This is a genomic window from Pectobacterium nicotianae (genome assembly GCF_023272715.1).
GTDB lineage: Bacteria > Pseudomonadota > Gammaproteobacteria > Enterobacterales > Enterobacteriaceae > Pectobacterium > Pectobacterium brasiliense.
In genome coordinates this window covers 2,941,249-2,998,919 of sequence record NZ_CP096821.1, presented here as the reverse complement: position 1 = coordinate 2,998,919, position 57,671 = coordinate 2,941,249, and the positions used below count along the sequence as shown (strand labels likewise).

Annotated in this window: 51 protein-coding genes (1 of these 51 running past the window's edge); 24 read left to right on the top strand and 27 right to left on the bottom strand. The window is 52.0% G+C overall.

All coding sequences use genetic code 11. The annotated features are described in order from the left end of the window. Positions 1–84: 84 nt before the first annotated feature. Both radD and MYB54_RS13395 read right to left on the bottom strand, forming a co-directional pair. Positions 85–1,845: a DNA repair helicase RadD gene (gene radD, locus MYB54_RS13400; RefSeq protein WP_248720879.1), complete on the bottom strand. Its 1,761-nt coding sequence runs from the start codon at positions 1,843–1,845 to the stop codon at positions 85–87. A gap of 2 nt (positions 1,846–1,847) precedes the next feature. After that, complete coding sequence (locus tag MYB54_RS13395) at positions 1,848–2,087, bottom strand: YecH family metal-binding protein (protein WP_039287104.1); 240 nt, start codon at positions 2,085–2,087, stop codon at positions 1,848–1,850. Positions 2,088–2,311: 224 nt separating this feature from the next. Here MYB54_RS13395 and rsuA point away from each other — a divergent pair, with 224 nt between their 5' ends. The 3 genes from rsuA (at position 2,312) to MYB54_RS13380 (ending at position 4,963) form a co-directional block, all read left to right on the top strand. After that, on the top strand, positions 2,312–3,007 hold the full coding sequence (gene rsuA, locus MYB54_RS13390; protein ID WP_206555557.1) for a 16S rRNA pseudouridine(516) synthase RsuA: 696 nt from the start codon (positions 2,312–2,314) through the stop codon (positions 3,005–3,007). 40 nt (positions 3,008–3,047) lie between these two features. Then, positions 3,048–4,238 carry a Bcr/CflA family multidrug efflux MFS transporter gene (locus tag MYB54_RS13385; protein ID WP_014915010.1) on the top strand — a complete coding sequence of 397 codons (1,191 nt, stop codon included), beginning with the start codon at positions 3,048–3,050 and terminating at the stop codon, positions 4,236–4,238. A 380-nt stretch (positions 4,239–4,618) separates the two neighbouring features. Continuing rightward, positions 4,619–4,963 (top strand): YejG family protein, encoded by a 345-nt coding sequence (locus MYB54_RS13380; RefSeq protein ID WP_010294807.1) that lies wholly within the window; start codon positions 4,619–4,621, stop codon positions 4,961–4,963. Positions 4,964–5,003: 40 nt separating this feature from the next. Here MYB54_RS13380 and yejF read toward each other — a convergent pair whose 3' ends face one another. The 8 genes from yejF to yeiP form a co-directional block, all read right to left on the bottom strand. After that, complete coding sequence (yejF, locus tag MYB54_RS13375) at positions 5,004–6,620, bottom strand: microcin C ABC transporter ATP-binding protein YejF (protein WP_248720878.1); 1,617 nt, start codon at positions 6,618–6,620, stop codon at positions 5,004–5,006. Position 6,621: 1 nt separating this feature from the next. Continuing rightward, positions 6,622–7,647: an ABC transporter permease gene (locus tag MYB54_RS13370; protein ID WP_248720877.1), complete on the bottom strand. Its 1,026-nt coding sequence runs from the start codon at positions 7,645–7,647 to the stop codon at positions 6,622–6,624. Next, complete coding sequence (locus tag MYB54_RS13365; RefSeq protein ID WP_248720876.1) at positions 7,644–8,741, bottom strand: microcin C ABC transporter permease YejB; 1,098 nt, start codon at positions 8,739–8,741, stop codon at positions 7,644–7,646. The genes MYB54_RS13370 and MYB54_RS13365 overlap by 4 nt, the downstream gene beginning before the upstream one ends. A 9-nt stretch (positions 8,742–8,750) precedes the next feature. Next, a complete protein-coding gene (locus MYB54_RS13360) occupies positions 8,751–10,559 on the bottom strand; it encodes an extracellular solute-binding protein (RefSeq protein WP_248720875.1) in 1,809 nt (602 codons plus the stop codon). 465 nt (positions 10,560–11,024) lie between these two features. Then, positions 11,025–11,606, bottom strand: a complete 582-nt coding sequence (gene mepS, locus MYB54_RS13355) for a bifunctional murein DD-endopeptidase/murein LD-carboxypeptidase (protein ID WP_010277383.1) — start codon at positions 11,604–11,606, stop codon at positions 11,025–11,027. A 322-nt stretch (positions 11,607–11,928) separates the two neighbouring features. Beyond that, positions 11,929–12,630, bottom strand: coding sequence for a phosphatase PAP2 family protein (locus MYB54_RS13350; RefSeq protein WP_039468876.1), 702 nt, complete (start codon positions 12,628–12,630; stop codon positions 11,929–11,931). 38 nt (positions 12,631–12,668) lie between these two features. Next, positions 12,669–13,670: a CobW family GTP-binding protein gene (locus MYB54_RS13345; RefSeq protein WP_248720874.1), complete on the bottom strand. Its 1,002-nt coding sequence runs from the start codon at positions 13,668–13,670 to the stop codon at positions 12,669–12,671. A gap of 86 nt (positions 13,671–13,756) precedes the next feature. Then, complete coding sequence (gene yeiP / locus MYB54_RS13340) at positions 13,757–14,329, bottom strand: elongation factor P-like protein YeiP (protein WP_010277377.1); 573 nt, start codon at positions 14,327–14,329, stop codon at positions 13,757–13,759. A 160-nt stretch (positions 14,330–14,489) separates the two neighbouring features. Between yeiP and MYB54_RS13335 the strand changes: the two genes are divergently transcribed. Then, positions 14,490–14,744 carry a YkgJ family cysteine cluster protein gene (locus MYB54_RS13335; protein WP_010277375.1) on the top strand — a complete coding sequence of 85 codons (255 nt, stop codon included), beginning with the start codon at positions 14,490–14,492 and terminating at the stop codon, positions 14,742–14,744. Positions 14,745–14,754: 10 nt separating this feature from the next. Here the strand turns inward: MYB54_RS13335 and setB are convergent, their stop codons facing one another. Continuing rightward, positions 14,755–15,933 (bottom strand): sugar efflux transporter SetB, encoded by a 1,179-nt coding sequence (gene setB, locus MYB54_RS13330; protein ID WP_039288087.1) that lies wholly within the window; start codon positions 15,931–15,933, stop codon positions 14,755–14,757. A 334-nt stretch (positions 15,934–16,267) separates the two neighbouring features. On the opposite strand from setB, the gene fruB reads away from it, so the two are divergent. Genes fruB through fruA form a run of 3 tightly spaced genes read left to right on the top strand, consistent with a single transcriptional unit; the run spans position 16,268 to position 20,046 of the window. Next, the gene (gene fruB, locus MYB54_RS13325) at positions 16,268–17,401 is read left to right on the top strand and encodes a fused PTS fructose transporter subunit IIA/HPr protein (protein WP_014915019.1); all 1,134 of its coding nucleotides are present in this window, start codon (positions 16,268–16,270) and stop codon (positions 17,399–17,401) included. Continuing rightward, positions 17,398–18,336, top strand: a complete 939-nt coding sequence (gene fruK, locus MYB54_RS13320) for a 1-phosphofructokinase (protein ID WP_005967280.1) — start codon at positions 17,398–17,400, stop codon at positions 18,334–18,336. The genes fruB and fruK overlap by 4 nt, the downstream gene beginning before the upstream one ends. An 18-nt stretch (positions 18,337–18,354) precedes the next feature. Beyond that, positions 18,355–20,046, top strand: coding sequence for a PTS fructose transporter subunit IIBC (gene fruA, locus MYB54_RS13315; RefSeq protein ID WP_248720873.1), 1,692 nt, complete (start codon positions 18,355–18,357; stop codon positions 20,044–20,046). A 91-nt stretch (positions 20,047–20,137) separates the two neighbouring features. Here the strand turns inward: fruA and nfo are convergent, their stop codons facing one another. After that, the gene (nfo, locus tag MYB54_RS13310; RefSeq protein WP_014915021.1) at positions 20,138–20,983 is read right to left on the bottom strand and encodes a deoxyribonuclease IV; all 846 of its coding nucleotides are present in this window, start codon (positions 20,981–20,983) and stop codon (positions 20,138–20,140) included. Positions 20,984–21,073: 90 nt separating this feature from the next. After that, the gene (locus tag MYB54_RS13305; RefSeq protein WP_248720872.1) at positions 21,074–22,147 is read right to left on the bottom strand and encodes a YeiH family protein; all 1,074 of its coding nucleotides are present in this window, start codon (positions 22,145–22,147) and stop codon (positions 21,074–21,076) included. Positions 22,148–22,267: 120 nt separating this feature from the next. On the opposite strand from MYB54_RS13305, the gene yieE reads away from it, so the two are divergent. The 4 genes from yieE (at position 22,268) to MYB54_RS13285 (ending at position 28,639) form a co-directional block, all read left to right on the top strand. After that, complete coding sequence (gene yieE / locus MYB54_RS13300; RefSeq protein ID WP_014915023.1) at positions 22,268–23,140, top strand: DNA-binding transcriptional regulator YeiE; 873 nt, start codon at positions 22,268–22,270, stop codon at positions 23,138–23,140. Positions 23,141–23,275: 135 nt separating this feature from the next. Beyond that, on the top strand, positions 23,276–24,751 hold the full coding sequence (locus MYB54_RS13295; protein ID WP_014915024.1) for an amino acid permease: 1,476 nt from the start codon (positions 23,276–23,278) through the stop codon (positions 24,749–24,751). A gap of 316 nt (positions 24,752–25,067) precedes the next feature. Continuing rightward, on the top strand, positions 25,068–27,185 hold the full coding sequence (locus MYB54_RS13290; protein WP_248720871.1) for a TonB-dependent receptor: 2,118 nt from the start codon (positions 25,068–25,070) through the stop codon (positions 27,183–27,185). Positions 27,186–27,649: 464 nt separating this feature from the next. Continuing rightward, a complete protein-coding gene (locus MYB54_RS13285; protein WP_248720870.1) occupies positions 27,650–28,639 on the top strand; it encodes a 2-hydroxyacid dehydrogenase in 990 nt (329 codons plus the stop codon). 420 nt (positions 28,640–29,059) lie between these two features. Here the strand turns inward: MYB54_RS13285 and MYB54_RS13280 are convergent, their stop codons facing one another. Together MYB54_RS13280 and MYB54_RS13275 are read right to left on the bottom strand one after the other, a co-directional pair. Further along, positions 29,060–29,980 (bottom strand): ABC transporter permease, encoded by a 921-nt coding sequence (locus MYB54_RS13280; protein ID WP_207193806.1) that lies wholly within the window; start codon positions 29,978–29,980, stop codon positions 29,060–29,062. Positions 29,981–30,051: 71 nt separating this feature from the next. Then, the gene (locus MYB54_RS13275) at positions 30,052–31,563 is read right to left on the bottom strand and encodes a sugar ABC transporter ATP-binding protein (protein ID WP_248720869.1); all 1,512 of its coding nucleotides are present in this window, start codon (positions 31,561–31,563) and stop codon (positions 30,052–30,054) included. Positions 31,564–31,827: 264 nt separating this feature from the next. On the opposite strand from MYB54_RS13275, the gene MYB54_RS13270 reads away from it, so the two are divergent. Beyond that, positions 31,828–32,916 carry an oxidoreductase gene (locus MYB54_RS13270; protein ID WP_039514566.1) on the top strand — a complete coding sequence of 363 codons (1,089 nt, stop codon included), beginning with the start codon at positions 31,828–31,830 and terminating at the stop codon, positions 32,914–32,916. A 109-nt stretch (positions 32,917–33,025) separates the two neighbouring features. Here the strand turns inward: MYB54_RS13270 and MYB54_RS13265 are convergent, their stop codons facing one another. The 5 genes from MYB54_RS13265 to ptrR form a co-directional block, all read right to left on the bottom strand. Further along, positions 33,026–33,238, bottom strand: a complete 213-nt coding sequence (locus MYB54_RS13265) for a KTSC domain-containing protein (RefSeq protein WP_039275478.1) — start codon at positions 33,236–33,238, stop codon at positions 33,026–33,028. A gap of 212 nt (positions 33,239–33,450) precedes the next feature. After that, positions 33,451–34,095, bottom strand: a complete 645-nt coding sequence (locus MYB54_RS13260) for a glutathione S-transferase family protein (RefSeq protein WP_205537109.1) — start codon at positions 34,093–34,095, stop codon at positions 33,451–33,453. A gap of 182 nt (positions 34,096–34,277) precedes the next feature. After that, positions 34,278–35,123: an S-formylglutathione hydrolase gene (gene fghA / locus MYB54_RS13255; protein WP_119870463.1), complete on the bottom strand. Its 846-nt coding sequence runs from the start codon at positions 35,121–35,123 to the stop codon at positions 34,278–34,280. Between the two features lie 42 nt (positions 35,124–35,165). Continuing rightward, positions 35,166–36,287, bottom strand: a complete 1,122-nt coding sequence (locus tag MYB54_RS13250) for an S-(hydroxymethyl)glutathione dehydrogenase/class III alcohol dehydrogenase (RefSeq protein ID WP_010294737.1) — start codon at positions 36,285–36,287, stop codon at positions 35,166–35,168. Positions 36,288–36,350: 63 nt separating this feature from the next. Further along, positions 36,351–37,238, bottom strand: coding sequence for a putrescine utilization regulator PtrR (gene ptrR / locus MYB54_RS13245; protein ID WP_248720868.1), 888 nt, complete (start codon positions 37,236–37,238; stop codon positions 36,351–36,353). A gap of 702 nt (positions 37,239–37,940) precedes the next feature. On the opposite strand from ptrR, the gene MYB54_RS13240 reads away from it, so the two are divergent. The 3 genes from MYB54_RS13240 (at position 37,941) to yeiB (ending at position 41,933) form a co-directional block, all read left to right on the top strand. Continuing rightward, positions 37,941–39,620, top strand: a complete 1,680-nt coding sequence (locus tag MYB54_RS13240) for a methyl-accepting chemotaxis protein (protein WP_248720867.1) — start codon at positions 37,941–37,943, stop codon at positions 39,618–39,620. A gap of 326 nt (positions 39,621–39,946) precedes the next feature. Beyond that, positions 39,947–40,609: a GTP cyclohydrolase I FolE gene (gene folE / locus MYB54_RS13235; protein ID WP_005967317.1), complete on the top strand. Its 663-nt coding sequence runs from the start codon at positions 39,947–39,949 to the stop codon at positions 40,607–40,609. Between the two features lie 136 nt (positions 40,610–40,745). Next, positions 40,746–41,933 carry a DUF418 domain-containing protein YeiB gene (gene yeiB, locus MYB54_RS13230; protein WP_248720866.1) on the top strand — a complete coding sequence of 396 codons (1,188 nt, stop codon included), beginning with the start codon at positions 40,746–40,748 and terminating at the stop codon, positions 41,931–41,933. 9 nt (positions 41,934–41,942) lie between these two features. Here the strand turns inward: yeiB and sanA are convergent, their stop codons facing one another. Further along, on the bottom strand, positions 41,943–42,722 hold the full coding sequence (gene sanA, locus MYB54_RS13225) for an outer membrane permeability protein SanA (RefSeq protein ID WP_248720865.1): 780 nt from the start codon (positions 42,720–42,722) through the stop codon (positions 41,943–41,945). Between the two features lie 182 nt (positions 42,723–42,904). Next, positions 42,905–44,218, bottom strand: coding sequence for a 30S ribosomal protein S12 methylthiotransferase RimO (rimO, locus tag MYB54_RS13220; RefSeq protein WP_039527480.1), 1,314 nt, complete (start codon positions 44,216–44,218; stop codon positions 42,905–42,907). Positions 44,219–44,440: 222 nt separating this feature from the next. On the opposite strand from rimO, the gene MYB54_RS13215 reads away from it, so the two are divergent. Next, positions 44,441–45,607 (top strand): PQQ-dependent sugar dehydrogenase, encoded by a 1,167-nt coding sequence (locus tag MYB54_RS13215; RefSeq protein WP_248720864.1) that lies wholly within the window; start codon positions 44,441–44,443, stop codon positions 45,605–45,607. A gap of 31 nt (positions 45,608–45,638) precedes the next feature. On the opposite strand, the gene MYB54_RS13210 is transcribed toward MYB54_RS13215, so the two are convergent. After that, the gene (locus tag MYB54_RS13210) at positions 45,639–46,256 is read right to left on the bottom strand and encodes a glutathione S-transferase family protein (RefSeq protein ID WP_180789523.1); all 618 of its coding nucleotides are present in this window, start codon (positions 46,254–46,256) and stop codon (positions 45,639–45,641) included. 143 nt (positions 46,257–46,399) lie between these two features. On the opposite strand from MYB54_RS13210, the gene MYB54_RS13205 reads away from it, so the two are divergent. From MYB54_RS13205 to MYB54_RS13190, 4 genes are all read left to right on the top strand, one after another. Continuing rightward, positions 46,400–47,245 (top strand): MetQ/NlpA family ABC transporter substrate-binding protein, encoded by an 846-nt coding sequence (locus MYB54_RS13205; protein ID WP_010307328.1) that lies wholly within the window; start codon positions 46,400–46,402, stop codon positions 47,243–47,245. An 81-nt stretch (positions 47,246–47,326) separates the two neighbouring features. After that, the gene (locus MYB54_RS13200) at positions 47,327–48,343 is read left to right on the top strand and encodes a methionine ABC transporter ATP-binding protein (RefSeq protein ID WP_248720863.1); all 1,017 of its coding nucleotides are present in this window, start codon (positions 47,327–47,329) and stop codon (positions 48,341–48,343) included. Next, the gene (locus MYB54_RS13195; protein ID WP_014915042.1) at positions 48,336–48,995 is read left to right on the top strand and encodes a methionine ABC transporter permease; all 660 of its coding nucleotides are present in this window, start codon (positions 48,336–48,338) and stop codon (positions 48,993–48,995) included. Before MYB54_RS13200 ends, MYB54_RS13195 begins: the two co-directional genes overlap by 8 nt. Before the next feature lie 285 nt (positions 48,996–49,280). After that, positions 49,281–50,486: a serine hydrolase gene (locus MYB54_RS13190; RefSeq protein WP_039468910.1), complete on the top strand. Its 1,206-nt coding sequence runs from the start codon at positions 49,281–49,283 to the stop codon at positions 50,484–50,486. Here MYB54_RS13190 and deoR read toward each other — a convergent pair. The 3 genes from deoR to MYB54_RS13175 form a co-directional block, all read right to left on the bottom strand. Beyond that, positions 50,483–51,256, bottom strand: coding sequence for a DNA-binding transcriptional repressor DeoR (gene deoR, locus MYB54_RS13185; protein WP_039468912.1), 774 nt, complete (start codon positions 51,254–51,256; stop codon positions 50,483–50,485). The two genes, MYB54_RS13190 and deoR, sit on opposite strands and share 4 nt — an antisense overlap. Before the next feature lie 32 nt (positions 51,257–51,288). After that, positions 51,289–51,957, bottom strand: coding sequence for a deoxyribose-phosphate aldolase (deoC, locus tag MYB54_RS13180; RefSeq protein WP_039287051.1), 669 nt, complete (start codon positions 51,955–51,957; stop codon positions 51,289–51,291). A gap of 453 nt (positions 51,958–52,410) precedes the next feature. Next, complete coding sequence (locus MYB54_RS13175) at positions 52,411–54,099, bottom strand: aspartate:alanine antiporter (RefSeq protein WP_014915046.1); 1,689 nt, start codon at positions 54,097–54,099, stop codon at positions 52,411–52,413. 376 nt (positions 54,100–54,475) lie between these two features. Here MYB54_RS13175 and MYB54_RS13170 point away from each other — a divergent pair, with 376 nt between their 5' ends. Then, positions 54,476–54,847: an inner membrane protein YbjM gene (locus MYB54_RS13170; RefSeq protein ID WP_014915047.1), complete on the top strand. Its 372-nt coding sequence runs from the start codon at positions 54,476–54,478 to the stop codon at positions 54,845–54,847. A gap of 93 nt (positions 54,848–54,940) precedes the next feature. On the opposite strand, the gene MYB54_RS13165 is transcribed toward MYB54_RS13170, so the two are convergent. Beyond that, positions 54,941–55,207 carry a GrxA family glutaredoxin gene (locus tag MYB54_RS13165; RefSeq protein WP_010277298.1) on the bottom strand — a complete coding sequence of 89 codons (267 nt, stop codon included), beginning with the start codon at positions 55,205–55,207 and terminating at the stop codon, positions 54,941–54,943. Between the two features lie 308 nt (positions 55,208–55,515). Here MYB54_RS13165 and nfsA point away from each other — a divergent pair, with 308 nt between their 5' ends. The 3 genes from nfsA to MYB54_RS13150 all read left to right on the top strand — a co-directional run. Then, a complete protein-coding gene (gene nfsA, locus MYB54_RS13160) occupies positions 55,516–56,235 on the top strand; it encodes an oxygen-insensitive NADPH nitroreductase (RefSeq protein ID WP_248720862.1) in 720 nt (239 codons plus the stop codon). Between the two features lie 16 nt (positions 56,236–56,251). Further along, entirely contained in the window at positions 56,252–57,163 is a 912-nt protein-coding gene (gene rimK / locus MYB54_RS13155; RefSeq protein ID WP_014915049.1) for a 30S ribosomal protein S6--L-glutamate ligase, read from the top strand. 266 nt (positions 57,164–57,429) lie between these two features. Continuing rightward, positions 57,430–57,671: the 5' portion of a type III secretion system chaperone family protein gene (locus MYB54_RS13150; RefSeq protein ID WP_039275494.1), read on the top strand. Its footprint extends 238 nt past the window's final position; 242 of the gene's 480 nt are visible here — the first part of the coding sequence; its start codon is at positions 57,430–57,432; the stop codon falls past the right edge of the window.

Sequence of the window (57,671 nt, the reverse complement as noted above, 5' to 3'; positions counted from 1 at the left end):
GTTGGGTTATTCAGCTTTTGCGAACAAAAGCGGGCTGAATTCTAGCGGAATATGGCTCCGCGGGCAAATGAATCCCAAAATTACTTAGCCGCGGATCTCGTTGGCGCGGCGAAAGCGTCCCTGATAATCAAAGAGCTTTTCGCGTATTTGCCAGAATTTTCCGTGTTTGCGGGCGACGACAAAATCAGGTGCGCGTAATAATAGCTGCTGTGTGATGACGTCGGCGGCATTTTGCCAGTTAAACGGGGTTCCCGGTGCGCGTTGGTGAACACGTAAGAACTGTTGCAGGAAAACGTGGCGCTGAGCGGTAGTGTGAAGGCGAAAACGTTCACTCACTTCGGCACCGTCTTCATCGTGGTAGGTAATTTTTAACCATTCACCTTTTGCATCCTGCCCCTGCTCGAAACTCATGCCGCTACAGCGTAAAACCAATGCATCTTTCAGTTTCAACGCTGCTTTCAGCATATCGTCAGGATCGACCAATACCTCGTCACACTGGTGGCAGCGCCGCGCGGCAATATCATTTTCCGCGCCGCAGTGCGGACAGACTTTAAACCGAAACCGGAAATCACACTGCTTGCGTTGGCCACTTTCCGCCATTTCCCAGCCCTGACAGCGGCGGCCATAGTGTTCGATGATGTCGCCGTCCGGGGTCGTTTTCCCCCAGAACAGATTGGCAAAGCCACATTCAGGACAGAAGACCTGTACTGGCTGGCTGCCAGCATGCGGCTTGCTGTTGCCGACTTCTGGCGTATAGAGATCGTGCGGGTTGCCCGCATAATCCAGAATCAGGCAGTCCGTTTTCCCTGGATACAAACGTAAACCTCGCCCGACGATTTGCTGATACAGGCTGACGGATTCTGTTGGTCGAAGGATAGCAATAAGGTCGACATGCGGAGCGTCAAACCCGGTCGTCAGCACCGCCACGTTGACCAGATACCGCAGCGACTGCTGTTTAAAGGCGTCAATCAGCGCATCACGCTCGGCCGCTGGCGTATCGGCGCTAACCAGTGCAGCCTGTCCGGCCGGTAGCAAGGCCGTAATTTCTTTGGCATGTTCGACGGTGGACGCAAAAATCATCACGCCGCGCCGCGTTTGCGCATAATCGATGACCTGACTGATGATGTGCGGCGTAATACGCTGCTGGCGTTTGAGTTCGAGGTTCAGGTCGGCTTCGCTGAATAATCCGTTGCTGCGGGCGACGAGCTTACTGAAATCATATTGCACCACTGGCATGTCCAGCCGGTCAGGCGGCACCAGAAAGCCATGTTTGATCATATAACGCAGCGGCAGCTCATAGATGCAGTCGCGGAACAAACTGCGTTCGTCGCCACGGATCATGCCGTGATAGTGATACTGATATATCCAGCCTTTACCAAGCCGATAGGGCGTTGCCGTTAAGCCGAGCAAGCGCAGCTGTGGATTGGTTTTTTGCAGATGCTGGATGATTTGCTGATATTGGCTGTTATCGTCGTCGCTAATGCGGTGGCATTCATCAATGATCAGCAGAGAGAAGGCACCATCGAATTGGTCGAGATTACGCGCGACGGACTGCACGCTGCCAAAGACCACCTTTCCCTGACTCTCTCGCTGCTGTAGCCCGGCTGCGAAGATATCCGCTTCCAAATCCAAGGCTCGGTATTTTGCATGGTTTTGCGCGACCAGTTCTTTGACGTGTGCAAGCACCAGCACGCGGCCACGGGCAAGACGCGCCAGTTCGGCAATGACCAGACTTTTCCCCGCACCGGTAGGCAAAACGATGACGGCCGGTTGGGTATGACGGCGAAAATAGTCGAGTGTGGCGGAAACAGCCTCACGCTGGTAAGGCCGTAGTGTGAACGACATAGCTAGTGCTGGCAGATTTTACTGGCGCTGGTGGTAAAGCCCGCATCGTGCGGGATAAATTTCCCGCGTTCAGACAGAAACTGTACCAGCATCGAGGCCGTCATATTTTCGGCGGAACAGGTATGAAAACGCGCTTCGTTGCCGAAGCGGGCCTCTATCGTGCTAATCAGCTGTTCGGTGGTAAATGACTCACCGGATGTGAGCATCATTTGCAACACTTCATGACCGTGAATAGATGACATGGGGCTGTCCTTAAAATGTAAAAAATTGCCCTTATTATGCCTGTTGATAATACCTGGCGCGAGGGGTAAGCAAGAGGCGTTCAAATTCAAGGTCGGCTAAAAAGAGCAACTTATGGGCCGTGAATTGCAGGACGAGTGAACAAACCCCCGTTATACTACCCTTTCACAATTTAGGGTCTCATGATGTGAGACAGGCAGTTATTTGAGATAGGTAGTGAGCTTTAATGCGATTGGACAAATTTTTATCCCAGCAGTTGGAAATTAGTCGTTCACTGGTGGCGCGCGAGCTCCACGCACAGCGTGTTACCGTAGATGGTGAAGTGGTAAAAAGCGGTGCGTTCAAGTTATCCCCCGAGCATAACGTTGAATTTGATGGTAATCCGTTGAAACAGCAGAACGGCCCACGTTATTTCATGTTGAATAAGCCTCAGGGCTACGTCTGTTCAACGGACGATCCCGATCATCCCACCATTTTGTATTTCATGGATGTCCCGGTGGCGTACAAACTGCACGCGGCGGGGCGTCTGGATATCGATACCACCGGACTGGTACTGTTAACTGACGACGGGCAATGGTCGCATCGCATTACTTCGCCTAAGCATCAGTGTGAAAAAACGTATCTGGTGACGCTGGAACAGCCGCTGGCCGAGGACACCGCTGCGCAATTTACGGCGGGCGTGCAACTGCATAACGAGAAGAACCTCACCAAACCCGCTACGCTTGAGAAGATAACGGATTATGTCGTTCGACTGACGATTAGCGAAGGCCGCTATCATCAGGTCAAAAGGATGTTTGCGGCAGTGAGAAATCGGGTCGTTGAGCTGCATCGCGAACGTATCGGTGGCATCTATCTGGATAGCGAACTGGAACCGGGGGAATACCGGGAGTTAAGTGCTGAGGAGATCGCCAGCGTAAAATAATGCTGCATAGCATGACCTTTTTTCTAATCTGGAGTTATTAGTGCAATTACGCCGCTCTTCTCATTTCGGGCTGATCTTTATTCTCGGCCTGATTTCGATGCTAATGCCGTTAGCTATCGATATGTATTTACCTGCGTTGCCGACCATTGCTAACGAATTTGGCGTGGGGGACGGGCATGTCCAAATGACGCTCAGTACCTATGTGCTGGGCTTTGCGATTGGCCAGATGTTCTACGGACCGATGGCGGACAGTTTGGGACGTAAGCCTGTGATTCTCGGCGGTACGCTGGTTTTTGCGTTTGCAGGCGTGGCCTGTGCGCTGGCACAAACGGTAGAGCAGCTGATCTACATGCGTTTTCTGCACGGTGTCTCCGCTGCGGCGGCTGCGGTGGTGATTAATGCCCTGATGCGCGATATGTTCTCGCGGGATGATTTTTCTCGCATGATGTCGTTTGTCGTGTTGGTGATGACGGTCGCGCCGCTCATTGCGCCGATTGCCGGTGGCTGGCTGCTGCTGTGGTTTAGCTGGCATTCTATTTTCTGGACGATCTCTGGTGCGGCTTTTCTGGCGTCAGCGCTGATTTTCTTTTTTATCAAAGAAACCTTACCGCCCGCTAAGCGGCAGAAATTTCATCTGCGCACCACCATCGGGAATTTTGCCATCCTGTTCCGCCACAAGCGGGTGTTCAGCTATATGGTGGCAAGCGGGCTTTCGTTTTGCGGCATGTTCTCCTTCCTGAGCGCCGGGCCGTTTGTGTACATCAATCTGTATGGCGTGTCCCCTCAGAATTTTGGCTACTACTTTGCTCTGAACGTCGTCTTTCTCTTTGTGGTCACGTTGTTTAACAGCCGCAATGTGCGACGGCTGGGAGCGATGGCGATGTTCCGCACGGGGCTGGTCATTCAGTTTGTGATGGGAATATGGCTGGTGGTCGTCTGCCTGTTCGATCTCGGGTTCTTACCGCTGGTGTTTGGCGTGGCACTGTTTGTCGGCTGCATTGCGATGGTGGCGTCGAATGCGATGGCGGTGATTCTCGATGATTTCCCGCATATGGCAGGGACGGCCTCGTCGTTGGCTGGTACGTTGCGCTTCGGTCTGGGCGCGATTGTGGGCGTTATCCTATCGCTGGCTTCATTCAACAGCGCCTGGCCGATGGTGCTATCAATGGCACTTTGTTCGATTGGTGCCTTTCTGCTGTATCTATACGCAACCCGTTCCCCCGCGTCCTGATTTTCCCTTCTTCTCAAATGCAGGAAAGATGTTCCTGCATTTGAGTCTGTTCTCTCTTCCTCATTTTGCTTCTTAAGACGATACCCAGGCATAGCTTTTTGTTTTGTTAATGTAAAATATTTGACCCAAAAGTGAACAAATAGGCTAAAAAGGGTTGAGATATTAAATGGAAAAGGTTACATATAGCCGGAAAAGAAGAAAGATTCGTGATCAATTTGGCATTAATAGTCCTTGCAATCAGGTCTGTTAGCCACTATCACGATATGAAAAAAGCGTGTTTGTTGTTTTTTTGTTCTCTAAAAGTGGCAAGAAATGGCCTGAACACGCTACTATGATAAATATGTTACTATTTTGTGAATTATTACCTGAGGAAAACAGTAGTGGACAGTTTCCAACTTTCGGTAGTTCATCGTTTGCCGCAAAGTTATCGCTGGTTATCGGGTTTTGCAGGTATCAATGTTGAACCGATTCCGCTGAGCGGCAGAGAAGAAGAGAATAACCTGATTGGCCTCAAGCTGTTGAGCCATGACGGCGATATTGCATGGAAAATCATGCACCAGCTGCATCAGTCTCTGTCTGAAATTCAGGTTGAATGCGCCGTTCTGGAATGGGAAGGCGAACCGTGCCTGTTTTTGCATCGCAATGATGAAAGTACGGCAATGTGCCGTCTGAAGAATGTTGGTGTCGCTATCGCTGAGTCCGTATCAGCACAATACCCCTTTTAAACCGCAGCGTCAGCAGACTGACGCTGCGGTATTCCCTCATTTATGCTGACTGCGTTTCCGCCGTATAGGATGAAAACTGTAGCAGTTCACGCGTGTAATGTTCGGCAGGGTGCGCAAATACCTGTTTGCATTCGCCCTGTTCGACTACTTCGCCTTGTCGCAACACAATAACCTGATGGCACAGCGAACGGATAACCTGTAAGTCATGGCTGATAAACAGGTAGGCGATTTTGTGCTTCTCCTGTAATGATTTCAGCAGTGCCAGAATTTGCGCCTGCACCGTTCTGTCCAGCGATGAGGTGGGTTCATCAAGGATCAGCAGCTCCGGCTGCAGTATCAGAGCGCGAGCGATAGCGATACGCTGGCGCTGACCGCCGGAAAACTCGGAGGGATAGCGGTAGCGGGTCGTCGGATCCAGCCCAACTTCCTGCATCGCCTCAACCACACGCTGGTCGAGTGCCTCTTTGCTCAACTTATGATGGACGGTCAACCCCTCAGCAATAATTTGCTCTACATTCAGTCGCGGGTTCAGCGCGGAGTTCGGATCCTGAAAGACAACCTGAATCCGGTGGCGGAAAGGCATCATTTGCTTACGGGTTAGCCCTTGCAGAGGCTGGCCGTCAAACCAGATATCACCACGTGATTGAATCAGGCGCAGCAGCGCGAGCCCGGTCGTGCTTTTTCCTGAACCGGATTCCCCCACCAGACCCAGACTTTCGCCGCGCCGTAAGGTGAAGTTGATATTGTTCACTACCTGCTTTTCGTCAACAGTACGGCGCAAAAGGCCACGTTTGATGGGAAACGAAACGTGCAGTTTTTCCACCCGCAAAAGAGGCTCGCTGGCATCTGTTACTGGGAGCGGCTCGCCCGACGGCTCGGCATCCAGCAATTGGCGCGTGTAGGGATGCTGCGGTGCGCTGAAAAGTTGCTGACAGCGATTATGTTCCACGGCCTGACCGGCTTTCATGACCGACACGTTATCTGCCAACTGGCGGACAATATTCAGGTTATGGGTGATGAACAGCAAGCTCATCCCCAGTTCCTGTTTCAGCTCGTTCAGCAATTTCAATATTTGCGCCTGGACGGTCACGTCCAGCGCCGTTGTGGGTTCATCGGCAATCAGTAAATCCGGCTGTGTCAGCAGCGCCATCGCAATCATGACTCGCTGGCGTTCCCCGCCGGAAAGCTGGTGTGGGAAATCATTCAATCGACTCTTAGCCTGCCGAATACCCACGCGATCCAGACAGGTGATGACTTCGCTGCGGGCTGCCTCGGTGCGCATGCCACGGTGGAGCGAAAGCACTTCCATCAGCTGTTTCTCAATGCTTTGCAAAGGGTTAAGCGACACCATCGGTTCCTGAAAGATCATCGCGATCCGATTGCCACGTATCTGACGCAGTATTTTTTCATCAGCATGCAGCAGCGACTGCCCTGCGAAGCGGATATCTCCTTGCGGATAAACCACGGGCGGGGAGGGGAGCAAACGCAAAACCGACAGCGCGGTGACGCTTTTCCCCGAACCCGACTCACCGACCAGCGCCAGCGTCTCACCCGCGTTCACCGCCAATGAAAGCTGGTCGACAACGCGCTGCTCCTGACCGCCTTTGCGGAAGGCAATGCTGAGATTATCTATCTGCAATAAAGGTGAACTGGACATATTAATGCGCCTTGCTGGGGTCAAAGGCGTCGCGCACCGCTTCGCCGATAAAAATGAGTAAGGAAAGCACGATGGAAAGCACCATAAACACGGTAATGCCCAGCCACGGCGCCTGAAGGTTATTTTTCCCTTCCAGCAATAAAGTGCCTAATGATGGCGAGCCCATCGGCAGACCAAAGCCGAGAAAATCCAGCGATGTCAGCGTGGTAATCGAGCCGCAAAGAATAAAGGGCAGGTAGGTCAGCGTAGCGACCATCGCGTTTGGCAGCATGCAGCGGAACATAATGGCGCGGTCACTGACGCCCATCGCCTGCGCGGCACGAATATAGTCAAAGTTGCGGGTACGCAGAAATTCCGCCCGTACCACGCCAACCAGACTCATCCAGCCGAAAAGGACGGTAATGCCTAATAGCCACCAGAAATCCGGCTGAATCACGCTGGATAGCAAGATAATCAGAAACAGCGTGGGCATGCCGGACCAGACTTCGATAAAGCGTTGCCCCCACAGGTCGAGACGCCCGCCGTAATAGCCCTGTGTTGCACCGGCAGCGATACCAATCACGCTGGACAGGATCGTGAGCGCCAGACCGAACAGCAGTGAAATACGGAAGCCATACAGCACCTGCGCGACCACATCTTTCCCCTGGCTATCCGTGCCCAGCCAATTCTGCCAGTTTGGTGCAGAGGGGAAGGACGCTGTAGTGGCGTAGTTTATGGTGTCGTAACTGTAGTGAATCAGCGGCCAGATGGCCCAGCCGTGGCTGCTGATACGTTCGGCGATATAAGGATCGCGGAAATCAGCGGTGATATCCAACTGTCCGCCGAACGTCCTCTCGCTGTGGTCAATAAGCACCGGCGTATAGAGCTGGCCGTCATACTTTACTAACAGCGGTTTGTCGTTGGCGATCAATTCGGAAAACAGGCTGACGACAAACAGCACCATGAAAATCCACAGCGACCAGTAACCACGACGATTACTTTTAAAGCGTGCCCAGCGCGCCTGATTAATCGGGCTTAAGCGGCTCATTGGCGTCCCTCAAAATCGATACGCGGATCCACCAGCGTATAGGTTATATCGCTGACGATATTCAGTAATAAGCCGATCAGCGTGAAGATATACAGCGTACCGAACATGACAGGATAGTCACGTTGCAGCGTGGCGTCATAGCCCAACAGGCCCAGCCCGTTGAGCGAGAACATCACCTCAATCAGTAGCGAGCCGGTGAAAAACATACTGATAAACGTGGCGGGGAAGCCGGCAATCACCAGCAACATCGCATTACGGAATACGTGGCGGTAGAGAATGCTCTTTTCATCCAGCCCTTTAGCGCGCGCGGTAACAACGTACTGCTTACGAATCTCATCCATAAAGGAGTTCTTGGTGAGCATCGTTAGCGTGGCGAAACCGCCAATAACGGAAGCCAGAACCGGTAGGGCGATATGCCACAAGTAGTCGGTAATCTTGCTGTACCACGGCAGGGTATCAAAATTGCTGGAGACCAGCCCTCGAAGCGGGAACCAGTCCAGGTAACTGCCGCCCGCGAATAGTACAATCAAAATGATCGCAAACAAAAACGCCGGAATGGCATAGCCGATAATGATTAACGTGCTGCTCCAGGTATCGAACGGTGTGCCGTTCTTCACGGCTTTTTTGATGCCAAGAGGAATGGAAATCAGGTAGACGATCAGCGTACTCCACAGCCCCAGCGTAATCGAAACCGGCATGCTCTCCTTAATAAGTTGCATCACCGAAGAACCACGGAACAGGCTGTCGCCGAAGTCAAAGCGTACGTAATCCCACAGCAGTTTAAAATAACGTTCATGGATTGGCTTATCGAAGCCATAGCGTTTGGTGATTTCTTCGATGACTTCCGGGTCGAGGCCGCGTGAACCGCGGTAAGCGTTCTCGATATTCGGTGCGCCGCCGGTGCCCGCCCGTGCCATACCGGCATCCATTCCGCTATTGGCGGTATAACCGCTGCCGTGCCCCATTTCAATTGCCGCAATAGCCTGATCCACCGGGCCGCCGGGAGCAATTTGTACAATGAAGAAATTAATTGTGATGATTGCCCACAGGGTTGGAATAACCAGCAAGAGGCGGCGTAACAGATACGTTCCCATTTTTATTCCTTAACGTCGCTCTGCGGGCAGCGTGGCCGCCTGTTTGGTATCGAACCACCAGCCGTCAAAACCAAGCGAATAGGCTGGGCGTACAGCCGGCATGGCGAACTTGTTCCAATAGGCGAAACGGTCATGATTTGAATACCACATCGGAATCATAAACTGATTCCAGGTCAATACCCTGTCCAGCGCGCGGCCTAATGACAGCAGTGGTACTTTTTGCCCCTGATACTTAACGATTTCCGCGATGAGCGAATCAATCGCGGGATCGCTGACGCCCGGCCTGTTGTAGGTCGAATCGATATACTGTGAACTCCAGCGGATTTGCAGATCGGCACTGGGGTAGAGGAACGCGCTATATACCGTGGCCGTCATATCGAAATCTCGCTTGCGGATACGGTTATTGAACTGTGTGCTGTCGATGTTACGTACGTTCATGGTGATGCCCAGTTTTTTCAGGCTCTGCTGAAAAGGCAGGACATATTGAGAGTTGCCGGCGCTTGGCAGCAGTAGTTCAAACGTAAACGGCTGCCCGGTTTTGCGATTAACCAGCTTCTGATTTTTTAATTCCCAACCCGCGTCTTCCAGCAGTTTGAGGGCCTTAAGCCAGTTCTGTCGATCATACCCGCTGCCATCGGAAGAGGGCGGTTGATAGCTGGGGCCAAAGACTTCGGTTGGTACTTTGTCCTTGAGCGGCGTCAGCCAGACCAACTCCTCTGCGCCAGGTTCACCTTTGGCGGCATACTCGGTGTTTTGGAAATAACTGTCAGTACGTTGATAAGCGTTGTAATACAGCGCCTTATTCATCCAGTTGAAGTCAAATGCCAGTGCTAACGCCTGACGTACACGTCGATCCTGAAACAGCGGTCGCTGAATATTGAATGCCAGCCAGCGCGTATCCTGTGCGGATTGATTGACCTGATCCTGTTTGATGATATAGCCACGCGCAAAGTTGCCGCCCTGATATTGGGCGGCCCAGTTTTTTGGCGATCCTTCCTCACGCAGATCGAAGGCACCAGCTTTAAAGGCTTCCAGTGCGACGCTGTCGTCCAGATAGTAGTCGTAGCGAATTTTATCGAAATTGTACTGGCCTTTATTGACCGGCAGATCGGCACCCCAGTAGTCTTTCACGCGTGAATAGGTGACATATTGCCCCGTTCGATAGGCGGTGATGCGGTAAGGCCCACTAGCTGGGGGCGGATACGCTAACGGTTCGCTGAATTTATGATTCTTCCAGAACTTCTCCGGCATTATTGGCAGCGTCAGCAAGCTGAACATGCGGTTTTTGTCGGATACGGGAAAATCGAAACGCACAGTCAGCGGTGCGACGGCCTTGGCGGTGACATCTTTAAAATAGATGCGGAACTGCGGCACGCCCTGCGTCATAAACATATTGTAGGTGAACGCGACGTCAGCGGCGGTGATTGGTGAGCCGTCATGAAAACGGGCTTTGGGATTCATCTCGATTTCAATCCAGCGAAAATCAGCCGAATGGCGCGTCGTCAGGGCGACCAGCGGATAATAACTGCCAGGCTCGTCATCAGACGTCGTGAAGAGAGAATCGTAGAGGCGTTCGGTACGTGCCGCCGCCACGCCGCGTAGCGCGTAACGATTGAAATTGTCAAAAGTACCCAGAGAGCTGAGGGTGATGCTGCCGCCTTTCGGGGCATCTGGGTTGACGTAATCAAAATGACTGAATTTCTCGGCATATTTGGGCTCCCCCAAAAGTGCAAAGCTGGTGCTGTTTTCAATCGTCTCGGCATGCGCCCCAAAATGGGCCGTGCAAAGCAATACGGCAGCGATAACGCGTTTTAACATCTGACGGTAATCTCCTGCGAGTGGACGTTATCTGGCTAGGCATCGTCTGATACAGACATGCCATACTGTTACGTCAATAATGCCGATTTCCTCGGCATAAAGTTCTTGAAATAATTAACATTCCCATCGGGAAGCTGCGTGTTTTCTTTTTATCATGAAATCAGGTGATAAACCTACCTTAATCACGGCCTGTTAATGTTTCAGGTTGTTGAACAAGTCATATTTTGCGCAGTGTGCCGCAGAAGGGGAGGAACTCGGTGGTATTCGGGGAAAAGCAGGCATAAAAAACGTAGGGAACGTTTTTCAACGTTGCGCAGCAACGGCCCGTAGGGTGATGGACAAGGATGTCCATCATAAAAAACGCCGCTTGTGGTGATAAGCGGCGTTAATGTTGTCTGGTTTCGTTGGCTAATAGCAAAGTTCTTTTACTAAAAAAACCATATCACAGCAAGGGAGCGATATTGTTTAGCTGGTTTTTCCTTTGCTCAGGACACGGCGTCCTTCCTGATAACGCTTATTCCAGTAGTCTTCTGTCATTTTAGAAATGATGACACCACTGCTGGTTGATGCGTGGACGAACTGATCGTTGCCGAGATAAATGCCAACGTGGCGACCGGTCGAACCTGCACGGAACAGAACAAGATCGCCAACGCGCAGTTTACTACGCTGAATTTGCTGGCCCATCTCTTGCTGTTCATAGGTTGAACGCGGTAAATCCATACCAAACTGTTCGCGGAACGTGCGCTGAACGAAAGCTGAGCAGTCAATGCCACGGCGACTATCACCGCCTAAACGGTAACGAACACCCTTCCAACTGGCATATTGGTTAAGCAACTTAGACTTGATGTCTACGTTACGAACCAGTGCTTCAAATTCATCCTGAGAGGCTTGCAGTAAAAGACCATCTTTGTCATTAACTGCATGCATATCAGTTTGAGCTTTACTGTTGTATGCACTATTACTTCCACATGCGGAGAGCATCATTGCTACCGCAACGGCAGGCACTGCCCGCCAGATATATCTCAGAATCGGTTGAGACTTGACCATTATTGTTATGTTCCCTTGCTGTCCTTAACGATAAATATCGCTATGTAGTATCCCCATTTCACTGGGGTATAAATGCCAAACGAAAACGAGACTCAGACTAAATCAGAGTTTCTTCTTAGCCAAACACTCATCGACGAAAGTGTGCCGGAATGCACATTATTTCTCTTGCCGCTGGTAGTTCAGTGTGCGCTAAAAAGCAAACCTGAACGAGACTACCGCAACAGCAGCAGGATTGCGAGAAGTTTTAACCATTTTATTTATAAGATTTAATGATGTGTTCAGCTAAAAAATGACGATGTAAAAACTCTGAAATCATAGGGATTTATACTGTCGATTTTTTAGGTAATAGCCGATTTAACAGGTTAATAGCGGCATCGCTCGCTGGCGTTAATAACCACCAACTCAATCCGACCAGAACAACCGACAGAGAACCTACTGCAATATCGGTAAACCAATGTGCACCAATCATGATGCGAGGCAATGAGAAAATCACCATGATGGCCAGACCGATAGCGAAAGCGGTACGGGTAAAATAACGCAGCATAAAAGCAGCAAAGATCATCAACATCATGCCGTGGTCGCCGGGGAAGCTGTCCGATGACGCATCTTTGGTCGGAATACCGGTTAAGTCTGAAACGCGGTTGACGTCACTAAAATAGAGCGTAGGGCTGGCGTGTTGCACCGGCAATAAATGTCCTGCCTGATTCAGCACGACGGCTGTTAACAGCATGATAAAACCGAGGATCAACAAACGGCGACGCTCTGTGGACGTCGCTTTTAGATAAAACGACAGATACAGCAATCCCATTGCAACGAGCGCACAGCCGTCAAAAGCGCGGTTATTGGTAATGGCAACCAGATGTAAAAACGTCGGGCTATCAACCAAGAGACGATTGAAATAGAAAAAGATATGGCTGTCGATCGTGAGCCAAAAACCATGATTTTCCGGTAGATACCAGGATAAAAACAGACTGATGCCCAACACGTTGAGCACTAAAATAGAAGAAAAACGGGCAAATGACATAAGGCAAAGCATCCAAACAAAGACGAAAAAACTCCAGTTTACTCCACGTTAACTAAACGAGCCTTTAACAACGAGGCTTGTAACGTATTCCATTCTGCTGGTGTTTCATTAATGACTTCGATACGGCTATCAATCGGTGCCGCCGATCGGGTTTCTATATGCAGATCGTGTCCCTGACGGTTCACGACGAGCGTCCCTTCCTTTATACGCATCACCCCTTTAACCCGACTCACGGGAGAAAGGCGGACCCAGTCCAGCAGGGCTGCGGTATCAAAAGCGGTTTCAGGGGCGAATATCCAGCCACAGGCGTGGTAGCCCTGTCCCTGATTGAGAGAGCGTCGCCAGGATTGACCACCCGGTAATTGCAGCGCTGCCAAACCATTTTTTGGCTGATGCGCATGGTGATGTGCACCATCTGGAAGTTCGAGTATACGTTCTTGCGATGAAGGGGGGCGCGGTTGGTCGAGCAACTGCCAGTCAATATTTCCCTGACTAGCCTCGATAATTTGTCGACCATCACCGCTTGCCTGCTGCCACTGCTGCAAGGCCGCGAGATCGTCGGCGGTATAAGTATCACGCTTGTTAGCGATAATCATATCTGCGGCGGCAAGCTGATCGCGGAAGTTCTCATTTTCCGTGTAACGCGTTTCACTTAACTGGCGAGCATCCAGCAGACATAGCGTAGCCTGTAATGTCAGCCAGGGCTGATAGATATCACTTGTCAGCAAGGAGAGAATTTGTTTCGGATGGCCGAGTCCCGTAGGCTCGATGAGCAGCCGATGGGGCTTCTTCTGTTGCAGCAACATATTCAGGCCAACCTGCATCGGCAAGCCGTTTACGCAGCACATGCAGCCGCCGGGAATCTCTTTTAACACTGCACCGCTGTCCGCCAGTAGCGCACCGTCAATACCCACTTCGCCGAATTCATTGACCAGCACCGCCCAGACTTCGTCTTCAGGCTTTTGCGACAGAAGATGACGAATCGTGGTGGTTTTTCCACTACCGAGAAACCCTGTGATCAAATTGACTTTCGTTAGCATGTCAGGCTCCTATGCGGGGGAGAGTTGACGTGTGCCGGATAGATCATCCGGCGACAAGTATTGTGCGGGAAGCACAAGGTAGAATGTTAGTCTGCACGACCCATGTAGCGACGTTCTGGAATATGAATACGGATCTTTTCACCCGCGCTCAGATATTCTGGAACGGGGATAACCAGACCGGTGCTCATGGTCGCAGGTTTGTTGCGTGAACTGGCAGAGGCACCTTTAATGCCCGGTGCTGTCTCAACAATTTCCAGATCGACCGTTTGTGGCAATTCCAGCGCGATGATTTGGCCGTCCCAGCTCAATACTTGAATCCCCGGCATACCGCCTTCAGGGATAAACAGCAGCTCTTCTTCTATTTGATCTTTTTTGAAGAGGTAAGGGGTGTAGTCCTCATCATCCATGAAGACGTACTCGTCGCCGTCAATATAGGAGAACGTCACCGTGCGGCGCGTCAGCGTGATGGTATCGATAATGTCGTCGCCTTTAAAACGCTCTTCCACTTTCAAACCCGTGCGGACATCAGAAAAACGCATTTTGTACAGCGTGCTGGCACCACGGGCGCTGGGACTCTGGACATCGATGTCCTTTACCAGCAATAACTTGTCGTTATAGTTAACGACCATTCCGCGTTTAATCTCGTTAGCTCTTGCCATAAAAATTACCTGCTATAAGGAGTGTGATTTTTGTGGCGACACGTTACTCGCGCCGAAGAGTTCAGGCAAGTATAAGATGAAAGGACTGATATTGGTTTTTTACGACGGGGCTGCTATCGTGGCGCTCTCACTTCTTGTCAGCCCACCGGAGAGCTTGCTGATGGACTGTCGCCCCCATTGCGGTGCCTGTTGTACCGCACCATCGATTTCAACGCCGATGCCGGGTCTGCCGCACGGTAAGCCTGCAAACACACCCTGTATTCATCTCGATGAGGCGATGCGCTGCGGGCTGTTCCATTCTCCACTACGGCCTGAGGTTTGCGCGGGACTAAAGCCGCGCGCGGATATGTGTTTCAGCCATCGTGATGAGGCGATGATTTACCTGCTGAAGCTGGAAGCCGACACCGCCCCTTAATGTGCAGCGATCAGGCGTCTTTGATACGCCACATACAATAGATAGAGCCCGCGATCATCAGCAGCGCGAAGAAGAAGACGGCGTGATAGTTCCAGATTTCAGCAACAATCCCTGCCAGTGAACCAGAGATGATCCAGCCAACGCGCGTGGTATTGGTAAATAGCGTGGTTGCCGCACCTGCCTGTCCGGGCATCAAGTCCTGAAAGTAAAGCATGCCGATTCCCGCCAGAATACCGATGAAAATGGCGTTCAGCACCTGTAACGCCAACAGCGCTATTTCGCCATCAAGAACCAGCAAGCCGCCGAAGAACAGTAAACCGGAAGCAACGGCAAGCCGCATCAGGAAACGTTTACCGAAGCGTTTGGCAACGTAGCCGGCAATCAGCATCACCGGAATTTCCAAGCCGGCGGCCACACCCATCATGATACCCGCCAGCTTTTCCGGTAAATGCAACTCATGCACCAGATACAGCGGCATATTAATGAGGTAAATGCCGTTGCAGGTCCACATCAAGGTACACGCCACGAACAGCAAGAGCGTGTCCCGGCGGTTGCGACGCGGTGATTCCAGTGTGGAAGTGGTCTTTTCCACGGCTTTGGGCATGGAAGGCAGAAAGAGTTTGACCAGAATGCCGCACAAGATAAAGACGACAGCGGCGGTCAGGTACATCGTCGTGAAGCCGAATCCCAGTGCCAGCGCAAAGGCGATAGGCGGGCCGACAACCCAGGCGAGAGAAATTTGTGCGCGGAGGATGGAGCTGAACATCGCTGCTTCACGACCGGTTTTATCCGCATGCTCCCGCGCCAGCGCAAAAAGCTGTGGGTTCGCGGTCGAGCCAAAGCTGCTCAGCAATACACCGATAAAGAGCAGGATAAAGTAGTTACGGTTCCAGGCAAACAGCATGCAGGCAAGTGCGCCCAGCAGGCAGCAGACGAAAATCAGCGATTTGCGATCGCCCTGACGGTCCGACCGCGTGGCCAGCATTTGGCTGACGACAATACCGATAACAGCGCTACCGGTATAAAACATCCCGACTAAGAAAGGACGAGCCTGGACTTCGCTGGAAAGAAAGAGGCTAAGCGTAGGAAGTTGCAGGGCACCGGCCGTTCCGGTCAGGAAGGCAATAACTAAAAATGCTGACGATGTCAGGTCGAGTGGACGTCGCGTTGTATTTGCAGGAGTGAACATAAATTGATAGCGCTTGGAAAATAGGCAGAGGCTGTCGAGCGCGACATAGTACTCGGGTTTATAATGAAACAGAAATCTTGTTTCATTATTTTTCGTCAGCACGGCTTCAGCCATTGGGTGATTTTTGTTGGCGGGCAGCGCGTCATCCACGTTAAAATGTGCGTGATGTCAAAATTCTGTTACGTCAGCAGCGTAGAAAGCTTGCATAAATGGCGTAATAGAATGAGACTTTTGAAACGTTTCAGCGGAATTTTTTTTGAAACGCCCTAACAATCGACACATTTTTTTCTCATAAAAGCTGAAACGATTCAACTTTCAGCAAGAGAGGAGTGCCATGTTCCAGTTGTCACAGCAAGATATTCATTTGGGCGCAGCGGCCAGTACTAAGCAGGAAGCTATCCAGCTTGTTGCTTCAGCACTGACCGAGGCCGGGTGCGTTAACGCAGGGTATGTCGACGGCATGCTCCAGCGTGAACAGCAAACATCTACCTATTTGGGAAGCGGCATTGCTATCCCTCACGGCACTACCGATACCCGCGATCTGGTATTGAAGACCGGGGTTCAAGTATTTCAATTTCCTCAGGGTATTTCCTGGGGTGAAGATCAAACCGCCTACGTGGTGTTGGGGATTGCAGCCCGTTCTGATGAACACCTTGCGCTGCTGCGTCAACTGACCCACGTTCTGAGCGACGATCGCGTGGCAGCACGTTTGGCAAGCACAACGTCAGCAGAAGAACTGCGTAGCCTGCTGATGGGCGAGCAGCAACTGGCGGAGTTCCGCTTTGATACCTCGCTGATTGCGCTGGATGTGGCGACCGATAATCTGTTGACGCTTCAGGCGTTGAACGCCGGCCGTCTTCAGCAGATCGGTGCAGCAGACGCCAGCTTCGTCAGCACCGCAGTCAGCAGCAAGCCGCTGAATCTGGGGCAAGGTGTGTGGTTCAGCGATAGCGCTGTCGGTAACCTCAGCAGCGCGGCTGCGGTGGCACGTCCGGCTACGCCTTTCAGCGTTGACGGCGAAAACGTGGCCTTACTGGTGACGGTAGCCGCGGCTGACGATCAGGCTTTTGCTCCGATCGATTACCTGAGCAACCTGCTGATTGCGCAAAAAGCGGAACGTCTGCTGACGGCTGACGCACCGACGCTGCTGGCACTCTTGACCAGCGACGTACCAGAAGAAAGCGAAGTGCTGACGGCAGAGTTCACCATTCGCAACGAACACGGTCTGCATGCGCGTCCGGGAACGATGCTGGTGAACGTGATCAAGCAGTTCAGCAGTGACATTACCGTCACCAATCTGGATGGCACAGGCAAACCGGCAAATGGCCGCAGCCTGATGAAAGTCGTCGCGCTGGGCGTGAAGAAAGGTCACAAATTGCGTTTCACCGCGAGCGGTAGCGATGCAGAACAAGCACTGGCCGCTATTGGCGACGCGATTACGTCCGGTTTGGGCGAGGGGGCAGCATGAGCAGGAGAGTAGCCACAATTACCCTGAATCCAGCTTATGACCTGGTTGGCTATTGCCCGGAAGTTGAGAAAGGCGAAGTCAATCTGGTTCAGACAGCGGGTCTGCACGCCGCAGGCAAAGGTATTAACGTTGCCAAGGTGCTAAAAGATCTCGGGATTGATGTCACGGTAGGTGGTTTTCTGGGTAAAGACAATCAGGATGGTTTTCAGCAATTGTTCAGCGAGCTGGGCATTGCCAACCGTTTCCAGGTTGTGCCAGGACGTACGCGTATTAATGTCAAATTAACCGAAAAAGATGGCGACGTAACCGACTTCAACTTTTCCGGTTTTGAAGTGACACAGCAAGACTGGCAGCGTTTCGTCAATGACTCGCTGAGCTGGCTGGGGCAGTTCGACATGGTCGCGGTGAGCGGCAGTCTGCCTGCTGGCGTCGATCCTGATGCCTTTACCGATTGGATGTCGCGTCTGCGTACGCAGTGTCCTTGCATTATTTTCGACAGCAGCCGTGAAGCGCTGGTGGCGGGACTGAAAGCCTCTCCTTGGTTGGTGAAACCAAACCGCCGGGAGCTGGAGATATGGGCTGGGCGTAAATTACCTACGCTGGCTGATGTGGTGGATGCCGCCCACGCGCTGCGTGAGCAGGGTATCGCGCATGTTGTGATCTCACTGGGTGCGGAAGGCGCGCTGTGGGTGAATGCATCGGGCGCGTGGCTAGCAAAACCACCGGCCTGTGATGTGGTAAGTACGGTAGGTGCGGGCGACTCCATGGTTGGGGGGTTGATTTATGGCTTATTAATGCGTGAGTCCAGTGAGCACACTCTGCGTTTGGCTACGGCGGTTTCAGCGCTGGCCGTCAGCCAAAGTAATGTTGGTATTACCGATCGTCCTCAGTTGGCCGCAATGATGGCGCGTGTCGACCTCAAACCCTTTAACTGATACAGCAGGAGATAAACAATGAAAACGCTGCTGATTTTGGATAAATCACTGGGCCTGGCGAAAAGCCAACTGGTGAAGAACCTACTCGGCGCTGCCGCTGCGAAAGCAGGGGTGACGTTTACAGAACAGGTTAACGACGCTGAACTGGCGATCGTTCTGGGTGCATCCGCTGCGGCGGACAGCGCACTGAATGGCAAGCGAGTTTATGTCGGTGACATCGAACTGGCAGTTTCGCAGCCGGAAGCCTTTTTGGCGAAAGCACAGGCTGAAGCCACGGTCTATCAGGCCGCTGCGTCAGCGCCTGTTCAGCAGCCTGCAACTGCCAAGCGTATTGTGGCGATAACGGCGTGCCCGACGGGCGTCGCGCACACGTTTATGGCGGCAGAAGCGATTGAAAGTGAAGCGAAAAAACGCGGCTGGTGGGTCAAAGTGGAAACGCGCGGCTCTGTTGGCGCGGGCAACGCGATTACTCCTGAAGAAGTTGAACAGGCCGATCTGGTGATCGTGGCTGCGGACATTGAAGTCGATCTGGCGAAATTTGCTGGTAAGAAGATGTATCGCACGTCGACCGGGCTGGCACTGAAGAAGACGGCGCAGGAGTTAGATAAAGCGCAGGCTGAAGCGAAAGTGTACCAGCCGTCCGGGCAAGCCAGTGCGTCAAGCGCGAGCGAGTCTGCTCAGAAGGGCGGAGCAGGTCCGTATCGTCACCTGTTAACCGGCGTGTCTTACATGCTGCCGATGGTTGTGGCAGGCGGTTTGTGTATCGCCCTGTCGTTTGTCTTTGGTATTGAAGCCTTTAAACAGGAAGGTACGCTGGCAGCGGCGCTGATGAAGATCGGTGGCGGTTCGGCCTTCGCACTGATGGTGCCGGTGCTGGCGGGCTATATCGCGTTCTCCATTGCGGATCGTCCAGGCTTAACGCCAGGTCTGGTTGGCGGGATGTTGGCGGTGAGTACGGGTGCAGGCTTCCTCGGTGGGATCATCGCAGGTTTCCTGGCCGGTTATGTTGCCAAAGCGATCAACAATAAACTGATTCTGCCGCAAAGTTTGACTGCGCTAAAACCGATCCTGATCATTCCGCTGTTCGCTACGCTGATCACTGGTCTCATCATGATTTACGTCGTTGGTACGCCAGTGGCGAAAATCCTGACTGGCCTGACAGGCTGGCTGCAATCCATGGGCACGGCGAATGCGGTGATTCTGGGTGCGATCCTGGGCGCGATGATGTGTACGGATATGGGCGGGCCGGTTAACAAGGTCGCTTACGTTTTCGGTACCACCTTGCTCAGTAGCCAGATTTACGCGCCGATGGCCGCCGTCATGGCAGCCGGTATGGTGCCACCGTTGGCAATGGGTCTGGCGACTGTACTGGCAAGCAAAAAATTCAACCCGACCGAACGTGAAGGGGGCAAAGCGGCGTTTGTACTGGGCCTGTGCTTTATCTCCGAAGGGGCGATTCCTTACGCGGCACGTGATCCAATGCGTGTTCTGCCTTGCTGCATCATCGGTGGGGCACTGACTGGTGCGCTGTCAATGGCGGTAGGTGCTAAGTTGATGGCACCACACGGCGGTCTGTTCGTGCTGTTGATTCCTGGCGCGATTACCCCGGTTATCGGCTACCTGTTAGCGATCATTGCGGGTACTGTCGTCGCAGGCGTGCTGTATGCACTGCTGAAACGCTCTGATGAACAACTGGCGAAAGTTGCGTAAGTTTGATCATCGTCGTGAATAAAAAGTAATGCCATAACACAAGGATGTGGATGAGATAGCGCCAGTTGGTATTCACCAACTGGCGCTTTTTTTAGCATTGGGCTTCGGACTTGAGCCAGGCGATTTCGTCAGCCCAGATATCGGGATTGATCGTTTCCAGAATCATCGGGATGCCGTCAAAGCGGGCATCTTTCATGATATAGCTGAAAGCGGTTTTGCCGATGTTGCCTTCTCCCAGACTATGGTGTCGGTCAACGCGGCTGGCGAACGTGCTTTTGGCATCATTCAAATGCATTCCGCGCAGATAGCGAAACCCAACAATGCGGTCGAATTCAGCGAAAGTGGCTTCGCAATCGGCTTCTGTCCGCAGATCGTAGCCACCAGCGAAGGCGTGACAGGTATCGATACAGACGCCGACGCGGCTTTTATCTTCTACGCCATCAATGATGGCTGCCAAATGTTCAAAGCGGAAACCCAAATTACTGCCTTGCCCGGCGGTGTTTTCAATCACCGCGGTGACGCCGTCCGTTTCCGCCAGCGCGATGTTGATGGACTCGGCGATACGTGCCAGACAGTCAGCTTCCTCGATCTGCTTTAGATGGCTGCCGGGATGAAAATTCAGGAGGCTTAGCCCAAGCTGCTGGCAACGGGACATTTCATCAATAAACGCGATGCGTGACTTCTCCAGCGCCTCGGTATCCGGGTGACCCAGATTAATCAGGTAGCTATCGTGGGGCAGAATCTGTGCTGACGTATACGCGTATTGCTCACAGGCGGCTTTAAAACGGTCGATGACCTCGGCGCTGAGCGGTGCAGCCTGCCATTGGCGCTGGTTCTTAGTAAATAACGCGAAAGCCGTCGCCTTTATCTCATGCGCGCGAATCACGGCCTGATCGACCCCGCCAGATGCGCTAACGTGCGCCCCGATGTATTTCATGTTGGTCTCCTTTGGTAACGGAGACATTATGGCATCGTCACGGCTCCGTCGGGCACGTTAATCAGACGTTAACAGGTAAATAATTTATCGTTAGCCGAATAAATGCTCGAAGAACAAATTGATGCCCGCACCGCCAACAACCAGCCAGAGAAACAGAATGAGTGCCAGCAGCAGCGGTTTTGCGCCGGCCTGACGGATGGCGCTGAATCGGGTTGTGAGCCCCAGCGCAACCATCGCCATGGTCAACAGCACATTATCGAGTTGTACCAACTGCGTGACGAGCGTAGGTGAAAGTAGCTGGAAAGAATTGAAGGCCGCTACGGCGATAAACCCCAGTGCAAACCACGGAAACATCAGTGGAATCGCGTCTTCCGCGTCACTTTTTTGCGTCGTTTTTTTCAGGTAAAACCCAAGAATGAGAAGGAAAGGGGCCAGCAGCATCACGCGCAGCATCTTGCTGATGACGGCGATGTTTTCCGTCGCACCATCAACGGCATGTCCGGCAGCAACGACCTGAGCGACTTCGTGTATCGTTGAGCCGAAGTACAGACCGACGATCTGTGGTGTGGCGTCAATCCAGTGATGTTCGAGATTGAGCTGATAGAGCCACGGATACAAAAACATCGCCGTCGTACCGAAAATCACCACGGTGGAAACGGAGACGGCAATCGCATTGCTGGACGCTTTGACAACCGGTGCGGTTGCCATGATTGCCGCTGCACCGCAGATGCTGCTGCCAGCACCGATGAGCATTACGGTTTGATTGTCGAGTTTCAGCCAGCGCTTGCCTATCCAACAGGCGAGTAAAAACGTCAGCGTGACGATAGTAAGATCGACCGCGACACCGGTAAAGCCAACGGCAGCAACCTGCTGAAAGCTGAGGCGAAAACCATAAAGTATGATGCCCCAGCGGAGTAAATGCTGTTTGGCCCACTGCACGCCTGGATCACACAGCGGATGAATACGTGGATAAATGCTATTTCCGAGCACAATCCCAATCAGGATCGCCAATGTCAGCGAACCCGGACCCCAGTGGGCGATTTTCGGAATATTTGCCAGCCAGAGGAGCGAAAAAGTCATTAAACTTACTAACAACAGGCCGGGTAATCGCGCTTTTGCTCTATCGGGCGGGGTTATCGTGTGTAATGTCGCAGGAAGAGCCATGGATTGGGTGCCTATTCTGACCGTACCGAAAATTGAGAAGCCAGCTTATAATCCACGAGATTAAAAGAGAAATTGATTATATATTTATAACCTATAAGTATTTCAGATAAAGAGCGCACTATGCATATCACGTTACGTCAACTGGAAGTCTTTGCCGAAGTCCTGAAAAGTGGTTCAACGACACAGGCCTCCGTTGTGCTTGCCCTGTCTCAATCGGCTGTCAGCGCGGCTCTGGCGGATTTAGAAGGGCAACTGGGTGTTCAACTTTTCGACCGCGTGGGTAAACGTCTGGTGGTGAATGAGCATGGCCGCCTGCTGTATCCCAAGGCGCTGGCACTGCTTGAACAGTCGATGGAAATTGAGCAACTGTTCCGGCGTGATAATGGGGCGCTGCGTGTGTATGCCAGTAGCACGATTGGTAACTATTTATTGCCTGCGATGATTGCCCGCTATCGTCATGACTACCCCGATATTCCGCTGGAACTGCATGTCGGCAATACGAAAGATGTGATCACGCGCGTGTCTGAATTCAGTGTCGATTTGGGCTTGATCGAAGGGCCTTGCCATCATCCTGATTTGATTACGCAGCCCTGGCTGGAAGATGAGCTGGTGGTGTTTTGCTCTCCCGAACATCCGCTCAGCCGGGGCACTGTCTCATTAACCGCGCTGGCGGATGCGCACTGGATCTTGCGTGAACGTGGCTCAGGCACGCGTGAAGTGCTGGATCATCTGCTGCTGACGCACCTGTCGCATTTTCATCTGGTGATGGAATTAGGGAATTCAGAGGCGATCAAACATGCGGTTCGCCACGGGATCGGCATCAGTTGCCTGTCTCGGCATGTCATTGCCGAGCAACTGGCGTCAGGCTCGCTGGTGGAGCTGAAGGTGCCGCTGCCTAAACTCACGCGGACGCTGTATCTGGTTCATCACCGACAGAAACATCTTTCAAATGTGCTGCAGCGTTTCCTGAGTTATTGCTGCGAAACGCCATAGCGAAAATATTTTCTGCTGCTAATAATCGGGCGTGAGTTATTAACCTCTCTTATAACTCGACGATCTTAACTATTCAGCACAACGCTATTTGCTACAATCCCGCCTCGATTTTTAGCACGAGCATGCAGGATAACAATGGCTCAGCACGATATTCAACAAACAACACAGGGCACACCGACCCTGCGCCGTGAACTGAAAGCACGGCATTTAACGATGATCGCCATTGGCGGATCGATTGGCACCGGGTTATTTGTCGCGTCTGGTGCGACGGTTTCACAAGCCGGTCCGGGCGGCGCACTTCTGTCTTATGCCCTGATTGGGCTGATGGTTTACTTCCTGATGACCAGCCTGGGCGAACTGGCGGCGTTCATGCCGGTTTCCGGTTCGTTCTCCAGCTACGGTTCCCGCTATGTAGAAGAAGGGTTCGGCTTCGCGCTGGGCTGGAACTACTGGTACAACTGGGCGGTGACCATCGCGGTCGATCTGGTGGCGGCGCAGTTGGTGATGGGATACTGGTTCCCCGATGTCTCCGGCTGGATCTGGAGCGCGCTGTTCCTCGCGCTGATGTTCCTGCTTAACTACATTTCCGTGAAAGGATTTGGCGAAGCGGAATACTGGTTCTCACTGATTAAAGTGGTCACGGTCGTCGTTTTCATTGCTGTTGGCGTGATGATGATTACGGGCATCATGAGCGGCGCGGAAAATGCCGGATTCCACAACTGGGAGATTGGCGATGCGCCGTTTGCTGGCGGTTTCTCTGCCATGATCGGTGTGGCGATGATCGTCGGCTTCTCTTTTCAGGGAACGGAACTGATCGGCGTGGCGGCGGGGGAATCTCAGGAACCCAGCAAAAACATTCCGCGTGCCATCCGTCAGGTTTTCTGGCGCATTCTGTTGTTCTACATCTTCGCGATTCTGATTATCAGCTTAATCATTCCGTATACCGATCCGAACCTGCTGCGTAATGATGTCAAAGACATTACGGTGAGCCCGTTCACGCTGGTGTTTGAGAACGCGGGCCTGCTGTCTGCGGCGGCGGTCATGAACGCGGTTATCCTGACGGCGGTGCTGTCGGCGGGTAACTCCGGGATGTACGCGTCTACGCGTATGCTGTTTACGTTGGCATCGGAAGGTAAAGCGCCGCGCATTTTCGCTAGGCTGTCAAAAGGCGGCGTGCCGCGTAATGCGCTGTACGCCACCACCGTGGTGGCGGCGCTGTGTTTCCTGTCTTCTTTATATGGCAACCAAACGGTTTATCTGTGGCTGTTGAATACCTCCGGCATGACAGGCTTTATTGCCTGGTTGGGGATCGCGATCAGCCATTACCGTTTCCGCCGTGGCTATGTTATGCAAGGTCACGATCTGAATCGCTTACCTTATTTATCAAGTTTCTTCCCGCTGGGGCCGATCTTCGCATTTGTGCTCTGTCTGATCATCACGCTGGGGCAGAATTATCAGGCGTTTCTGGAAGATAAAATCGACTGGTATGGCGTGACGGCAACGTACATCGGTATTCCGCTGTTCCTGCTGATTTGGTTTGGCTATAAGCTGTGCCGTGGCACGCGCTTTATCAAGTACCAGGATATGACGTACCCCGATCATAAAGACTAAATCGTAAGAACGCAGTTAACTATCGCTGCTTTTTAACTAAGCATATCGCCTTTCACGCCGCTGATAACATACTTATGAGCGGCGTTTTCATTTGGCAAGATCTCAGTTTTATATCAAATATTTTGAATTTCATTATTGCTGTAAAATCCTTCCTAACCGTTTTTATTCTTCCTGATAAGCGCTTTCGTGCTGCGTAAATTGGCATTTCTAAACCGCACTTAAACGAAATGAATAATGCTAATACTTATCATTTACGTTTAAATGCATTCCTTTACACTCCTTTTTGCAAAAAAACTCAATAAAATAACGAGGAATCATGAAAGGAAATTCTCTGATTAATCTCAAGAATGCAGTAGCACTTGCTCTGGCGGCAACAGCAACAAATGTCGCGATAGCGGCAGGTAGTGATGATGTTTTAGTTGTCACCGCGAGTGGTTATGAGAAAAAGTTGACGAACGCACCAGCGTCCATTTCTGTCGTCAGTGAGGAAGAACTCTCGCAAAAAAGCTATCACGATTTGGGAGAGGCGTTAAGTGGCGTGGAAGGGGTTGATGTGCGCAGCGGCACGGGTAAAACGGGTGGTCTGGACATCAGTATTCGTGGTATGCCGAGCAGTTATACCCTGATTCTAATCGATGGCGTACGTCAGAATGCCAGTGGAGATACAACGCCGAATGGTTTTGACACCATGAATACGGCGGTGATGCCGCCATTGTCAGCCATTGAACGAATTGAAGTGATTCGCGGGCCAATGTCGACGCTGTATGGTTCTGATGCGATTGGCGGTGTGGTCAACATTATTACGAAGAAAAACAGTAAACAGTGGAGTGGCAGCGTTAATCTGTCACATACGGTGCAAGAACACCGTAAATGGGGTGACAGCTCAACGCTGGGGTTTTATACCTCCGGCCCGTTGGTGAACGATCAATTTAGTTTGGCATTGCGCGGTAATGTGGAGCATCGTCAGGGATCAAGCGTCACTTCACTGAGCGGGACGGGTGACACGCGTGTTCCATTCCCGACCAAGACTGATAACTACACTGTCGGTGGGAAGCTGAACTTTAAAACCAGCGACGCCAATACCCTGTGGATTGATGGTGATATATCACGTCAGACTTACGATAACCGCAGTAGCCAACTGGGCCCGATTGGTGTTGGTGGCGGTGGATACCGCGATGAATTGCGCTTTGAGCGTAATAAACTGACAATTGGCCATGACACCGACCTCTCGTTTGGTCGTTGGAGCTCAAATCTGTCCTATGCCGTGACCGAGAACAAGGGACGACTGCTGACACCACGTGTGTTGAATACCGCTAATGCTGGCCTTTCTGGTCGTGACCGTGAACTGAAGAATACCAACACTATCTTCGATACGATGCTCGTGTCGCCCGTCGGGGAGGATCATCTGCTGACTGTTGGTGGGCAATTCTGGGATGCACGCCTTAAAGATGGCATTGTGTTGGCAAACAGCGGTGAAACGTTCGAACAAAAAAGCTGGTCGCTGTATGCAGAAGACGACTGGCAGCTACTCGATCCGCTGTCACTAACGTTAGGTGCCCGCTATGAGAAACACGATAGCTTTGGCGGTCATTTAAGTCCGCGTGCTTATCTGGTTTGGAATGTGGCTGACGATTGGACGGTAAAAGGTGGTGTCAGTACCGGATATAAAGCGCCATCGCTTGCGCAATTGCATAACGGCGTTAGCGGTATCGGCGGAAACGGAACAACGAGTACGATCGGGAACCCGAATCTCAAACCGGAAGAGAGCACCAACTTTGAAGCTGGGGTGTACTACGAGAATCCGGCAGAGGTGAGGGCGAATATTACCGGATTCGTTAACCATTATAAAAATGCCATTGACTCGGTTGAACTCAATAGCTCAACAGGGACATATCGCAATATTGGTAAAGCCAGAACGCAAGGTGTGGAACTGGCGACATCCTTCCCGGTATTCGTGCCAGATGTCACTCTGGCGCTGAATTATACCTATACACATAGTGAACAAATTGGTGGAGACAATCCAGGTGCGGCGCTGGCTACAACGGCTAAGCATATGGCGAATGCCCGCCTGAACTGGCAGATTGATGAGCAGTGGAATAGCTGGCTGGCAGCAGAATATCGCGCGAATACGCCACGCTTTACGACTAATTATGCGAATCTGAATGCGGCTCAAAAGTTGGTGTATGACGATCGCGGCGCTGAACTGAAATCCTGGACGGTAGTGAATCTGGGCACTTCATACAAAGTGACGAAAGATGTTACGTTGAATGGTACGGTGAACAACCTGCTGGATAAGGATTTCTCTCAGGTGCAGGTTTATACATCGGGTCGTAATACGTATTATGCGGGTGATTACTTCGGAAACAGTGCTTTTACGACAGGTTATGTAATGCCAGGTCGTAACTACTGGGTATCGGTAAACGTCAACTTCTGATGTAGCACTTCCCCGGAATGGGCCAGCTCGTTCCGGGGCATTATGACCCTCGCTTACTCCCTCTCTCCAATGATATGGCACCACTTCTGCGGTTTTTCTCGCGAATGTATTCTTTCTGATTAACTACTGGGCTCAGTTGTGACCCGTTATTACGGTTATCTCTTTACCGATGTCATGATAACAATGAGCAGCAGGGCTTTATTGTTTTTGTGATATTTCTGAATATCGACGATAACAATGTCGATGAATGAAATTCATTATATTAGGTATTGTTAATTGCTTTAATGCTGACTACGCTTCACGTTACGGAGTGATGGATTTCCGATGAGGCAGGAAGTGTAACGTCATTAATACGTTCGTTGTCTTGTGTCATACAGAGAATTTAATTCATTATTTTTGTATGAGAATACCTGTCGTGATTGCCGACTGCGGAACCCTTGATATCTGCAAGCGGAAATCAGTGTATGAATAGCAACCAGGGCACGATGATGTTAAAAATTACCTTTTTGGATAAAGGCTCACTGCCTGAAACCATTTTCCTGAAAAAGACGAGTTTTAGGCGTCCACAGTGCCGCCATGAATGGATTGAATATAACTATACCTCGCCCGATCACGTTATCGCCCGAGCAAAAGACACCCACGTCATCATCACGAATAAAGCCTTATTAACGCGAGACACCCTGGCCGCGTTACCTGCGTTGAAGCTGATTGTCGTGACGGCAACGGGCACCGACAATATCGATCTTGTTGCTGCCAAAGAACTGGGTATCACGGTCAAAAATGTACCGGGCTACTCGACGCAGGCCGTATCCGAGCACGTGATTGCCATGATTTTTGCGCTAAAGCACAGCCTGATGGCGTGGTATCGCGATCAACTGGGCGATCGCTGGGCCAGCCAGTCGCAATTTGCTTATTTTGATCATCCGGTCAAGGACATCGCCGGTGCTACGCTGGGCATTATCGGCGCGGGTACGATTGGGCGGGAAGTCGCACGCTTGGCGCAGGCGCTGGGGATGAAGGTGATTTTTGCCGAGCACCGGGGAGCTTCATCGTGTCGCGCTGGGTATCTGCCGTTTGAAGACGTTCTGCGGTTGGCGAATGTGATTTCACTCAACTGCCCGCTCAATGAGAGCACGCAGCATCTGATTAATGCAGAGACGCTCGCACTGTGTAAGCCTACCGCGTTTATTATTAACACGGCCAGAGGCGGGCTGATTGATGAGCACGCGCTGGCAGAAGCCTTGCAGCAGCGCGTCATTGCCGGTGCTGCGCTAGACTGCCTGACGCAGGAACCGCCAGCAAAAGACAACCCATTGATGGCTGCGGCGAAAACCCTGCCTAATCTTCTGATTACTCCGCATATCTCCTGGACATCCGCTTCATCGCTGCAATTACTGATGGAAAAGACGATTGAAAATATTGATGAGTATGCTCAGCAGAACGGATATAAATAACGTGTAGTTTGATTTCGTCGGGTATGACGGAATATTGCCCGGTAGAGGAATGATGATATTCATCAATTTTAATTGATTATCAAAATTGAACGTTTCATCGGATTGAATCTTTCCCTGTCGATTATCTCTGTCGCTCTCGCTATATCGGCAGGGAATGAAAGTGGCGCACGTCAGACCTAAAGTGAGAACGTTATTATTTGTGATTATTCTGAACCACTCTTGATTGTATGAGCGAATATTTATTTCTTAATAATAACGGAAGTAAATAATAGAGCGAGTGCAGCGATAGGTGTCGGCGGCAAAACGCCGCTTAATGAGAGGAGGCATTGGTGCGCTCTATTATGAATCCGCCCCGAATTCGGATGAACGGGGCGGAAGTGAGAAGGTACTGAAATGAGACGCTACTGAATGCGAGAGAGATTAGCGCTTCTGAATATACGTCATGGCTAGCGCGAGTGCCAGAACCAGACCTTTGATGATATCCATCGCATAATAAGGCACGGAGAGCATCACCAGTCCATTCTGCAAGACGCCAAGAATAACGGCACCGAGCAGCGTACCCAGCGCATTCGGCTTGCCGGATCCCGCCAGTGAGAAGCCGATGTAGGCCGCGGCAACGGCATCCATCAAATAGCCGCCCCCGGCATTGACCTGCGAAGAGCCGATACGCGATGCCAGTAAGATACCGCCCAGCGCCGCGAGTAGTGAAGAAAACACATACGCCTGTACCCGATAACGCGCCGTGCGAATGCCTGCCAGTCGCGCGGCTTCTGGGTTGCCGCCGATGGCATACATCCGGCGACCGTGCTTGGTAAGGGACAGATACAGCTGCACCAGTACCGTTACCGCCAGCATGATGACAACAATGACCGGCACCTGACCTAGCGTGGCAAAGAATTCAGGAATGACGCCTTCCGCCATTTCGCCGCTAGGTAGCACCATGTTCTGCGTGATGGAGCCGCCATAGCTGTAGGTCATCGCCACGCCCTGAATGACGAACAGGCTGGCGAGCGTTGCCAGCATATCGGGAATCTTCAGCACGACGATGAGGAAGGCGTTGAATAGCCCGACCAGCGTACACAGCAGCAACGTCAGGACAATCGCGCCGGTGGTGCCGAATCCATGCCAGACGAAAAGCGAGATAACCAGCGCATTAGCCAGCGATGCCGTTGACCCCACGGAAAGATCGAATCCGCCCACGGACAGCGAAATGGAGACGCCAATGGCAATCACCGTGACGATGGCGATAGAGCGCAAAATATTGATGATGTTATACGGGTCGAGAAAATTCTCCGACGCCAGCCCGAAAAGGGCAATCAGCGCAACAACTGTGATCAGCATCCCCCACTTATAGAGAAACTCGAAAACGTGGTGACGGAAGGGGAGCGCCCCGTTAGATGAAAGTGGGTGACTCACGCGGGAGTTCCTCCAGTTGAATATAAAAGTAGGGTTTCTTCGTCAATCTCAGCGGCATTTAGCTCTGCGACAATTCGGCCGTCCCATAGCACGCCGATGCGATCGCAGAGCCCGACAAGTTCGGAGAACTCGCCCGACGCATAAATAATGCCTTTACCCTGACGGGCAAGGCCGTCAATCAGGGTGAACAAGTCCTGTTTGGCCTTGATATCCACGCCTTTGGTGGGTTCGTCAAAAATCAGAACCTGTGCTTCACTGCGCAGCCACTTGCCGATAGCCACTTTCTGCTGATTCCCACCCGACAGACGCGCCAGCTTTTGCGCCGGACCGGTGGTGCGAACCGCCAACTGCTCAACGATCTGTTTTGCCCAGCGCAATGCCTTGCCACGGCTGAATACACTCCAACGGGAAAAGCTATCGGTGGCGGTGATGCTGAGATTCATGGTGACGGATTCATCAATAAAAATGCCTTCTTTGCGCCGCTCTTCAGGAACCAGCGCCAGACCCTGTTCGACGGACTGGTGCGGCGAATGCGGTCGCCAGGGTTTACCACGATATTCTCCCTGCGCGATCTTGCAGGGCTCCGCGCCGAACAGCGCTTTACATAGCTCGGTTTTCCCCGCACCAGCCAGTCCGGCAATGCCCAGAATTTCTCCTTTGCGCAGCGTGAGAGAAATATTGTGCAACAGCGTTTCGTCGTGCAAACCCGTAACCTGAAGCAGCGTCTCTGCGGCAGGTGTCGTTCGGCGCGGTGGAAAGATATCGTCAAGCCGGTGCCCCAGCATTCTCTCTACGATCGCTTCCCCGCTGAGTCCCTGCATCGCACCGCTGCTGACAAACTCGCCGTCACGCAGAACGGTCAACGTATCGCAGATTTCGCTCAGCTCATGAATACGGTGGGAAATAAACACGATCCCGATGCCATCGGCCTGTAAACGGCGTACCACCTCGAAGAGGCGTGCACTTTCGGCCTGATCCAGCGGGGCGGTGGGTTCATCCAGAATAAGAAAACGACATTCGTGAGATAACGCGCGGGCGAGCAGAATTTGCTGTTTCTCAGCGAGCGAGCAGGTATCCAGCCGTTGACGAACATTGAGGTGAACGCCAAGCTGATCGAGCAGCGCCTGCGCCTGACGATAGATCTGCGGCCAACTTAGCAGATGTCCGTCCTGCGCCAGCGTATCCAGCATAATGTTTTCTGCCACGGACAGCGTGGGGACCAGCGCAACATCGACTTCTTGCTGCACCAGATGAATACCGTATCGCTTGGCATCACGCGGGGAATGGACATCGACCTGCTTACCATTAATCAGAATGTCGCCCTGATAGTGATCGTAAGCGCCCGATAAGATCGTCATAAGCGTGGATTTACCCGCGCCGTTTGCGCCAGTCAGGGCATGAATCGAACCACCTTCCAGTGTGAAATTAACCTGCTTGAGGGCGTGGAAACCAGAAAAGGAGATGGAAATGTTGTGCATTTCCAGTCGGCTTTGGGAGGTAGGAATCATGGTCGGTAACGCTCTTGGCGGTCAGGGTCATGAAATAACGGAAAAGAAAGGTAGCACATATCCCAGAGAATTTAATACAGCTTCAAGTGTTTGAGAGTTATCGGCTATGAACGAAAAGGCATAAATTAAATAAAAAAGTTCTTAAGCTGGTGCAGGCAAGTGAATAAGATGGGTTTATCAATAGGGTAGCGCAGCAGATTCATCTATCAGATAAACATAGCATAAGAGCCGTGTTCAAGAGGGCGCGGCGAGGAAGATTCAAACATGCACACAACGACAGTCCGCGTACAGGTTGGCCCTGCTAACTATTTCTCTTTCTCTGGCGCTATCGATAAGCTGCTGGATTTTTATCCACCAGATGTACTGAAAAACGCGCTGTGGATCTACGGCGAGCGGGCGATTGCTGCGGCTCGACCGTATTTACCGGCCGAATTCGACGCGCCTTCAGCCCGCCGCGTGCAGTTTGGTGCGCATTGTAGCGAAGGGGAAGTCGCAAAACTGGTGGCACAGGCGGGCGATGAATGTCGGGTCGTCATTGGCGTCGGCGGCGGGGCGGTGCTGGATACCGCGAAGGTCGCCGCGCGTCATATCGGTGTGCCACTGGTCGCTATCCCGACCATTGCGGCGACCTGTGCGGCCTGGACGCCGCTGTCCGTGTGGTATAACGATGCCGGACAGGCGCTGCGCTTCGAGATTTTCACTGATGCTAACCATCTGGTGCTGGTGGAACCGCGGATTATGCTGGCGGCACCGGTGGAATACTTACTGGCTGGCGTCGGCGACACGCTGGCGAAGTGGTATGAAGCCGTCGTTCTCAGCCCTCAGCCAGAAACGCTGCCGCTTTCTGTTCGGCTGGGCTTACAGGCCGCTCTGGATATCCGCAATGTGTTGCTGCAACAAAGTGCGGCGGCGCTGGAAGCCGTCGAGCGTGGTGAACTGACGCAGGATTTTCTGGATGTGGTGGATGCAATCATTGCCGGTGGCGGTATGGTTGGCGGGTTGGGTGAGCGCTATACCCGCGTGGCGGCGGCGCATGCGGTGCATAACGGTTTAACGGTGTTGCCACAAACTGAGCGCTTCCTGCACGGCACCAAGGTGGCTTATGGCATTCTGGTGCAAAGCGCGTTACTGGGCGATAGCGACACGCTGCTTCAGCTGAAGGAGGCGTTTAAGGCATTCGGTTTGCCGACCACACTCGCCGCACTGGACGTGGATATTCACGATCGCGCCGCGCTTCAGGCGGTTATTGCCCGCACTTTGCAGGCGGGGGAATCCATTCATTATCTGCCGTTAACGCTCAATGAAGACGTCCTGCTGGCGGCGTTTAACACCGTTGAGTCGACTGGGGAATAACCGGGTAGAAAGAGAAGGGCGGAGAGTATTCTCCGCCCTAAGACTATTATTTATCTTTAAAAACTAGGGGTCTTTATCTTTAAAAATCAGGGCTCTTTATCTTCAAAAACTACTGCGTTTTCTCGTAGGGGAATGAATTTTTGATAAAGCTGGCGTAGTAACGGTACTTCGTCTTGCTGGCCATCAGCTCTTCATAAATCATGCGTGCTACGCCGCTGTAGAGATAGATGCTCCCATTTAGCAATTCGACTTCCAATTGGCTTTTTTCTGCATCGTATCCGACTGAAAACAACTCTGTTGATGAAACTCGTTTTCTCTGCAAAATTAATCACTCCCAACGTGTCAATGCCGCATCCTGACGGTATACCACCTTTTAGCTATAGCGTGTTATAGCTCGAAATATATCGGGGGTAAACAGCAGCATATCGTTATCAGTTCATGAATAATCAGTAAATGCTCACATAATTCTTGCTCTGTCGCCCAGCGACCCGCTTTGTTTGTCGTTGTCGATGAGGTGATATTCCAATCGCACCGTTAATCCTGAGCGAGAGCCCGCTGAAAAGCTGGCTGACTTTCTATCCGCTCTATGTATTGCTTGATGTGCGGGTAGTGGCTGAAATCCAAACGCGTTTTCGCCAAAACCAGCGGAACGGCCATTTGTATATCGGCACCGCTGAGCGATTCTCCCGCAAACCACTCTTGTTTACTCAAATGCTGTTCGATGAACTGAAGCTGTGTCGTCAGCCGCGGCACAATAAAGGCCTTCTCGATGCTTTGCACAATTTTGCGTGCAATGGGGCGGATGAAAAATGGCATCGGTGCGGATTCTGTTTTTGCCAAAACTAAACGCATCACCAGCAGCGGCATGAGTGAACCTTCCGCAAAATGCAGCCAGAAGCGATAGTCCAGCAGTGCTTGTCCGCTCTGTGGGCGGAGCCTGCCGTTGCCGTAAGTCTCAATCAGGTATTCCACAATGGCTCCGGATTCGGCAATCGTGAGTTCGCCATCGGTAATCACCGGTGATTTTCCTAGCGGGTGGATTTGTTTGAGTGATGCCGGAGCGCTAAACGTTTTTGGGTCACGCGCGTAGCGAATGATTTCATAGTCAACGCCCAGCTCTTCCAGCAGCCAGGTTACGCGGGTCGAACGGGATTTTTCGAGGTGATGAACGTGTATCATCAAGGTTTCCTTTTTTTCTTTTTTTATCCGTCATGTTGCACGCGGCAGGTGCGCTCATGTCTTTCAGGGGTTATGACGATGGAGTTATTACAGGAAGAGAAAACGCGCTCAGGAGATTCCTGAGCGCGGCGCTCAACAAGGTAAGCATAGCACCATTATTCGACGCGCTATTCTTCCAATAGCTATTCTTCCAATAAATAGCGGGCGTGGAAGCGCAGATGATCTTCGATGAAACTGGCGATGAAGAAATAGCTGTGGTCATAGCCAGACTGTGTCCGCAGCGTCAGCGGCCAGTCATACTGGCTTGCCAGTTCTTCCAGTTTCGCCGGTTGCAGCTGATCGGGAAGGAACTGATCGCAATCGCCCTGATCGACCAGCATGGGCAGCTTCTTCTGGCTATTTGCCAGCAAATGGCAGCTGTCATACTGCAACCACTGCGTTTCATCCTCACCGAGGTAGGCGGTCAGCGCCTTGCGTCCCCAGGGAACCTGACTCGGGTTAACGATCGGTGCGAACGCTGACGCAGACTGGAATTGATCCGGGTTGCGTAGCGCCAGCATCAGCGCGCCGTGGCCGCCCATCGAATGCCCACTGATGGACTGACGGCGATTCACGTTAAAATGTTGCTGGATTAACGCCGGCAATTCACTGCTGATGTAGTCATACATCCGGTAGTGTGCCGCCCAGGGTGCCTGCGTGGCATTCACGTAGAATCCCGCTCCCTGACCCAGATCGTATCCCGCGTCGTCTGCTACGTCATCGCCGCGCGGGCTGGTGTCTGGCATGACCAGCACCAGACCCAACTCGGAGGCAACGCGTTGCGCACCGGCTTTCGTCGTAAAATTTTCGTCGTTGCAGGTTAACCCTGACAGCCAGTAAAGCACGGGCGGCGGCGTGTCATCCTGTGTCGGCGGCAGATAAATACTGAACGTCATCGCGGTGTTCAGCGTTTCTGACATATGGCGGTAGCGCTGTTGCCAGCCGCCAAACATACGGTGTTCTTCCAGCAGTTCCAGTGATGAGGTCATCGCTGTACAGCCTCCTTTATTCTGTTCCTGACAGTCGCGCAATTAACCGAAATGAATCACAGAGCGAATCGATTTGCCTTCATGCATTAAATCGAATGCCGTGTTGATCTCGTCCAGCCCCATGGTGTGGGTGATGAAGTCATTCAGCGGGAATTCGCCTTTCAGGTAACGATCGACAATGCCTGGCAGCTCGCTACGGCCTTTCACGCCGCCGAAAGCAGAACCGCGCCATACGCGACCCGTCACCAGTTGGAACGGACGAGTGGCGATTTCTTCACCTGCACCCGCCACGCCGATGATGATGGATTCACCCCAGCCTTTATGACAGCACTCTAGCGCGGAACGCATGACATTGACGTTACCGATACACTCGAAGGAGAAGTCCACGCCGCCATCGGTCAGTTCAACGATGACGTCCTGAATCGGCTTATCGTAATCTTTCGGGTTGATCAGATCGGTCGCACCCAGTTTACGCGCCAGATCGAATTTGCTGGTGTTGAGATCGATACCGATGATGCGTCCGGCACCTGCCATTTGCGCACCGATAATGGCCGACAGACCAATGCCGCCGAGGCCGAAAATCGCAACGGTATCGCCCGCTTTTACTTTTGCGGTATTCAGCACGGCGCCCATACCGGTGGTGACGCCACAGCCCAGCAGGCAAACTTCTTCCAGTGGTGCTTCTTTATTCACTTTCGCCAGCGAAATTTCAGGCACAACGGTGTGCTCAGCGAAGGTAGATGTGCCCATGTAATGGAAAATCGGCTGGCCATTTTTGGAGAAGCGAGTCGTGCCGTCCGGCATCAGGCCTTTACCCTGCGTGGAACGAATAGCCTGGCACAGGTTGGTTTTGCCAGAGCGACAGAATTTACATTCGCCACATTCTGGGGTGTAAAGCGGAATAACGTGATCGCCAACGGCAACGCTGGTCACGCCTTCCCCGATGGCTTCAACAATCCCGCCGCCTTCATGGCCAAGAATCGCCGGGAACACGCCTTCAGGATCTTTGCCGGACAGCGTGTAGGCATCTGTGTGGCACACGCCGGTTGCGACGATGCGCACCAATACTTCACCTTTCTGCGGTGGCATCAGATCCACTTCTTCAACCGACAGTGGCTGGTTGGGACCCCAGGCGATAGCGGCACGGGTTTTAATCATTTGCATGGTGGAGGCTCCTAATGGCATTCCGTTATGGGTGGTAAATTGAATGACAGGACGTGCTATTCATCACGGTGTCGTCCTGTCTTGAAAATGGCTGCCCTGTTCAATAATGAGCTTTTTAAGCGCCTCGACATTCGGGCCGAAGGCGTCGCGTCGCCAGACAAGCCAGGTGGACGCGGTGGCGATGTCGGACGGTAATTCATGCACCTGAACGCGCGTGCCTGCGGGCAGTGATTCAAGGACGGCATACGGGAGCATAGCGAGTCCGGCACCGCTGGCGACACAGGCAAGCATGGCATGGTATGAGTGGATTTCCATGATCGTGCCGGGCACCACGCCATCCTGCCGGAACCAGTTCTCAAGGCGCTTTCTATAGGAACAGCTGGGGCGGAAGGCAAACAGCGTATCGTGGCTGGCATCCCGCGCATGGGTAATCGGCGCATGCGTCGTGTCAGATATCAGCACGAGTCGTTCCGTAAAACACGAGCAGCCATTCAGCTCATCGTAGACAACGGGGCCATCGACTAACGCTGCCGCTAATGTTCCCGCGCGCACGCGCTCAATGATTTCGCCGGATGTACCGGTATTCAGGGACAGCGAAACATTGGGGTAACGCTGATGGTAAGCCGCTAATAGCGTAGGCAAACGGGTTGCCGCAGTGCTTTCCATCGAACCGAGCGCGAAATTACCGGCAGGTTCCCCCGTGCGCGTCATGCTGATCGCTTCCTCACTAAGCGCCAGAATGCGCTGTGCATAACATAAGAAATTGTGGCCAATAGGGGACAGGCGCAGGCGCTGCTTCTCACGGATAAACAGATCGGTGCCCAGTTCTTGTTCCAACTGGCGCAGCCGCGTGGTCAGATTTGAGGGTACCCGATGAAGCTGCTCTGCGGCGCGCGCGACGGAGCCCGTTTCGGCGACGAGACAGAACATGCGGAGCTGGGTCAAATCCATATCTTTCTCTTTTCGTAATGAACTGATGTTTGATTATTCATTTTTTGTGAAGTGTAGCGGCAAGCAGCACATTTCGCAACTGGCTTACGCCACACTGATGTGAACGTAACGTAAACCCAGCGCGATGAGATGTGCTCTGAATGATGAAAATGACGTGCGTAATTATCATCAGGATTAATATTTGGGCTTAGAAAGAGAAGAACGCGATAAAATGATCGCGGCCGGAATTAATAGCACCACAATCAACTATTACCCCGAATAGGGGCATATTTTCTAATGAATAGGGCAGAATGAAAAAATAAGAATAATCACAGAAAAATAAAACTGTATTTTATCCTGACGCAATAGTGGAAGCGTGAAAATAAATAGATAATTAAAATAAACAGTTAAATGTGAAGATAAATTGTTGTATTGGAGCAATAGCCAGAAGCTATCGCAATTCTTCATTTTTATCGCATTTGTTGATGGGAAGGCGTAAAGTGCCCGCCTAAAGTGCCGATAAAGTTAATGTATGGTAGGAATACATTATCGTTATTGTAAGGAAGTGTGTCTTTTTGTCATTAAAGGAAAATAACTCTAACTAATGAGAGCCTCTGCTCTTCATTAAATGACGTAACACCCGGCGTATTTCCAATTAAAAATGTGCGGCTATCTTGCAGAAAGCGCAGAGGAAAATCGCCAGATAATTTATAGGAGTCTTCTGTGAATTTTTTAAAAAATATCACCATCAGGGCAATGCTTTTAACAATACTGGGTCTGTTTCTGGTTGTATGGGGGGGCGCGTCTTTCTTTACCACCACCTCATTAAGCAGCATGACCAAACTATTGGAGTCCGGCGAAACTCAGCGTAAAAACGTAGAGATGCTGGTGAAAGGCAATGACCAGTATTTTCGTACGGTTACTCGCTTGTTGCGTTCTATGGATTTCCAGCAAACAGGTGAAACTGCGGAAGCAGAAAAAGTATTTACGTCAGCAACCACCGCGTTTAAAAACACGTCAGATCAGCTGGCTGCGTTTAAAGCCGCTGGGCATGTCGGCGTCGATAAAGAAACGGCAGACAATATGATCGCTGCGTGGACCCAGATATTGGATAACGGGTTGACGCCGATGCTGAACGCCGCGCGTGAGAATCGTCAAGAGGAGTTCCGTCAGCTTTTCCGTAAAACCTACCCGCCGTTGAGTGTCGCGTTTGGCGCGAATATGGATAAATACCAGACCGCGATTATTTCGTCGTCAGAGGCGTCAATGCGCGAGGTCTACGGCCTGGTCGACTGGAGTAATCGTATTCTGCTGGGCGCGGCGGTGCTTGGGCTGCTCATCCTGCTGTTGACGGATCGCTATCTGGTTCACTATCTGGTCAAGCCGTTGAATATGATCAAAGGCTATTTCCAGGTACTGTCAGCCGGACAGCTTGGTCACCCGCTTGAAGAGTTTGGCCGCAACTGTGCCGGACAGCTGATTCCTTACCTGAAAGAGATGCAGGGCAGTCTGGTTAATACCGTTTCCATCATCCGTGACAGTTCTGCATCGATTCATCAGGGCTCGAGCGAAATCAAAAGCGGTAACAACGATCTGTCCGCACGTACCGAGCAGCAGGCCGCCGCACTGGAGCAGACCGCTGCCAGTATGGAAGAGCTGAGTGCGACGGTGAAACAGAATGCCGACAACGTTCATCAGGCGACCAAGCTGGCGCAGGACGCTTCTGTTGCGGCGAAGAAAGGTGGCGACGTCACGGCCGATGTGATGGCGACGATGGCAAGTATTACGACCAGTTCGAAGAAAATTGCCGACATCACCAGCGTCATTAACGGCATTGCCTTCCAGACCAATATTCTGGCGTTGAACGCAGCGGTAGAAGCCGCCAGGGCGGGTGAACAAGGCCGTGGTTTTGCGGTCGTCGCGGGCGAAGTCCGTAATCTGGCGCAGCGCAGTGCGCAGGCAGCGAAAGAAATTGAAAGCCTGATCACCGAGTCGGTTGAACGCGTCAACATGGGGTCAAATCAGGTCACCCAAACTGGCGAAGCGATGGATTCCATCATTTCCGCCATTACCCGAGTGAACGATCTGATGGGTGAAATCGCCTCAGCATCGGATGAACAGAGTCGTGGGATTACCCAGATTGGTCAGGCTGTTACCGAGATGGATGGCGTCACGCAGCAGAACTCCGCACTGGTACAGGAATCTGCCGCTGCCGCGGCATCGCTGGAAGATCAGGCCCGTCAGTTAACTGAAGCAGTATCGGTATTCCAGCTGTCGGCCGCAGATGCCCCGCGTCGTTCTCAGCAGCGTTTGGCGGAAGCGCCAGCAGTGCAGAAACCGATGTTATTAGCCGCCGCTGGTGGTAAGAAAGGTAATGCTAACGATAACTGGGAAACCTTCTGATAACCCCACAACACGCGGCGTCAGGGCGCTGACAGCCGCAAAAATCAGGTGATTTGTCGTTAAAAGCACTGGGATAGTTTCCCAGTGCTTTTTTGTTTATCACTGGATAGTTACGCCTGAATAGGCGTTTTTCTGTGCATACAATTCGACCTTGTTACGGCACACAAGTACATCCGCCACGCTTGATAACCTGAATCTATTTCAACAATCATGACATACAATCACTGGATAATCGTGACTCTCTCAACTAGAGTGTTGACGGCGCTAGGGCCTGACCAAGGCCGTGATAGTGCGATAGGCATAGTTACACCTGCAGGAGAATAATAATGTCATCACTAAGTAAAGAAGCCGTTATGGTGCACGAAGCGTTGCTGGCACGCGGTCTGGAAACGCCGCTGCGCGGCGCGTTGTTGGATCGGGATACGCGTAAGCAACGTATTGCCGAGCATATGACGGAAATTATGAATTTGCTGAGCCTCGATCTGAGCGATGACAGCCTGGCTGAAACACCGACGCGTATCGCCAAAATGTACGTTGATGAAATATTCTCCGGTTTGGACTACGCCAACTTCCCCAAAATCACCATCATTGAAAACAAAATGAAGGTCGATGAAATGGTCACCGTACGAGACATCACGCTGACCAGCACCTGCGAACACCATTTCGTGACGATCGATGGGAAAGCGACGGTGGCGTATATTCCGAAAGATGGCGTCATCGGCTTGTCGAAGCTCAACCGTATCGTTCAGTTTTTCTCTCAGCGCCCTCAGGTGCAGGAACGCTTAACGCAGCAGATTCTGGTTGCGCTACAAACGCTGTTGGGAACCAACAACGTTGCGGTCTCGATTGATGCGGTGCACTACTGCGTGAAGGCGCGCGGCATTCGTGATGCGACCAGTGCCACGACCACAACCTCGCTCGGTGGCCTGTTTAAATCCAGCCAAAATACGCGTCAGGAATTCTTGCGCGCGGTACGTCACCACAATTAAGCCTTCTTATTGACGATGATGAAGAAAATACGCTTTGTCATCGTCAAATCGGTCATCGTCAAATCAGTAAGCATCTTCGCTTTTTCTCTGTATCTGCATACAATCGCTACTTCGATGATTTGAAAATGTAATTTGTATGCCTTCTCACTCTATACCGTCACCTCATTCGCCACTTTCGCGGCCACCTTCACGGATAGCCACGTTGGATTTTGCGCGCGGCGTCGCCATTTTAGGCATTTTACTGCTGAATATTACGGCGTTTGGTTTACCGCATGCAGCCTACCTGAATCCCGCCTGGCAAGGGGAACCCACGCTGTCTGATGTCTTAACCTGGGCGGCGATGGATTTGCTTGCGCAGGCGAAATTTCTGACGCTGTTTTCTCTTCTTTTTGGCGCAGGATTACAGCTGCTGCTGTCGCGGGGGAAGCGCTGGGTACATGCACGCCTGTTCTGGTTGATGATCATCGGGCTGATTCATGCCATTTTCCTGTGGGATGGCGACATTTTACTCGACTATGCGCTGATTGGACTCGTGTGTTACGGCATGATTCGTCATGCGGAAAGCAGCCGGTTGTTAATACGGACAGGGACGGTTTTGTATCTGGTGGGCATCGGCGTACTGTTTGTGTTGAGCCAGATTCTGAGCCTGCAACCGGGACGATTTTGGCTGCCGGGCATGGCGGATATCGCCTATGAAGCCTACTGGCGGGCGTTAGGTGGGCCGGAAGCGTGGGGGAATCGTGTCGACCTGCTAACGGAAAGCCTATTGTCGCTGGGCGTGCAGTACGGCTGGCTGCTGGCGGGATCGATGCTGCTGGGGGCAGGCTTGATGCGCAGTGGCTGGCTGAAAGGTGAGTTCAGTACGGCACACTATCGTAAGGTTGCGCTGTGGTTGATTCCGCTAGGTGTGGCGATTAACAGCGTTGGCGTAGTGGGGCAGTGGCTGGTGGACTGGGAATATCGCTGGAGCGGGCTGTTACTGCAGGTTCCGCGCGAACTGAGTTCACCTTTGCAGGCGATAGGGTATCTGGCGCTGTGCTATGGCTTCTGGACCACGCTGTGTCAATCGCGCATCACCTACTGGATTACAGATGTCGGGCGCATGGCGTTAACCAACTATTTGCTGCAAACGCTGATTTGCGTCGCGTTGTTTAATCAGCTTGGCCTGTTTATGGCGTTCAGCCGTCTGCAACTGCTGGCACTGGTTCCCGCTATTTGGATCGTCAATCTGGTTTTCTCTCACTACTGGCTGCGCTATTTTCGTCAAGGACCGCTCGAATGGTTATGGCGTACGCTCACTAATGCGATAGGCAAAACGGCGTAGAGAAAGACGCTACGGTGCGACCTGCTCGTGGTGAGGTTCGGACTCGGACTCAGTTTTTGCCGGTTGCTCCGGTTTAACCTGATGTGCTGGCGCAGGAAGTACCTGTTCCGGCAGGACGGCAGGATAATCTGGGGCATCCTCTGGGATGGTATGTTCAGCGGGAATCGGCACCTGCGGCCCTAAAAAGCGCGGTTCGCGTTTCAGGATATACAGGTCGAACAGCGCGCCCAAACGAGCGCCAAATTCACGAACTCGCACGGTCATCATGTTTTTTGGGGAGGGCACTGCGTAACACTGTGCCTGAATGCCCAGGTGCAGCGCGATGAATAGCGCACGCTCACAGTGGAAACGCTGGGTGATGATGGTGAAATCGTTGGTATCAAACACCTTACGTGTTCTGACGATGGAATCCAGCGTACGGAACCCCGCATAATCCAGCACGATATCCGAAGGTGGAACGCCTGCGGCGATCAAATCGCGACGCATCGTCATCGGTTCATTGTAACTTTGTAGCGCGTTATCACCGCTTAATAGCAGATAGCTGACTTTACCGCTGTTGTAAGCGTTAATCGTCCCTTGCATGCGGAACAGGTAATACTGATTGATTACGCCGGTACGGTAGTATTTCGCGGTACCTAATACGACGCCGACCTGACGTTTCGGCAAGGTCTGAAGCTCATCGTAAATAAAGGGCGCGGTTTTCCAGCTGATCCAACGATCGAGGGCAAAAGCAGAGAGCAGCAGCACGCCAATGAGGGCTAACAAACCGAATGTCAGGCGTTTCCACATGCTTATGCCTCAGGTAAGGCGAGTAGACTAATCATGCCCCAAGGCTACTTTACCTGACAGGGGGACGCAAGACGAAGGCGAGGAACGGGCGGTTTATTGATTGAATTTTCAGCGTTCGGGACGAGATGGTGTAAAAATAAAACGCCAGCCTTTCGGGCAGAAAAGCTGGCGTGACAGGCGTGTTAAACTCGGCTACCCCACAGATCGTACTCGTCTGCGTGTTCGACTTTCACTTTAACGATGTCACCGACTTTTACGCCGGTTTCGCCGTTCAGGTAAACCGCGCCGTCAATCTCAGGGGCATCGGCCATGCTGCGACCAATCGCGCCTTCTTCGTCGATTTCATCGATCAGCACCAGCACTTCACGGCCAATTTTATCCTGCAAACGCTGGGTAGAAATCGCCTGTTGAAGCTGCATGAAGCGATGGAAACGCTCTTCTTTGATCTCTTCCGGCACCTGATCTGGCAATTCATTTGCCGCAGCACCTTCGACCGGGCTGAATTTAAAGCAGCCCACGCGGTCAAGCTTGGCTTCTGTCAGGAAGTCGAGCAGCATCTGGAAATCTTCTTCCGTTTCGCCGGGGAAGCCGACAATAAAGGTAGAACGCAGCGTTAAGTCCGGGCAGATTTCGCGCCAGCGCTTAATGCGCTCCAGCGTTCTTTCTACTGCGCCAGGGCGTTTCATCAGCTTGAGAATTTTCGGGCTGGCGTGTTGGAGCGGAATGTCCAGATAAGGCAGGATTTTGCCTTCTGCCATTAACGGGATCACATCGTCTACGTGCGGATACGGGTAGACATAGTGCAGGCGCACCCACACGCCGAGCGATGCCAGTTGCTCACACAGGCTGACCATGCTGGTTTTGACCGGTTGTCCGTTCCAAAAACCGGTACGTTGCTTCACATCTGCGCCGTACGCTGAGGTATCCTGAGAAATTACCAGCAGCTCTTTTACCCCGGCATCAACCAGACGTTTTGCTTCATCCAACACCGAGCCGATTGGACGGCTGTCCAAATCGCCACGCATAGAAGGGATGATGCAGAACGTACAGCGGTGGTTACAGCCTTCTGAAATTTTCAGATAGGCATAATGGCGCGGCGTGAGCTTGACTCCCTGCTCGGGAACTAAACTGGTAAACGGGTTATGTGTCGGTTTCGGGACGTATTGATGCACGTGCGACAGCACCTGCTCGTAGCTGTGCGGACCGGTAATTTCCAGAACTTTTGGATGCACTTCGCGTATTTGATTTTCTTTGGCACCCAAACAGCCCGTTACGATGACTTTACCGTTCTCATTCAGCGCTTCGCCGATGGCTTCCAGCGACTCTTGTACGGCGCTGTCAATAAAACCACAGGTATTGACGATCACCAGCTCAGCGTCGTCATAACGTGGGACGACCTGATAACCTTCAGTACGCAGTTCGGTCAGAATCCTCTCGGAGTCGACGAGGTTTTTCGGGCAACCGAGGGAAACAAAGCCGATACGTGGTTGTTGCATATTATTCGCTCACAAAATAAACAGAAAATAAAAACCGGAGGATTCTACACCATAGTTGATTATCCTTATAGTCAGTGGTGTAAAACTCAGCATTTTATCGCTGTGAAGATGACGCTTCTAATGAGCGATTTCTTCAATAAATGTAAACCTTGCCGCGTTTTTTTGCACAAACACGGCCTGCCGCCTAAATTTACAGGACTTTTGTTGGATGGAGACAACGCTATGCCCTATCGCCTGATGCCTCGCAATTCTGCTTCACATCCCCTGTTACGACGATTTTCTGCTGCCCCACATTGGCTGCTGCTTAGCGCAACGCTGCTGTTTTCCAGCCAGCTCTTGGCGGCGGAACCGAAAGTGACGGAATTGCAGGATAAGCTGGATCATCCGTGGTCATTAGCGTTTTTGCCGGAAGAGCAGGGAATTCTGATTACGGAACGCGCCGGAAATTTACGCTTATGGAACGCGGGCAGCGCGCTGTCTGCGCCGATAGCCGGTGTACCGAAGGTCTTTGCTAAATCACAGGGCGGATTGCTGGAAGTCGCGCTATCGCCGGACTTTGCGCAGAATCGACGCATCTACCTGAGCTTTGCCGAAGAAGGGAGCGGGGGGAAAGCGGGAACCGCTGTCGGCTACGGTAAACTCTCCGAGGATAATAAGCGGTTAGAGAATTTCACGGTCTTCTTCCGTCAGGAACCGAAGCTGTCGACGGGTAACCACTTCGGCGGCAAGCTGGCCTTTGATCGACAGGGGCATCTGTTTATCGCACTGGGCGAAAACAACGAACGCCCGACTGCACAAGATCTGGACAAATTACAGGGCAAAATTGTTCGTCTGACCGCGGAGGGGAAAGTACCGTCCGATAACCCGTTTGTGAATACGCCTAACGCACGGCCGGAAATCTGGTCTTATGGACATCGCAACCCGCAGGGATTGGCGATTAATCCGTGGTCTGGCGTGCTGTGGGAAAATGAACATGGCCCGAAAGGTGGCGATGAAATTAACATTCCCAAAGCGGGCGAAAATTATGGCTGGCCAATTGCAACGCATGGCATTAACTATTCCGGGCTGAAGATTCCAGAAGCGAAAGGAAAAGAGATCGCCGGTATGGTGAATCCCGATTTTTATTGGGAGAAATCACCGGGCATCAGCGGAATGGCCTTCTATAACAGCGACCGTTTCCCGCAGTGGAAAAACTCAGTCTTTATCGGCGCGCTGGCAGAGAAGAACCTGATTCGGCTGACGCTTGATGGCGACAAAGTCGCGTCCCAAGAACGCTTGCTGGGCGACCGCGGTGAACGCATCCGCGACGTAAGACTGGGGCCAGACGGCTATCTCTATCTGCTGACCGATCACGACAATGGCAAATTGCTGAAAGTCGGGCTGGAGTAATAAATCAGGCACCTTACGGTGCCTGTTTCACTTAAGACAGTGGAATCATGACGTGCTTCTGATACGCCGGGCGTTCGGTGAGTTGCTGATACCAGCGTTCCAGATGAGGATGCGACTGTTGTTCAATCGGCATATTCAGCCAGCCGTAAGCAATACAGCCTAGCGGAATATCACCAACGCCGAATTGAGCGCCGGATAGCCACGGCTGATTGGCCAGAACGGTATCCACAATATCAAACAAACGTTCACATTCAGCGATGCCTTTCTGTACCAATGCGGTATCGCGTTTTTCCGGTGGCGTACGCACGATATTAACGAACACCGGCCCGAAGGAGAAGGCGAGAGAGGTTGCCCAGTCCATCCATTTTTCGGCACTGGCGCGCTTGCCCGGATCGGCAAGATACAGCGAATCCTGACCATACTGTGCCGCCAGATAACGTACGATGGTATTGGATTCCCACAGCACCAGATCGTCGTCACGTAAACAGGGGATGAGGCCATTAGGATTCATCGCCAGATAGTCGGCTTCATGGTTAAGACCAAATTGTCCGCCTGCCACAATATGCTGATAAGGCAGCGCAAGTTCTTCCGCACACCACAGGACTTTCTTTACGTTGGTCGAGTTATCACGACCCCAAATCGTTATCATTGTTGCCTCCTTTTTTCGTGAAGCCTGCCTCGGTTATCCGCGACAGTCGATGAGAAATAATGATATGCCTTTTTAGTCTTTATGATTTAACTCGTCATTCTTAATAATGACAGCAAGTTACATTCAGACAGGAAAGTTACACAATGACATTGACGCATTCTGTTCGTGCCGTGCTGGGCATCACACTGCTTGCCGCGGGTATGCAACTGGCGCTGGCCAGCAGCGATCCACAGACGATCACGTTTGGCGTAGCACCCGGGCCGTATGGTGACATGGTGAATCTGGCCATCAAACCTGAGCTGGTGAAAAAAGGCTACAAGGTCGTCGTGCGTGAATTCAGCGATTACGTTCAGCCCAATCTGGCGCTGGCCAACGGCAGCATTGATGCCAACCTCTTCCAGCATACGCTGTATCTGGAAAAATTCGCCGCCGATAAAGGGTTAAAAATCTCTCCGCTGATTACCGTACCGACAGCCAGCATGGGCTTCTACTCGAAGAAAATCAAATCGCTGGATGAGCTGAAAAAAGGAGACGTGGTCACGCTCTCTAACGATGCAACCAATCTGGCGCGCGGTCTGCGTTTCCTGCAATCGATAGGGTTGGTTACGATCAAAGCTGATATCGATCCGACCAAAGCATCTGAGAAAGATATTCTTGAAAACCCGCGCGGCTTGGTCTTCAAACCGATGGAAGCAGCGCAGTTACCCCGTACGCTGGATAGCGTGACGGCATCGCTGGTGAACGGTAATTTTGCGCTGGCGTCCGGTATGAAACTGTCATCGGCTATCAAGCTGGAAACGCTGGATGAAAACCTGAAAAATATTATTGCCGTGCGTACCGACGATCTCGATAAGCCATTTGTTAAAGATACCAAAGCGATTGTGGAATCACCGGCATATGCTGCGGTGATCAACGATCCGGCGTTGATGTATAGCCAGTTCCAGAAACCAGAGTGGATGCAGGCGAAAACGCCAGCGCCCGCACAGTAAGTTTTAGGCTACACAGAATATCTTTTGGCCGGTCTATGACCGGCTTTCTTCTTTTCCGCTCAGGCCAGGAGTTTGCGGATAATGATTCAGCTAGAAGGGGTAAGCGTTGACTTCTCACAAGGGAAGCAACCAGAAAACCGCGCGGTAGACAACGTGTCGTTGCACATCCAACGGGGCGAGGTCTACGGGATTGTCGGCACCAGCGGCGCGGGGAAAAGCACGCTGCTGCGGACCATTAATCTCTTGCAGCGACCGACTGCGGGTCGCGTGCTCGTCAATGGCGTGCTCATCAGCGAATTAGCGGGGCAGCCGCTGCGGGAACAGCGCCAGAAAATTGGCATGATCTTTCAGCATTTCAATCTGATGCAGACGCGTACCGTGGCGGAAAACGTGGCGTTCAGCCTGAAAGCCGCTGGGAAATCCAGTGCGGATATCGCGACACGTGTACCGAAAATCCTGAACGTGGTAGGGCTTACGGATAAAGCGTCGTCTTATCCGGCGCAGCTCAGCGGCGGACAGAAACAGCGTGTAGGTATCGCCAGAGCCATTGCCAACGATCCTGAAGTATTACTGTGCGATGAGCCAACGTCGGCGCTCGACCTGGAAACTTCAGCCGCTATTCTGGCGCTGCTGAAAGAGATTAACGAGACACTGGGCATTACCATCGTGCTGATTTCCCATGAGATGAGCGTGATTAAGGCCGTGTGCGATCGCGTGGCGGTAATGACGGGCGGGCAGGTTGTAGAAGAGGGTGATGTTTTCGATATCTTTGCGACGCCACAGCACGCATTTACGCGTCAACTGGTATCCCACACGCTCGATCTTGCATTGCCGCCTCGCTTGCTGGTGGATTTGCAGGGCACACTACTGAAGATTCTGTTCGTTGGCGAATCGGCGGAGCAACCCGTGCTGTCGGACGTGGCGATGCGCTTTGGCGTGTCCGTTAACATTCTGCACGGCAAGATCGAATACATTGGTAATCGTGCGCTAGGTATCCTCGTCGCGCTACTGGCTCATCCATCCGACCCCGAAAAAGTGACCGAAGCCGTGGCACATATTCAGGTAAGAACGGCGAACGTGGAGGTGCTGCATGGCTGATTTATGGATCGATCTGGTCGCGGCGTTTGGCGAAACGTTCCAGATGGTGGGGATCTCCACGTTGCTTGCCGTGATTGGTGGTTTACCGTTGGGGTTGCTGATTTACGTCACCGACAGGAACCTGTTCTGGCAAAACCGCGCTGTTTATCTGTTTGGCACGGTACTGGTGAATATCATCCGTTCTATTCCTTTCGTGATTCTGCTGGTCTTACTGCTACCGCTGACGCAGTGTCTCTTAGGCAATACGATTGGGCCTGTAGCGGCGGCGGTGCCGATGTCGGTCGCCGCGATCGCGTTTTATGCGCGTTTGGTGGATAGCGCGCTGCGTGAAATCGACCCCGGTATCGTAGAAGCGGCCGAAGCATTTGGAGCCAGCCCGATGCGTATTATCGGCACGGTGCTGCTGCCAGAGGCGAAAGCGGGACTATTGCGTGGCCTGACGATCACGCTAGTGAGCCTCATTGGCTATTCGGCGATGGCAGGCATTGTCGGCGGTGGCGGGGTGGGGGATTTGGCGATCCGTTTCGGCTATTACCGCTATGAAACCGAGGTAATGGTGATTACCGTTATTGCGCTGGTTATTCTGGTACAGGTGGTACAGACGCTGGGTGACTGGCTGTCAAAACGTGCAGATAAGCGCGAACGCCGCTAAGGGAATGTCCATCACTGGCACGAGGGAAGCTACGCTGTTATGTCCCTCGTGCTATCCGCTATTTTTCTGGTAGTCCTGCCGTCTGCATTTTCAGACATTCCTTAATTTCCCCTAAGTCCTTTTTTTATCTGCGTTTTTTTAGAAGCTTTCATTTCTTTGACTATCTTTACAGAAGGAACGGTTTTCATCCCAGAGATGACGCGTTACCTTTGTATGTTACTAAAGTTTTCAAAACATATTGAAAATTAAGAATTTTTAACGACTGATGGATATCGCGGCGAACTCATGAAAACAACTCCTTTCCTGACCAGACTCACGTCTTTCTCTGTAGGTACGGTATTGCTTGTTGGTCTAGTGCCATTCACCTATGCGGAACAGTTGCCAGCGGTGCCGCAGATTGATGCTAAAGCCTATATCCTGATCGATCACCACAGCGGTAAAGTGCTGGCGGAAAGCAATGCTGATGAGCGTCTTGATCCTGCCAGCCTGACAAAAATTATGGCGAGCTATGTGATTGGGCAGGCGATCAAGTCCGGTAAAATTCGTCCGACGGATGAAGTGACAGTCGGAAAAGATGCATGGGCAACCGGCAATCCGGCGCTGCGGGGCTCGTCGCTGATGTTCCTTAAGCCGGGCGACCGTATCCCTGTTTCTGAGTTAAATAAAGGCATTGTCATTCAGTCCGGCAATGATGCCAGCATCGCGTTGGCGGATTACGTCGCGGGTAGTCAGGATGCGTTCGTTAGCCTGATGAACAATTATGCGAAGGCACTTAACCTGACGAATACGAATTTTCGGACCGTGCACGGTCTCGATGCACCGGGGCAGTACAGCACCGCACGTGATATGGCGCTGTTAGGGCAGGCGCTTATTCGCGATGTGCCGGAAGAATATGCGTTGCACAAGGAAAAAGAGTTCACCTTCAATAACATTCGCCAGCCTAACCGTAACCGTCTGCTGTGGAGCACTAACCTGAATGTGGACGGTGTGAAAACCGGCCATACTAGCGGGGCAGGACACAATCTGGTGGCCTCGGCCACCGAAGGCAATATGCGTCTGATTTCCGTGGTGCTGGGGGCGCAAACGGATGCCATTCGCTTCCGTGAAAGTGAAAAACTGCTCACCTGGGGCTTCCGCTTTTTCGAAACGGTAACGCCAATCAAGACGGATGCGCCTTTTACTACGCAGCGGGTTTGGTTTGGTACTGAGAAAGAGGCACGACTCGGCGTCGCACAGGATGCTGCGCTGACCATCCCGAAAGGGCAAATGAAAAACCTGAAGGCCAGCTTTACGCTAAATCAGCCGCAGCTTGCCGCACCACTGACCAAAAATCAGGTTGTCGGCACTATCGACTTCCAACTGGATGGTAAAAGCATCGGACAGCGCGAACTGGTCGCGATGGATGATATCCCCGAGGCCGGTTTCTTTAGCCGTCTCTGGGATACGGTGGTGATGAAGGTACAACAGTGGTTCGGTGGACTATTCAGTTAATTTCCGGGGTGGATTAACTGAATGCCGTTGTTGGAAAAATAACGTAAGTAGGCGTCGCTCGGGGCGCTGTCGGAAATGACGGTATCAAACAGCGTCATTGGGCCAATGCAGGCGCGTTTAATCTGACCGAACTTGCTGCTGTCCGCCACTAGAATGATTCGCTGTGCGGTTGCCATCGCGCGTTGCTTCATGCCCAGTTCGGCAAAGTTAAAGCAGGTGGCACCCGCAGTCAGTTCGATACCCGCCGCAGAGATAAAGGCTTTGTTCGGACAGACGTTGTCCAGCTCGCTTCGCTGATTGAGCGGGGTAAAAATCGCGTTATCTGGATGGTATTCCCCGCCGCACAAAATCACTCTGCACGCCTTTTTTTCCTGTAGTGCTAAAAAGGTGTTCAGGGAATAGCAAATCGCGGTAAAGGACAACTCATCAGGAATGGCATCAATGATGAAAGGAATCGTGGTGCCACAGTCGAAAAAAACGGTATCGTTTGCTTCCACCAGATAAGCAGCCGCAGTACCGATAGCCTGCTTCTCTCTTACGTGTTTGGTCTGCTGGTCGGAGACAAAATAGTTCGTGACACCGTTATTCTTCAGGTCGCTAACCACGTAGCCGCCGAGCAGCATGACGCTGGTGGAATCGGCATTCAGATCGCGGCGCACGGTCATCTCGGAGACGCCGAGTAGCTGTGCGGCGTCTTTAAGATGGAGTTTATCGGTTTTCTTTAATGCCTGAGCCAGTCTGCCGATTCGTTCGTCGCGCCGCGTTTCCATAAAATTCCCTGCTAGTAAGCTATTTTTTGTTGTTAGTAGTTTCCTGCTGCGGCCGTTTCACCCGAAACGATAGCGACGCCTGAACTGGTGCCGATACGTGTGGCGCCTGCTTCAATCATACGCTGCGCCGTTTGGCGATCGCGAACCGCGCCGGATGCTTTGACACCCATGTCGCTGCCGACGGTGCTACGCATCAGTCGAACGTGTTCTTCGCGTGCGCCGCCGGTGCTGAAACCGGTAGACGTTTTGACGAACGCGACATCCAACTGACGACACATTTCACACACCAGGACAATCTGTTCGTCATCAAGCAGACAGGTTTCCAATATTACCTTCAACGGTATAGCGGCGCAAACCTCACGCACGGCCTGAATATCCGCTTTGACGGCGGCAACATTCCCGCTTTTCAGCCAGCCGACGTTAATCACCATATCGATTTCTTGCGCACCGGCATCAATCGCCGCTTTCGCTTCAAAAGCTTTGCTTGATGTCAGGCCTGCACCAAGAGGGAAACCGATAACAGAGCATACCTGTACTTCTGTGCCTTTCAGCTTTTCGGCCACGAGGGGAACGTAACCTGAGTTAACACAGACGGCATAAAAACGGTGAGCGATCGCTTCATCGCACAGGGTGACGATTTGCTGTTCGGTGGCATTGGCTGCCAACAGTGTGTGGTCGATATAGCGTGCGTAGTCAGTCATGGTAAATCCTTGGAGGTGGAGATAAGAAATCAGATAGCGTGATTATGACACTCAATGATTTTTATGTCACAAAAATAACAATAGAATTAATTTTTGTTATTTTAATAACAAAAAATGAAGTGAATGTGATAGCGGATGTGGGGATATCGGGGAATAGGGAAGATGTATACTCTAAATAATTCAAATTTCAGGAAGGCGGCAAGCGAAGGAATCCCGATGAGCTTACACAGGTAAGTGATTCGGGTGACTGAACGTAGCCAACGCACATGCAATTTGAAGTATGACGAGTATAAGCGGAAAAGAAAACGCCCATCGCTCTTGAACCTGAAAGGCGGGAACGATGGGCTCCTCAATAAGGGGAATCAAAGAAAAGCAGTGGCACTTATTCAGACTGTAGGGCAAAGAAAAAGTTCTGGCTTTGAGAAAATAATATTGACGATTTTTTACACTTTCTCAGCCGGGCAGTTCAGGCCAGATAACCACGATCAATGAACCTGCTAAGGTGAGTAGCACGTTAGCGATGGCATAGGTACCCGCATAGCCTAGCGCAGGGATGTTACTGCGTGCGGTATCGCTGATAATTTCCATCGCGGGGGCACAGGTTCGTGCACCCATCATGGCGCCAAACAGCAGCGCACGGTTCATTTTCAGCACATACGCACCAAACAGAAAACAAATCACCACCGGCAGCAGACTCACGATCAGCCCTGAAGCCAGCATCTGAATACCAACGTCGCCCAGGCTGCTGTTGATGGTGCTACCTGCACTCAGGCCAACGCCAGCCATAAAAACCATCAGGCCGAATTCTTTGACCATGTTAAGTGCGCCTTGCGGAATATAGCCGAAGGTCGGGTGGTTGGCGCGCAGGAACCCCAGCATGATACCGGCAAACAGTAATCCAGCCGCGTTACCGATGCCAAAGGTGAAGTTGCTGAATTGGATGGTGATCAGCCCGACCATCACGCCGATGACGAAAAAGGCGCAGAAGGCCAGCAGGTCGGTGACCTGGCTATGAATAGAAATGAACCCGATTCTGTCTGCAATGCTTTTTACTCGGCGGGCGTCACCGCTGACCTGCAAGACATCGCCTTTATTCAGCACGACGTTATCGTCAATCGGCATTTCAATTTGGCTACGGACAATACGGTTGAGGAAACAACCGTGATCGGTCAGCTTCAACTGGCTCAGGCGTTTGCCGACGGCATTGTGGTTCTTGACGACGATCTCTTCCGTCACGATGCGCATATCCAGCAAATCGCGGTCGAAAACCTCTTTGCCATCGCGAAAATTGGAGTTCAGGCGAGAATGGGCGTCGGGATAGCCGACCAGAGCGATCTCATCGCCGATTTGCAAGACGGCGTCACCGTCGGGGCTGGCTAAGATCCCGTTGCGTCGGATACGTTCGATGTAGCAGCCAGTCTGGCGATAAATCCCCAGCTCGCGCAGATTCTTGCCATCCGCCCAGTCAACCAATTCCGGCCCGACCCGATAGGCGCGGATCACTGGCAGGTACACTTTTCTCTGGCTGTCTGGGTCTAATCCGCGCTCGCGTGCAATCTGCTGAGCGCTGGTAGGCAAATCCTGATGCTGGAGTTTAGGCAGGTAGCGTGCGCCAAAAATGAGGCTGACCAGCCCGACCAGATACGTCAGCGCGTAGCCCAAACTCAGATGATCTTGCTCAATACCGAGCTGATTACCCAAGCTGGCAGTGTTGCGCAGCGTGTCGCCCGCACCGACCAGCACCGGCGTTGAGGTCATGGACCCGGCCAGCATCCCCGCCGTCAGGCCAATTCCCCAACCAAAGAATTTGCCTAAGCCTAACGCCAGTAACATGGCGCTGCCGACCATCACCAGCGCCAGCATGAAATAATTCTTTCCGTCGCGGAAGAAAATAGAAAAGAAATTTGGCCCAGCTTCCACGCCTACGCAAAAAATAAATAACATAAAGCCGAGGCTCAGCGCTTCGGTATTAATCGAAAAATGCTGTTGACCGAGTAATAAAGAAACAACTAAAACTCCAATAGAATTACCGAGTTGTACTGGCCCGAGGCGCAATTTCCCCAGACAGAGTCCTAATGAAAGAACCACGAATAAAAGTAGAATGTAATTCCCATTTAACAAATCAGCGACGTTTATATTCATGGAATGTAACTTGTTGTTTACCAGTAAGTTCTTGATGTTATTCATTATAGCGGCTAGATTTAGCCATGAAATGCATGAATTCCCGTGACGGTATCAATACGCGTCAGCTGAAAGGAATCAGCCTCGTTCAGTATAATTTATCCGATAAAAATTTTTCAGTGTAATTATTGTTTAATTTAATGATTGTGGTGTCGCTGTTGAAGAAATGCGCCGGGTTATCGTCTTTTTCTGTGGACAGCCTGCGTGTCGAATAAATCGTAGCGAAGCCTCATGTTTTTCATATCGGGGAATAGATACACCAATCATTTTTACCATGCCGCATATTTTCGGTATCTGGTTGAGGCAGGTTGGGAGGCATATTGAGTGGGGGCGATTTATGGCAAGAAATAAAGGCTGGGTTGGTGCGACCTGCTGTTTTTTATTGTTCACCGTCGTGTTTCTGAGTCAAAAGATTGAGGCATCAGAGGTTGCGGTGAGTGATGGGCTACGCGGTAGTCCAGGAATGTTGCTTTTTCTGCTGCCCGGCATGGTGGCCTGTTTTCTTTCCGCGCGCGGTCGCCTGCTTTACCCGCTGTTTGGCGCGTTGGCGGCAATGCCCGTGTGTTTGCTGGTGCTCCATCTGTGGAATACGCCCATGCGCTCTTTCTGGCAAGAGCTGGCCTACGTGATGAGTGCCGTCTTTTGGTGTGTTTTGGGGGCAATGGGCGTGCTGTGTTTGCGGAGTCTTTATCGGCGCTATCTTCGTTGACGGACGCGATTCCGAACCCATAAAAAAGCGCGGACTGTCGCCGCGCTATTGTTTTGTCAGTTCGATGATCTAGGTGTTCTGTCAGTTCGATGATTATGACTGGAACAGAGCCAGATGCTCTTTAGCATAGGCTTCAAAATCGGTGCAGCCGCCGATGTGTTTTTCATCCAGGAAAATCTGCGGTACGGTTTCAACCGGCTTTCCTACCGTCTTGGACAAATCTTCTTTCGAAATGCCTTCTGCGTGAATATCTACATAGCGGAAGCTGAAGTCATCACGTTGCTCGGCCAATTTCTCTGCCAGTTCTTTCGCACGTACACAATAAGGGCAAGCGGGGCGCCCGAAAATTACAGCGAACATGTAAACTCCTTTGTAAAATTAGAAAAATGTTCTCATTCTTGAAACGCATAGCGTGACGCCCATTACAGACAAGGTCACGGCTAAAAATGTTACGGTTAATGAGGTTACTGCGAATCGCGTCACTATACCGAAATTTATCAATACTATGCCCGCATTCATTGATGAAAAAAAGTAGTCATTACCTGTTACAACGATTTGCTGAAGCTATTAGGTGGTGGGGTAATGCAGATTCCGCCCGAGCTACGATATAATTTCGTCATACTTCAAGCTGCCTATGAGATGTACTTTACCGACTGAAGGATGCCAGTGTGACACCAACGATTGATTTGCTACAGCGCCACCGTTCTATTCGCGCGTTTACGTCTCAGGCCATAACGGATGAGCAACGCCACGCCATCATTACCACCGCACAAAGTGCGTCCAGCTCCAGTTTTTTACAATGCAGCTCAATTATCCGTATTACCGATCCTGCGGTGCGCGAAACGCTCGTTCACTATACTGGCGAGCAAGGCTATGTGGCGCAGGCGGCAGAGTTTTGGGTCTTTTGTGCCGATTTCCACCGGCATGTGGCGATCTTCCCACAGGCAGAAACCGGGCTGGCTGAGCAATTGCTGATTGGCTGCGTCGATACTGCGCTCATGGCGCAGAATGCACTGGTTGCCGCCGAATCGCTGGGGTTGGGTGGGGTATTTATCGGCGGGATCCGCAATCGAATCGCTGACGTGACGCAGTTGTTGCAACTGCCAACGTTGGTTCTGCCGTTGTTTGGTCTGTGTCTGGGGCACCCAGACGCGGACCCCATGCTGAAACCGCGCATGCCAACCGTGATGATGCTGCATGAAAATGTCTATCAGCCGCTCGACCGCGATGTGCTGGCGCAATACGACCAGCAGATGGTGGAATATTATCTGCAACGTACCGGTAGTCGTCGTGAAAGCTGGAGCGAGCACGTGGAACGGACGCTGAAAAAAGAGTTACGTCCATTCATGCTGGACTACTTACATCAACAAGGATGGGCGATACGTTAGTATCCGTAGGATATTTATGAAGATAGCCATTCTGTCTCGTGATGGGGCGTTATATTCCTGCAAACGTCTGCGTGAAGCGGCTGAGGCGCGCCAACACAGCGTTGAGATTATCGACCCGCTTTCCTGCTACATGAATATCAATTCGGCGGCGCCATCGGTGCATTACCGTGGGCGTCGGCTGGATAAATTTGATGCGGTTATTCCGCGTATCGGTTCACAGATCACGTTTTATGGTACGGCGGTATTGCGCCAGTTTGAAATGCTGGGCAGCTACCCGCTGAATAATTCTGTCGCCATCATTCGCGCCCGCGACAAACTGCATTCGCTGCAACTGCTTGCTCGTGAGGGGATTGACCTGCCGATCACCGGATTTGCTCATTCGCCGGATGATACCGGCGATCTGATTGCGATGGTGGGCGGTGCGCCACTGGTTGTAAAGCTGGTGGAGGGCACGCAGGGAATCGGTGTGGTATTGGCCGAGACGCGACAGGCGGCCGAAAGCGTGATTGATGCCTTTCGCGGGCTGAATGCGCACATTCTGGTGCAGGAGTACGTGCATGAAGCGCAGGGGAAAGATATCCGTTGTTTTGTGATCGGCAACCGCGTTGTTGCGGCGATTGAGCGACAGGCGAAAGCGGGGGAATTCCGTTCAAACCTGCATCGCGGCGGGTCGGCGAATAAAGTGAAAATCACGGCGCAGGAGCGTGCGATTGCTATCAAGGCGACAAAAACGCTGGGGCTGAATATCGCGGGCGTTGATATATTGCGTGCCGATCGGGGGCCGCTGGTGATGGAAGTCAACGCCTCGCCGGGGCTGGAAGGGATTGAAACGACGACCGGGCTCGATATTGCCGGCATGATGATTGAGTTTATTGAGCAAAATACCCAGAGGCGCTTCGCAATATCGGCAACAATAAGTAAAAGTTAGCTTTCTGAAACAGGGACCGCGCCGTAAAATACTGCGTTCCTTATTTTGGCGTGTAAGCACCGGACAGCGGTGCCATCCGGTGTGTCATCATGCCGTGGAACGAGGAAAGCGGGTGGCGGGGCGCTTTTATCATGGCATCGTCGCGCAATATTCCGTAAGCTATGGGCCGTTTTTAACGCTGTTTCTGTTTTAACATCGCTTCTGTGTAAACGGTGTTTTCTTTTCAACAACGCTGTCTGTACGGCGGCAGGTATGAGGCAAACATGATGGATTCACTCATCGTCCCGGATTTGGCTATGCTACGGCGGTGGCTGGATCAACTGAACATTCTGTATTTCGAATGTGATTCCTGTCAGGCGCTCCATCTTCCTCATATGCAAAATTTTGATGGCGTGTTCGATGCGAAAGTTGATCTGGTAGATAACGTGATTCTGTTTTCTGCTCTTGCCGAAGTGAAGCCCAGCGCGTTGATTCCTCTGGTTGGCGATCTGAGCCAAATCAATGCCAG

Coding starts and splice junctions, on each gene's coding strand:
- fruB (WP_014915019.1), top strand. CDS start 16,268: ATGTTCCAGTTGTCACAGCAAGATATTCATTTGGGCGCAGCGGCCAGT.
- MYB54_RS13195 (WP_014915042.1), top strand. CDS start 48,336: ATGGCTGATTTATGGATCGATCTGGTCGCGGCGTTTGGCGAAACGTTC.
- folE (WP_005967317.1), top strand. CDS start 39,947: ATGTCATCACTAAGTAAAGAAGCCGTTATGGTGCACGAAGCGTTGCTG.
- MYB54_RS13370 (WP_248720877.1), bottom strand. CDS start 7,647: ATGAGCCGCTTAAGCCCGATTAATCAGGCGCGCTGGGCACGCTTTAAA.
- MYB54_RS13290 (WP_248720871.1), top strand. CDS start 25,068: ATGAAAGGAAATTCTCTGATTAATCTCAAGAATGCAGTAGCACTTGCT.
- MYB54_RS13345 (WP_248720874.1), bottom strand. CDS start 13,670: ATGCTAACGAAAGTCAATTTGATCACAGGGTTTCTCGGTAGTGGAAAA.
- MYB54_RS13335 (WP_010277375.1), top strand. CDS start 14,490: ATGGACTGTCGCCCCCATTGCGGTGCCTGTTGTACCGCACCATCGATT.
- MYB54_RS13165 (WP_010277298.1), bottom strand. CDS start 55,207: ATGTTCGCTGTAATTTTCGGGCGCCCCGCTTGCCCTTATTGTGTACGT.
- deoC (WP_039287051.1), bottom strand. CDS start 51,957: ATGACTGACTACGCACGCTATATCGACCACACACTGTTGGCAGCCAAT.
- fruA (WP_248720873.1), top strand. CDS start 18,355: ATGAAAACGCTGCTGATTTTGGATAAATCACTGGGCCTGGCGAAAAGC.
- setB (WP_039288087.1), bottom strand. CDS start 15,933: ATGTTCACTCCTGCAAATACAACGCGACGTCCACTCGACCTGACATCG.
- MYB54_RS13305 (WP_248720872.1), bottom strand. CDS start 22,147: ATGGCTCTTCCTGCGACATTACACACGATAACCCCGCCCGATAGAGCA.
- yeiP (WP_010277377.1), bottom strand. CDS start 14,329: ATGGCAAGAGCTAACGAGATTAAACGCGGAATGGTCGTTAACTATAAC.
- MYB54_RS13365 (WP_248720876.1), bottom strand. CDS start 8,741: ATGGGAACGTATCTGTTACGCCGCCTCTTGCTGGTTATTCCAACCCTG.
- yieE (WP_014915023.1), top strand. CDS start 22,268: ATGCATATCACGTTACGTCAACTGGAAGTCTTTGCCGAAGTCCTGAAA.
- MYB54_RS13205 (WP_010307328.1), top strand. CDS start 46,400: ATGACATTGACGCATTCTGTTCGTGCCGTGCTGGGCATCACACTGCTT.
- MYB54_RS13215 (WP_248720864.1), top strand. CDS start 44,441: ATGCCCTATCGCCTGATGCCTCGCAATTCTGCTTCACATCCCCTGTTA.
- ptrR (WP_248720868.1), bottom strand. CDS start 37,238: ATGGATTTGACCCAGCTCCGCATGTTCTGTCTCGTCGCCGAAACGGGC.
- rimK (WP_014915049.1), top strand. CDS start 56,252: ATGAAGATAGCCATTCTGTCTCGTGATGGGGCGTTATATTCCTGCAAA.
- sanA (WP_248720865.1), bottom strand. CDS start 42,722: ATGTGGAAACGCCTGACATTCGGTTTGTTAGCCCTCATTGGCGTGCTG.
- MYB54_RS13275 (WP_248720869.1), bottom strand. CDS start 31,563: ATGATTCCTACCTCCCAAAGCCGACTGGAAATGCACAACATTTCCATC.
- MYB54_RS13270 (WP_039514566.1), top strand. CDS start 31,828: ATGCACACAACGACAGTCCGCGTACAGGTTGGCCCTGCTAACTATTTC.
- nfo (WP_014915021.1), bottom strand. CDS start 20,983: ATGAAATACATCGGGGCGCACGTTAGCGCATCTGGCGGGGTCGATCAG.
- MYB54_RS13295 (WP_014915024.1), top strand. CDS start 23,276: ATGGCTCAGCACGATATTCAACAAACAACACAGGGCACACCGACCCTG.
- deoR (WP_039468912.1), bottom strand. CDS start 51,256: ATGGAAACGCGGCGCGACGAACGAATCGGCAGACTGGCTCAGGCATTA.
- MYB54_RS13250 (WP_010294737.1), bottom strand. CDS start 36,287: ATGCAAATGATTAAAACCCGTGCCGCTATCGCCTGGGGTCCCAACCAG.
- MYB54_RS13170 (WP_014915047.1), top strand. CDS start 54,476: ATGGCAAGAAATAAAGGCTGGGTTGGTGCGACCTGCTGTTTTTTATTG.
- rimO (WP_039527480.1), bottom strand. CDS start 44,218: ATGCAACAACCACGTATCGGCTTTGTTTCCCTCGGTTGCCCGAAAAAC.
- radD (WP_248720879.1), bottom strand. CDS start 1,845: ATGTCGTTCACACTACGGCCTTACCAGCGTGAGGCTGTTTCCGCCACA.
- mepS (WP_010277383.1), bottom strand. CDS start 11,606: ATGGTCAAGTCTCAACCGATTCTGAGATATATCTGGCGGGCAGTGCCT.
- MYB54_RS13285 (WP_248720870.1), top strand. CDS start 27,650: ATGAATAGCAACCAGGGCACGATGATGTTAAAAATTACCTTTTTGGAT.
- yejF (WP_248720878.1), bottom strand. CDS start 6,620: ATGTCCAGTTCACCTTTATTGCAGATAGATAATCTCAGCATTGCCTTC.
- fruK (WP_005967280.1), top strand. CDS start 17,398: ATGAGCAGGAGAGTAGCCACAATTACCCTGAATCCAGCTTATGACCTG.
- MYB54_RS13175 (WP_014915046.1), bottom strand. CDS start 54,099: ATGAATATAAACGTCGCTGATTTGTTAAATGGGAATTACATTCTACTT.
- MYB54_RS13360 (WP_248720875.1), bottom strand. CDS start 10,559: ATGTTAAAACGCGTTATCGCTGCCGTATTGCTTTGCACGGCCCATTTT.
- MYB54_RS13280 (WP_207193806.1), bottom strand. CDS start 29,980: ATGCTGATCACAGTTGTTGCGCTGATTGCCCTTTTCGGGCTGGCGTCG.
- MYB54_RS13190 (WP_039468910.1), top strand. CDS start 49,281: ATGAAAACAACTCCTTTCCTGACCAGACTCACGTCTTTCTCTGTAGGT.
- rsuA (WP_206555557.1), top strand. CDS start 2,312: ATGCGATTGGACAAATTTTTATCCCAGCAGTTGGAAATTAGTCGTTCA.
- MYB54_RS13395 (WP_039287104.1), bottom strand. CDS start 2,087: ATGTCATCTATTCACGGTCATGAAGTGTTGCAAATGATGCTCACATCC.
- MYB54_RS13200 (WP_248720863.1), top strand. CDS start 47,327: ATGATTCAGCTAGAAGGGGTAAGCGTTGACTTCTCACAAGGGAAGCAA.
- fghA (WP_119870463.1), bottom strand. CDS start 35,123: ATGACCTCATCACTGGAACTGCTGGAAGAACACCGTATGTTTGGCGGC.
- MYB54_RS13210 (WP_180789523.1), bottom strand. CDS start 46,256: ATGATAACGATTTGGGGTCGTGATAACTCGACCAACGTAAAGAAAGTC.
- MYB54_RS13260 (WP_205537109.1), bottom strand. CDS start 34,095: ATGATACACGTTCATCACCTCGAAAAATCCCGTTCGACCCGCGTAACC.
- MYB54_RS13350 (WP_039468876.1), bottom strand. CDS start 12,630: ATGTCATTTGCCCGTTTTTCTTCTATTTTAGTGCTCAACGTGTTGGGC.
- yeiB (WP_248720866.1), top strand. CDS start 40,746: ATGCCTTCTCACTCTATACCGTCACCTCATTCGCCACTTTCGCGGCCA.